The 54,004-nt window shown below is 68.9% G+C and carries 58 protein-coding genes (1 of these 58 cut by a window edge); 24 read left to right on the forward strand and 34 right to left on the reverse strand.

All coding sequences use genetic code 11. The annotated features are described in order from the left end of the window. Nucleotides 1–53 precede the first annotated feature (53 nt). From AB0M47_RS20010 to AB0M47_RS20025, 4 genes are all read right to left on the reverse strand, one after another. Nucleotides 54–482 (reverse strand): hypothetical protein, encoded by a 429-nt coding sequence (locus AB0M47_RS20010; protein WP_363415582.1) that lies wholly within the window; start codon nt 480–482, stop codon nt 54–56. A gap of 99 nt (nt 483–581) precedes the next feature. Continuing rightward, entirely contained in the window at nt 582–983 is a 402-nt protein-coding gene (locus AB0M47_RS20015; RefSeq protein WP_363415585.1) for a hypothetical protein, read from the reverse strand. Nucleotides 984–1,144: 161 nt separating this feature from the next. Then, a complete protein-coding gene (locus tag AB0M47_RS20020; protein ID WP_363415587.1) occupies nt 1,145–1,807 on the reverse strand; it encodes a response regulator transcription factor in 663 nt (220 codons plus the stop codon). Continuing rightward, nucleotides 1,804–3,189 (reverse strand): histidine kinase, encoded by a 1,386-nt coding sequence (locus tag AB0M47_RS20025; protein WP_363415590.1) that lies wholly within the window; start codon nt 3,187–3,189, stop codon nt 1,804–1,806. Before AB0M47_RS20025 ends, AB0M47_RS20020 begins: the two co-directional genes overlap by 4 nt. A 113-nt stretch (nt 3,190–3,302) precedes the next feature. Between AB0M47_RS20025 and AB0M47_RS20030 the strand changes: the two genes are divergently transcribed. Beyond that, a complete protein-coding gene (locus AB0M47_RS20030) occupies nt 3,303–4,415 on the forward strand; it encodes a pectin acetylesterase-family hydrolase (protein ID WP_363415593.1) in 1,113 nt (370 codons plus the stop codon). On the opposite strand, the gene AB0M47_RS20035 is transcribed toward AB0M47_RS20030, so the two are convergent. Then, the gene (locus AB0M47_RS20035; protein WP_363415596.1) at nt 4,412–4,846 is read right to left on the reverse strand and encodes a hypothetical protein; all 435 of its coding nucleotides are present in this window, start codon (nt 4,844–4,846) and stop codon (nt 4,412–4,414) included. The genes AB0M47_RS20030 and AB0M47_RS20035 overlap by 4 nt on opposite strands. An 87-nt stretch (nt 4,847–4,933) precedes the next feature. On the opposite strand from AB0M47_RS20035, the gene AB0M47_RS20040 reads away from it, so the two are divergent. Continuing rightward, nucleotides 4,934–5,488 carry a hypothetical protein gene (locus AB0M47_RS20040; protein ID WP_363415599.1) on the forward strand — a complete coding sequence of 185 codons (555 nt, stop codon included), beginning with the start codon at nt 4,934–4,936 and terminating at the stop codon, nt 5,486–5,488. Nucleotides 5,489–5,573: 85 nt separating this feature from the next. Here the strand turns inward: AB0M47_RS20040 and AB0M47_RS20045 are convergent, their stop codons facing one another. The 4 genes from AB0M47_RS20045 to AB0M47_RS20060 all read right to left on the reverse strand — a co-directional run bounded on the left by AB0M47_RS20045 (nt 5,574) and on the right by AB0M47_RS20060 (nt 9,180). Beyond that, on the reverse strand, nt 5,574–5,912 hold the full coding sequence (locus AB0M47_RS20045; protein WP_363415602.1) for a hypothetical protein: 339 nt from the start codon (nt 5,910–5,912) through the stop codon (nt 5,574–5,576). Between the two features lie 93 nt (nt 5,913–6,005). Next, nucleotides 6,006–6,704 (reverse strand): response regulator transcription factor, encoded by a 699-nt coding sequence (locus AB0M47_RS20050; protein WP_363415605.1) that lies wholly within the window; start codon nt 6,702–6,704, stop codon nt 6,006–6,008. Beyond that, nucleotides 6,692–7,876 carry an ATP-binding protein gene (locus AB0M47_RS20055; protein ID WP_363415608.1) on the reverse strand — a complete coding sequence of 395 codons (1,185 nt, stop codon included), beginning with the start codon at nt 7,874–7,876 and terminating at the stop codon, nt 6,692–6,694. The genes AB0M47_RS20050 and AB0M47_RS20055 overlap by 13 nt, the downstream gene beginning before the upstream one ends. Before the next feature lie 59 nt (nt 7,877–7,935). Then, complete coding sequence (locus AB0M47_RS20060; protein WP_363415611.1) at nt 7,936–9,180, reverse strand: cellulose-binding domain-containing protein; 1,245 nt, start codon at nt 9,178–9,180, stop codon at nt 7,936–7,938. Nucleotides 9,181–9,524: 344 nt separating this feature from the next. Here AB0M47_RS20060 and AB0M47_RS20065 point away from each other — a divergent pair, with 344 nt between their 5' ends. After that, the gene (locus AB0M47_RS20065) at nt 9,525–9,749 is read left to right on the forward strand and encodes a hypothetical protein (protein ID WP_253755140.1); all 225 of its coding nucleotides are present in this window, start codon (nt 9,525–9,527) and stop codon (nt 9,747–9,749) included. 73 nt (nt 9,750–9,822) lie between these two features. On the opposite strand, the gene AB0M47_RS20070 is transcribed toward AB0M47_RS20065, so the two are convergent. Continuing rightward, on the reverse strand, nt 9,823–10,893 hold the full coding sequence (locus AB0M47_RS20070; protein ID WP_363415615.1) for a polysaccharide deacetylase family protein: 1,071 nt from the start codon (nt 10,891–10,893) through the stop codon (nt 9,823–9,825). A 239-nt stretch (nt 10,894–11,132) separates the two neighbouring features. On the opposite strand from AB0M47_RS20070, the gene AB0M47_RS20075 reads away from it, so the two are divergent. Continuing rightward, complete coding sequence (locus AB0M47_RS20075; RefSeq protein ID WP_363415617.1) at nt 11,133–11,705, forward strand: DinB family protein; 573 nt, start codon at nt 11,133–11,135, stop codon at nt 11,703–11,705. On the opposite strand, the gene AB0M47_RS20080 is transcribed toward AB0M47_RS20075, so the two are convergent. The 6 genes from AB0M47_RS20080 to AB0M47_RS20105 all read right to left on the reverse strand — a co-directional run bounded on the left by AB0M47_RS20080 (nt 11,700) and on the right by AB0M47_RS20105 (nt 15,620). After that, a complete protein-coding gene (locus tag AB0M47_RS20080) occupies nt 11,700–12,086 on the reverse strand; it encodes a DUF2809 domain-containing protein (RefSeq protein ID WP_363415620.1) in 387 nt (128 codons plus the stop codon). The two genes, AB0M47_RS20075 and AB0M47_RS20080, sit on opposite strands and share 6 nt — an antisense overlap. 43 nt (nt 12,087–12,129) lie before the next feature. Continuing rightward, a complete protein-coding gene (locus tag AB0M47_RS20085; protein ID WP_363415622.1) occupies nt 12,130–12,714 on the reverse strand; it encodes a hypothetical protein in 585 nt (194 codons plus the stop codon). Nucleotides 12,715–12,792: 78 nt separating this feature from the next. Beyond that, the gene (locus tag AB0M47_RS20090) at nt 12,793–13,635 is read right to left on the reverse strand and encodes an alpha/beta hydrolase (protein WP_363415625.1); all 843 of its coding nucleotides are present in this window, start codon (nt 13,633–13,635) and stop codon (nt 12,793–12,795) included. A 96-nt stretch (nt 13,636–13,731) separates the two neighbouring features. Then, nucleotides 13,732–14,511 carry an RNA ligase family protein gene (locus AB0M47_RS20095; RefSeq protein ID WP_363415628.1) on the reverse strand — a complete coding sequence of 260 codons (780 nt, stop codon included), beginning with the start codon at nt 14,509–14,511 and terminating at the stop codon, nt 13,732–13,734. A 9-nt stretch (nt 14,512–14,520) separates the two neighbouring features. Continuing rightward, complete coding sequence (locus AB0M47_RS20100; protein ID WP_363415631.1) at nt 14,521–15,240, reverse strand: NUDIX domain-containing protein; 720 nt, start codon at nt 15,238–15,240, stop codon at nt 14,521–14,523. Then, nucleotides 15,237–15,620, reverse strand: coding sequence for a DUF4406 domain-containing protein (locus tag AB0M47_RS20105; protein WP_363415634.1), 384 nt, complete (start codon nt 15,618–15,620; stop codon nt 15,237–15,239). The genes AB0M47_RS20100 and AB0M47_RS20105 overlap by 4 nt, the downstream gene beginning before the upstream one ends. 56 nt (nt 15,621–15,676) lie before the next feature. Here AB0M47_RS20105 and AB0M47_RS20110 point away from each other — a divergent pair, with 56 nt between their 5' ends. Next, nucleotides 15,677–16,435 (forward strand): DeoR/GlpR family DNA-binding transcription regulator, encoded by a 759-nt coding sequence (locus AB0M47_RS20110; RefSeq protein WP_363415637.1) that lies wholly within the window; start codon nt 15,677–15,679, stop codon nt 16,433–16,435. Between the two features lie 17 nt (nt 16,436–16,452). On the opposite strand, the gene AB0M47_RS20115 is transcribed toward AB0M47_RS20110, so the two are convergent. Genes AB0M47_RS20115 through AB0M47_RS20135 form a run of 5 tightly spaced genes read right to left on the reverse strand, consistent with a single transcriptional unit; the run spans nt 16,453 to nt 20,918 of the window. Further along, nucleotides 16,453–17,274, reverse strand: a complete 822-nt coding sequence (locus tag AB0M47_RS20115) for a siderophore-interacting protein (RefSeq protein WP_363415640.1) — start codon at nt 17,272–17,274, stop codon at nt 16,453–16,455. A 31-nt stretch (nt 17,275–17,305) separates the two neighbouring features. Further along, nucleotides 17,306–18,088: an aldolase/citrate lyase family protein gene (locus AB0M47_RS20120; protein ID WP_363415643.1), complete on the reverse strand. Its 783-nt coding sequence runs from the start codon at nt 18,086–18,088 to the stop codon at nt 17,306–17,308. Next, a complete protein-coding gene (locus tag AB0M47_RS20125; RefSeq protein ID WP_363415646.1) occupies nt 18,073–18,855 on the reverse strand; it encodes a fumarylacetoacetate hydrolase family protein in 783 nt (260 codons plus the stop codon). The genes AB0M47_RS20120 and AB0M47_RS20125 overlap by 16 nt, the downstream gene beginning before the upstream one ends. Continuing rightward, a complete protein-coding gene (locus AB0M47_RS20130; RefSeq protein ID WP_363415649.1) occupies nt 18,856–19,515 on the reverse strand; it encodes a GntR family transcriptional regulator in 660 nt (219 codons plus the stop codon). After that, on the reverse strand, nt 19,512–20,918 hold the full coding sequence (locus tag AB0M47_RS20135) for a fumarylacetoacetate hydrolase family protein (RefSeq protein WP_363415652.1): 1,407 nt from the start codon (nt 20,916–20,918) through the stop codon (nt 19,512–19,514). The genes AB0M47_RS20130 and AB0M47_RS20135 overlap by 4 nt, the downstream gene beginning before the upstream one ends. A gap of 113 nt (nt 20,919–21,031) precedes the next feature. Between AB0M47_RS20135 and AB0M47_RS20140 the strand changes: the two genes are divergently transcribed. Continuing rightward, on the forward strand, nt 21,032–21,706 hold the full coding sequence (locus AB0M47_RS20140) for a GntR family transcriptional regulator (RefSeq protein WP_363415655.1): 675 nt from the start codon (nt 21,032–21,034) through the stop codon (nt 21,704–21,706). Here AB0M47_RS20140 and AB0M47_RS20145 read toward each other — a convergent pair. The 6 genes from AB0M47_RS20145 to AB0M47_RS20170 all read right to left on the reverse strand — a co-directional run bounded on the left by AB0M47_RS20145 (nt 21,697) and on the right by AB0M47_RS20170 (nt 28,006). After that, complete coding sequence (locus AB0M47_RS20145) at nt 21,697–23,004, reverse strand: DUF3500 domain-containing protein (protein ID WP_363415658.1); 1,308 nt, start codon at nt 23,002–23,004, stop codon at nt 21,697–21,699. The genes AB0M47_RS20140 and AB0M47_RS20145 overlap by 10 nt on opposite strands. Before the next feature lie 47 nt (nt 23,005–23,051). Further along, complete coding sequence (locus AB0M47_RS20150; protein ID WP_363415661.1) at nt 23,052–24,101, reverse strand: amidohydrolase family protein; 1,050 nt, start codon at nt 24,099–24,101, stop codon at nt 23,052–23,054. Between the two features lie 52 nt (nt 24,102–24,153). After that, the gene (locus AB0M47_RS20155; protein ID WP_363415664.1) at nt 24,154–25,758 is read right to left on the reverse strand and encodes a sugar ABC transporter ATP-binding protein; all 1,605 of its coding nucleotides are present in this window, start codon (nt 25,756–25,758) and stop codon (nt 24,154–24,156) included. Continuing rightward, a complete protein-coding gene (locus AB0M47_RS20160; RefSeq protein WP_363415667.1) occupies nt 25,755–26,072 on the reverse strand; it encodes a hypothetical protein in 318 nt (105 codons plus the stop codon). The genes AB0M47_RS20155 and AB0M47_RS20160 overlap by 4 nt, the downstream gene beginning before the upstream one ends. Nucleotides 26,073–26,167: 95 nt before the next feature. Next, on the reverse strand, nt 26,168–26,923 hold the full coding sequence (locus AB0M47_RS20165) for a substrate-binding domain-containing protein (RefSeq protein WP_363415670.1): 756 nt from the start codon (nt 26,921–26,923) through the stop codon (nt 26,168–26,170). 57 nt (nt 26,924–26,980) lie between these two features. After that, complete coding sequence (locus AB0M47_RS20170; protein ID WP_363415673.1) at nt 26,981–28,006, reverse strand: ABC transporter permease; 1,026 nt, start codon at nt 28,004–28,006, stop codon at nt 26,981–26,983. 269 nt (nt 28,007–28,275) lie between these two features. Here AB0M47_RS20170 and AB0M47_RS20175 point away from each other — a divergent pair, with 269 nt between their 5' ends. The 9 genes from AB0M47_RS20175 to AB0M47_RS20215 all read left to right on the forward strand — a co-directional run bounded on the left by AB0M47_RS20175 (nt 28,276) and on the right by AB0M47_RS20215 (nt 36,246). Then, complete coding sequence (locus tag AB0M47_RS20175; protein WP_363415676.1) at nt 28,276–29,004, forward strand: dienelactone hydrolase family protein; 729 nt, start codon at nt 28,276–28,278, stop codon at nt 29,002–29,004. 47 nt (nt 29,005–29,051) lie between these two features. Further along, nucleotides 29,052–30,332, forward strand: a complete 1,281-nt coding sequence (locus AB0M47_RS20180) for an FAD-dependent monooxygenase (RefSeq protein ID WP_363415679.1) — start codon at nt 29,052–29,054, stop codon at nt 30,330–30,332. Nucleotides 30,333–30,344: 12 nt separating this feature from the next. Continuing rightward, nucleotides 30,345–30,821, forward strand: a complete 477-nt coding sequence (locus AB0M47_RS20185; protein ID WP_363415682.1) for a nuclear transport factor 2 family protein — start codon at nt 30,345–30,347, stop codon at nt 30,819–30,821. Beyond that, nucleotides 30,818–31,666, forward strand: a complete 849-nt coding sequence (locus AB0M47_RS20190; protein WP_363415685.1) for a fumarylacetoacetate hydrolase family protein — start codon at nt 30,818–30,820, stop codon at nt 31,664–31,666. Before AB0M47_RS20185 ends, AB0M47_RS20190 begins: the two co-directional genes overlap by 4 nt. A gap of 3 nt (nt 31,667–31,669) precedes the next feature. After that, nucleotides 31,670–32,077: a RidA family protein gene (locus AB0M47_RS20195; RefSeq protein ID WP_363415688.1), complete on the forward strand. Its 408-nt coding sequence runs from the start codon at nt 31,670–31,672 to the stop codon at nt 32,075–32,077. Next, nucleotides 32,074–33,537, forward strand: coding sequence for an NAD-dependent succinate-semialdehyde dehydrogenase (locus AB0M47_RS20200; RefSeq protein WP_363415691.1), 1,464 nt, complete (start codon nt 32,074–32,076; stop codon nt 33,535–33,537). Before AB0M47_RS20195 ends, AB0M47_RS20200 begins: the two co-directional genes overlap by 4 nt. Then, nucleotides 33,534–34,724 (forward strand): DUF3500 domain-containing protein, encoded by a 1,191-nt coding sequence (locus AB0M47_RS20205; protein WP_363415694.1) that lies wholly within the window; start codon nt 33,534–33,536, stop codon nt 34,722–34,724. Before AB0M47_RS20200 ends, AB0M47_RS20205 begins: the two co-directional genes overlap by 4 nt. 46 nt (nt 34,725–34,770) lie before the next feature. Continuing rightward, on the forward strand, nt 34,771–35,313 hold the full coding sequence (locus tag AB0M47_RS20210) for a hypothetical protein (protein ID WP_363415697.1): 543 nt from the start codon (nt 34,771–34,773) through the stop codon (nt 35,311–35,313). Nucleotides 35,314–35,427: 114 nt separating this feature from the next. Continuing rightward, on the forward strand, nt 35,428–36,246 hold the full coding sequence (locus AB0M47_RS20215) for a DUF899 domain-containing protein (protein WP_363415700.1): 819 nt from the start codon (nt 35,428–35,430) through the stop codon (nt 36,244–36,246). A gap of 38 nt (nt 36,247–36,284) precedes the next feature. Here AB0M47_RS20215 and AB0M47_RS20220 read toward each other — a convergent pair whose 3' ends face one another. Further along, entirely contained in the window at nt 36,285–36,851 is a 567-nt protein-coding gene (locus tag AB0M47_RS20220; RefSeq protein ID WP_363415703.1) for an SMI1/KNR4 family protein, read from the reverse strand. 193 nt (nt 36,852–37,044) lie between these two features. Here AB0M47_RS20220 and AB0M47_RS20225 point away from each other — a divergent pair, with 193 nt between their 5' ends. The 5 genes from AB0M47_RS20225 (at nt 37,045) to AB0M47_RS20245 (ending at nt 44,653) form a co-directional block, all read left to right on the forward strand. After that, nucleotides 37,045–40,380, forward strand: a complete 3,336-nt coding sequence (locus AB0M47_RS20225) for a S8 family serine peptidase (protein ID WP_363415706.1) — start codon at nt 37,045–37,047, stop codon at nt 40,378–40,380. A 53-nt stretch (nt 40,381–40,433) separates the two neighbouring features. Continuing rightward, entirely contained in the window at nt 40,434–41,528 is a 1,095-nt protein-coding gene (locus AB0M47_RS20230; protein ID WP_363415709.1) for a magnesium and cobalt transport protein CorA, read from the forward strand. A 155-nt stretch (nt 41,529–41,683) separates the two neighbouring features. Further along, nucleotides 41,684–42,184, forward strand: coding sequence for a SigE family RNA polymerase sigma factor (locus AB0M47_RS20235; protein WP_363415712.1), 501 nt, complete (start codon nt 41,684–41,686; stop codon nt 42,182–42,184). Beyond that, on the forward strand, nt 42,177–43,235 hold the full coding sequence (locus AB0M47_RS20240; protein ID WP_363415715.1) for a hypothetical protein: 1,059 nt from the start codon (nt 42,177–42,179) through the stop codon (nt 43,233–43,235). Before AB0M47_RS20235 ends, AB0M47_RS20240 begins: the two co-directional genes overlap by 8 nt. Nucleotides 43,236–43,366: 131 nt before the next feature. Then, nucleotides 43,367–44,653: a DUF1343 domain-containing protein gene (locus tag AB0M47_RS20245; protein ID WP_363415718.1), complete on the forward strand. Its 1,287-nt coding sequence runs from the start codon at nt 43,367–43,369 to the stop codon at nt 44,651–44,653. An 81-nt stretch (nt 44,654–44,734) separates the two neighbouring features. On the opposite strand, the gene AB0M47_RS20250 is transcribed toward AB0M47_RS20245, so the two are convergent. The 3 genes from AB0M47_RS20250 to AB0M47_RS20260 all read right to left on the reverse strand — a co-directional run bounded on the left by AB0M47_RS20250 (nt 44,735) and on the right by AB0M47_RS20260 (nt 46,606). Beyond that, nucleotides 44,735–44,902 (reverse strand): hypothetical protein, encoded by a 168-nt coding sequence (locus tag AB0M47_RS20250; protein WP_363415721.1) that lies wholly within the window; start codon nt 44,900–44,902, stop codon nt 44,735–44,737. 29 nt (nt 44,903–44,931) lie between these two features. Beyond that, nucleotides 44,932–45,930, reverse strand: coding sequence for a hypothetical protein (locus AB0M47_RS20255; protein ID WP_363415724.1), 999 nt, complete (start codon nt 45,928–45,930; stop codon nt 44,932–44,934). A gap of 67 nt (nt 45,931–45,997) precedes the next feature. Beyond that, nucleotides 45,998–46,606: an XRE family transcriptional regulator gene (locus AB0M47_RS20260; protein ID WP_363415727.1), complete on the reverse strand. Its 609-nt coding sequence runs from the start codon at nt 46,604–46,606 to the stop codon at nt 45,998–46,000. 114 nt (nt 46,607–46,720) lie between these two features. On the opposite strand from AB0M47_RS20260, the gene AB0M47_RS20265 reads away from it, so the two are divergent. Both AB0M47_RS20265 and AB0M47_RS20270 read left to right on the forward strand, forming a co-directional pair. After that, nucleotides 46,721–47,539 (forward strand): MBL fold metallo-hydrolase, encoded by an 819-nt coding sequence (locus AB0M47_RS20265; RefSeq protein WP_363415730.1) that lies wholly within the window; start codon nt 46,721–46,723, stop codon nt 47,537–47,539. 93 nt (nt 47,540–47,632) lie between these two features. Next, nucleotides 47,633–48,259, forward strand: coding sequence for an acetoacetate decarboxylase family protein (locus tag AB0M47_RS20270; RefSeq protein WP_363415732.1), 627 nt, complete (start codon nt 47,633–47,635; stop codon nt 48,257–48,259). A 16-nt stretch (nt 48,260–48,275) separates the two neighbouring features. Here AB0M47_RS20270 and AB0M47_RS20275 read toward each other — a convergent pair whose 3' ends face one another. From AB0M47_RS20275 to AB0M47_RS20285, 3 genes are read right to left on the reverse strand one after another with little or no spacing between them, the layout of a single operon-like run. Continuing rightward, the gene (locus tag AB0M47_RS20275) at nt 48,276–49,742 is read right to left on the reverse strand and encodes an NAD(P)/FAD-dependent oxidoreductase (protein ID WP_363415735.1); all 1,467 of its coding nucleotides are present in this window, start codon (nt 49,740–49,742) and stop codon (nt 48,276–48,278) included. 51 nt (nt 49,743–49,793) lie between these two features. Then, nucleotides 49,794–50,417 carry a TetR/AcrR family transcriptional regulator gene (locus tag AB0M47_RS20280; protein WP_363415738.1) on the reverse strand — a complete coding sequence of 208 codons (624 nt, stop codon included), beginning with the start codon at nt 50,415–50,417 and terminating at the stop codon, nt 49,794–49,796. 9 nt (nt 50,418–50,426) lie between these two features. Then, entirely contained in the window at nt 50,427–52,154 is a 1,728-nt protein-coding gene (locus AB0M47_RS20285) for a GMC family oxidoreductase (RefSeq protein ID WP_363415740.1), read from the reverse strand. Nucleotides 52,155–52,205: 51 nt separating this feature from the next. On the opposite strand from AB0M47_RS20285, the gene AB0M47_RS20290 reads away from it, so the two are divergent. Both AB0M47_RS20290 and AB0M47_RS20295 read left to right on the forward strand, forming a co-directional pair. Further along, complete coding sequence (locus AB0M47_RS20290; RefSeq protein WP_363415743.1) at nt 52,206–52,994, forward strand: alpha/beta hydrolase; 789 nt, start codon at nt 52,206–52,208, stop codon at nt 52,992–52,994. 16 nt (nt 52,995–53,010) lie between these two features. Further along, on the forward strand, nt 53,011–54,004 hold the 5' portion of the coding sequence (locus tag AB0M47_RS20295; RefSeq protein WP_363415746.1) for an acyl-CoA dehydrogenase family protein. The gene runs 179 nt beyond the window's last position; only the first 994 of its 1,173 coding nucleotides appear in the window; it begins with the start codon at nt 53,011–53,013; its stop codon lies off the right edge, out of view.

Below are 54,004 nucleotides of genomic sequence, written 5' to 3' on the forward strand. Positions count from 1 at the left end.
GGTTTCCAGCGCGGCACCGTCCTCACCTGTCGGGCGAATCAGCGAGCCTGGGATCAGGCGTTGATGCCCTTCCAGTCCGTGCAGTTGCTCAGCTCGCCATCGATGTATCGGCAGGCCCGGAAGCTGATGAGGCTACCCTCGTGGTAGTTCTTGTTACAGGTGCCCCAATGTCCGGCCGTCAGCCGGTTGATGCAGATGCCCTGGCGGTAGAACTCGCCGTTGTAGTGGTTCTGCCAGTAGATGACGGCGGGATAGCCGTCGGACTCCATGTCCTTGACGAACAGGATGTCGCCGTCCTTGCGGAAGCACGCCTGGGCATAGGTGTTCAGCATGCACCCGTCCGTCGCCGGGTCCATTCCGTACGACTGCGCCTCGTTCCACTCGGTCGGCGGGGGAACGACGGCCGAGGCGGGCCCCGCAATGGCCATGACCGCCGTAAGCGCTCCAACCACGACGATGGCGATACGTTTCGCGATATTCATCGCCGTAGCATGCCAGATCCTGATCTTTCCGGCCATCCCTAGATCAACAGCGAAATCCTGACGTGGTGCGCAGCCCGCGCACCACCCCGAGGCCACCGATCAGGACCAGCCCCGAGCGCTGGCGCAGTCCCAGACCTTGCCCGTGCTGGCCTCGTAGTCACACACCGCGAGCTCGACGAGAACCTCGTCGAGCACCATGTTGTACGCCACGCTGACGCAACTCCCGTCGTTCTGCGAGTCGCCGATCCACTCGATCAGGCCGCCGGTGTTCTCGTTGTACAGATACGCGCGCACCGAGTGGCCGTCCGTGTCGATGTCGCAGACGGTGATCTGCTCGGCGCCCGTCCATCCGGCGACATCCGCGTCGAAGTAGGCCTTGCCGTTGGCGCCCTGCGTGTACATCCAGCCGATGTTCGTGCTCGCGTTCGCCGGTGCGGCCGTGCCGGCCACCACCAGAACCGTCGCCGCTACGCCCAAGGCCAACCTGCGGGTCCACTTCATCTTTACGATCCTCCAAAACGGACGGACATGCCGGATCCACTGTGGCTCCGGCTTTCGGCCGCTATTCCACCACAGAAGTGGACTTCCGTGGCATCGGAGGCGCAACGCGTTCCGAGCGCGTTCATCTACATCGGATGCCGCGACACCGCCGCCCTGCCCGGTCATGAACCGAGGCGTACCAGCCCGCATTCGTAGGAGAAGATGACGGCCTGTACGCGATCCCGGAGGCCGAGCTTGGCCAAGACCCGGCTCACGTAGCCCTTCACGGTCCCCTCGGTGAGATAGAGCCGCCCCGCTATCTCCGCATTGGACAGACCGCGCGCGATCAGGGCGAGCACGTCTCGTTCGCGATCGGTGAGCACGTCCAGATCGGTGCTGCTGCGGGGGAGGGGGTCACCGGACTGACCGATGTGGCGCTCGATCAGCCGCCGCGTGACCGAGGGGGCCACGATGGCGTCGCCTCGGGCCACGACGCGGATCGCGGAGAGCAGATCGGCGGCGAGCGTGTCCTTGAGGAGGAACCCGCTGGCTCCGGCGCGAAGCGCGGTGTACACGTACTCGTCCAGGTCGAACGTGGTGAGGATGAGGACGTGCGGCCCGTCCGGCTGAGCAGTGCGGATGCGGCGGGTGGCTTCCAGCCCGTCGACGTCGGCCATCCGGATGTCCATGAGAATGACGTCGGGTGCGGTCTCGGCGGCCAGGGCCGTGGCGGTCGCGCCGTCGTCAGCTTCCCCGACCACCGCCATGTCCTCGGTGTTCTCCACGATCATGCGGACCCCGGCGCGGAGCAGCGCCTGATCGTCGACGAGCAGCACGCGGATCATATGGTCTCTCCGGAGTTCACGGGCAGGTGGGCGCGGACAAGGAAACCGCCGCCGGGTGCGGGTCCGGCTTCGAGGTCGCCGCCCAGCAGCGTCACGCGTTCCCGCATGCCCTTGAGTCCGTTGCCGGCCGTGCTTTTCGACTCGCCGCCGGCCCCGCCGACGCCCGACGAGGCGTTCGCGCCGACGGCCGGCGAGCCGGTGCCGTTGTCGCTCGCGGAGATGCTCAGGCCAGAGCCGTCGTAGGTGACGACCACCTGCGCACGTACTCCCGGTCCGGCGTGCTTCATGGTGTTGGTCAGCGCCTCCTGAACGATCCGGTACGACGCGACGTCGACGCCGGTCGGCAGCGGTCGCGGGGTGCCGTCGACCCGCAGCTCGACCGGGGTGCCGGCGCGCTGGACCTGGTCCACGAGGCGCGGCAGCTGGGCCAGGCCCGGCACAGGTCGCGGTGAGTCACCGATCGGCCCCGACGCCGACAGCACGTGACGAATGTCGGCGAGCGAAGCACGCCCGGTCGAGACGATCGTGTCGAGGGCCGCGAGGGTGTCGTCAGGCCGCTTGGCGAACGCGGCCGCCCCGCCCTGGGCCTGCATGACGATCACCGCCAGGCCGTGGGCCACCACGTCGTGCAGCTCGCGGGTGATCCTGGCGCGTTCGGCTGCCGCCGCCAGCTCGGCTCGCTGATCGCGCTCGTGTTCCAGGTCGCGTGCTCGCGCCTCGAGTTCGCTGAGATACGCCCGGCGGCTGCGCATACCCCATCCGATCGCCCACGCGACGACCAGCAGCGGGTCGAGAAAAGCGATCCCGCCCCAGTCCGTCGGGCCCAGATCGGTGGGCGCCTCATCGCCCTGTGGCCCGGCGGGCCCGGCCCGTCCCGGCGGCGCGTCCCCGTCCACGTCCGGTCCTTGGTGCCCGCCGATGCCGAAGGGCCGGCCTTCGGCGAGCCATCCATCGGTCCTGCCGTCCAGGGCCGCGTACGCCGACCAGGCAGTCGCGAGGAGCAACATCGCGCCGAGCAGCACGAGGGACACCGCGCGCCGCCGATGCGCGGCGACTGTGTAGAGCAGGATCAGGACAGCCACGCTCGCCGGTGCCGGTCCGGCGGCCAGCGCCATCTGCACGAGGACCGCCAGCGTCGCGGCGACCAGCGCGGGGATCGGCCGGCTTCGGCGTACGGCGACGGCGGCGACGCAGACTCCGATGAGGACCCACTGCACACACGGCTCCCGCAGCCACGCCACGGTGGCGAACACACCGCTGTCCGGCTGCGCCGTCGGGCTCCCGATCGCCACCGTGGCAGCGAGCAGGACAGCGGCCAGGCCGGCATCCTGCCAGCCCGGCCCGCGCATGACACGCCACGCGATCGTCGTCGAAGTCCTCATGTCAGCCGTCACGATAAGGCCCGCGGTGGTCGCTGAATACTGTCTGAAGTCAGGGTCCACGACCTGACCACAGCCAGGTGTGCGGTCACATCCTCACCACCCAGCCTGTACGCATGACGAGCATCCCGCGGCCGGTGACCGGCCGACGACGTCTCCGCTCGACGCCATGGCGCCCGGTGCTGCTGGTGGCCGTACTGGCGTTGACCCTGGCCGGCTGCAAGTTCTCGCTCAACGGCGACCTGACGGAGATGCGATGGACCAGCGTCGTGCCGGCTGGCGACTGCCATTGCGCGGACGGCAGCCAGTTCTCGTTCTGGGAGCGCAAAGCCGACCCGAACCGTGTCGTGTTCTTCCTCAACGGCGGCGGCGTCTGCTGGGACGCGCAGATGTGCACATTCACCGGTGACCGGGGCCAGAACGACTTCTACGACTGGAACGTCTCCGGCGTCGATCCGGAGAACCGCAGCGGATTGTTCGACACCACCCGATCCGACAACCCGTTCGCCGAGTACTCGTTCCTCTACGTCAGCTCCTGCACCGGCGACGCCCACCTGGGCAACTCCACCCAGAAGTACTCGGCCCAGCTGACCGTGGAGCATCACGGCTACGTCAACGGCACCGCGGCGGTCGACTACCTCGCCGCCCAATATCCCAACGCGACCCAGGTCGTCGTCATCGGCAAGACCGCCGGGTCGGTCGCCGCGCCGATCTACGGCGGCCTCATCGCCGACAAAATGCCCAAGGCCAAGGTCATCGTGTTCGGTGCTCAATCCGGGGCGTGGCCGGACAACGCGTCGTTCAACGCCGACATCCTCAACGGGCGGTGGGGCGCCTACGACGCCGTGCCCGACTGGGCCGTCACCGGCCTCGGCGTACGCGACTGGGCAGTGCCCCGGTTCTGGATCCAGGCCGCCCGCCACAGCCCGAATCTCGTGCTGGCCCGATTCGACTTCGCCTACGACCCGCACGCGGCGGTCGAGCTGACCAGATGGATGCCGACCGATCCGCCGGACCTGCTGGCCCAGATCGACGCCAGCGACAAGGCGCTCACCGCGGCAGGCGTACGCCGGCACAGCTACACCGCGCCCGGCAAAGACCACGGGATCTTCGAGTTCGACAGGTTCTACGACCTCAAAGTCACCGGCGTACGCCTCACGACCTGGCTGGACACACTGGTCACGAAGTCACCACCGGACGACGTCCGCTGCGACCACTGCGCCGGCTAGGAGATGAGGCTCAGCTCCGCCTGGTTGCCGCGGAGCTGAGCCTCCGAGACCGGGTGCCGCCAGTGGCCGACCTCGATCAGATAGATGCCCCGCCGGCCGGGAATGCCGTCGATCAGGAACTCCTGACGGCAGCCTTGGTCGACGACCACCGGACCGGACAGGATCTTGCCGACCGCGAGCTGAGTACCGTCGGCGCTGCGGACCGTCACCGCCGTGCCGACGGAGAGCCGCTGGCCTTCGGCCTCCTCGCATCGTCCGCTGAGCGTCCAACCGCCACCGGTGAACGTCTCGGCGGGCGGGGCGTCAGCGACGGTCGAACTGCGAGCGACCCATCCGACCAGCCCGGCCACCGCCGCGACCGCGACGAACGCACTCGCCAGGGCGATAAGCTTCCACCGCCGGACCTCGTCCGGCCCTGCCCCCGTCGTCATACGCGGCACGCTACCGTTCGGCGTCCACTCCGGGGTCCGCGTAGCTGCCGGGCCTTCGCCAGTCGACGGTTCGGTTATCGTGCGACCGTGACCACATCGGAGCCTGCCTGGCTGGAGATCCTTCGCGGGCTGGAGGAGCCGGTCGCACGTCCGGAGTTTCCGCGCGAATGGGTGGAGCCCGAAGACGATCTGATCTGGGTGCCGCGAGGCTTCGACCATGCGGAGGCGTCGGCCCGATTCACTCTGCTGGCGGAGCGCATTGAGGAAGTGTACGGATGCGAGTGTGAATCCAGTTGCGGCCTCCGTCTGGGTAACGCCTGTTTCGGCCGCATTTGGATTCCGGCGGACTCGACTCGGACCCGGGCGAAGCGCACCCGAAACCCCTTCGCGGTGGAGATCCTGGTCAGCACGTTCGGCTGGATGGCAACGTGCTGGCCGGTCGGCCTCATCGGAAATCAAGTGGTCGTCGTGCAATCGGATGACCGCCACCGCATCCAGGAGGCCGCTGAGAGCGTCGGCTATCTCTTCGTGCCGGAGAAGGCGCTCGCCGCACCGTATGACGGAGTGAACGACTGGCTCGTCATACCTTCCGACGGAGAGACCGGTGGGACCTGGTTCGACCGCTTCTTCTATCCGATGTAAACGGATCGGCCGGAGAAGCGTCGAGGCGGGTCGCCGGGATCGTGCCCGGCAGCCCGCCTCGAAGGTGCGCTGGATCGACGAACGATCAGCCGCGCTTGGCGATGTACGAGGACCGGTAGAAGCCGCCGGCGGCGCCGGTCAGGCAAGCGGTCATGGAGTAGTCGCCGGGGCGTACCCACTCGCCGTAGTAGTAGAAGTCGGGGCCGCCGTTGTATCCATTGCTGCACCGGATGACGATGCGGAACTCTCCGGTGCCGGACGTGCAGTGGGCCGCCCGGCCGTACGCGGGCAGGATGGGGTGGGCGATGATCGAGCAGTTGGTGGGCGACGCAGCGGCCGGGGACACCGGCGCGACCATGACGGCGACGCCGGCCATTGCCAGCGCCAGAGCCGCCGACCGTGCCTTCTTGACGAGCACACTCATCTGATCCTCCTGGGGATGTGCCGGGCCAGATCTCGAAAAGGGACGATAATCAGTCGGGCCCGGTGTGGTGAGTCGGCAGAACTGCCTAGTCGATCAGGCTGTGAGCGGTCCTTGCTCGTCGGCGCGCGCCGGAGGGTTGCTGCCCGGTCCGGGTAGCCGCTCGCGGCCCAGCCCGTCCTCGCGGATCCGTTCGCCGTACTGGCCGCGATGCCGGATGGGGCGGCCCGCCTCGGCGTACTTCTGCTTCGCTCGCTCCAGGTGCGTCCGCACCGTGCCGGCCGCGATGCCCAGCCGCCGGGCCACCGCATCCACAGTCATCCCGCGCCCGTACGCCACCAGCACTTCGTGCTCACGGGGAGTCAGTTCGGGCCGATCCGGCCGGTCGTCGCGACCCAGCCAGAAGGCGTGTTCCGTGGTCAACGGCGAGTCTCCCCGGGCCACCGCGCGGACGACGTCGGCCAGGTTGGTGAGATTGCTGGTCTTGGCGACATAGGCCACCGCGCCGGCCTCGGTCGTCGCCAGGATGTACGACAGATCGGGCACCACCGTGATCACGATGACGGTGAATCCAGCGTGGACCAGCGCCGCCACGTTGTCGACGGGGTCGGTGAAGTCCTCGAGGTTGAGGTCCAGCAACACGATCCGGGCGGTGACGGTCTGGCTCAAGAAGTCGGCCACCGACGGCGCGGTCGCCACCAGTCGAATGTCGGGCACTCCCGAGATCCAGGTCGCCATGCCTTCCAGGAGCATCTGGTCGTTGTCGATGGCGGCGATCTCGATCACGGGCTCCATGACACCTCCACCACGGTCCCGTCGCCGGGGCCGGACGAGACCGACACGGTGCCGCCGATCTCGATGACCCGATGCCGCAGTTCCCGGACCAGTCCTCGGCCGGGGGGCGTCAGGGCCGGGTCGAACCCGACGCCCCGATCGACGACCACGATGCGTACGCCGCCGCCCTCGCCGACCGCGGTCAACCACGCCTCGTCGGCTTCAGCGTGCAGGGCGACGTTGTTCAGCGCCTCGCGTACCGCGCTGAGCAGTCCGGCCGCGACCGGCGGCGGCAGCTCCGTCGGCAGGGCGTGGAACTGCGAGTGCACGCGCAGCCCGAGCGCCTGCTTGTCGCGGACCACCCCCGCCAGCGAGGCGAGGAAGTCACCCGGGCCGCCGTCGCCCTGGCCGCTGATCATCCCGCGCAGGAAATCCGCGTCGCGGGCGCACAGCTCTCGGACATCCTCGGCACGGTGGTCCAGGCCGCCTCGGGCGATCTTGCTCAGCGTGCTGAGCACGGTGTGGTGCAACGCGTCGAACTGCCGGATCCGCTCGTCATAGCGGGCGGTGGCGGTGGCCTCCCGGGCTCGCGCCTCGATCGCCTCGGCGGTGGCCGCGTCCAGTCGGCGGGCCGATTCCCGCAGCAGACGCGCGCACAGCCAGCCGAGCACGCCGAAGCCCAGCATGAAGAACACATTGACGCCCACGGTGCCCAACGTGTTCGGCGCGGCTGCGGTCCGCGCCAGGTGCTCCTGGATGCCCAGCACGTACGCCCCGACGACCGTCGCAGCGCCCACCGCCGCGACGCCGGCCTGGACGAAGATCGTGGCCAGGATGATGGAGCCCATCGCCGACGGCACCACCCACAGCTGCCATCCGCTCACACACGAGGTGACGCACAGCTGTGGCACCGTGACCAGCCACATCGCGGCGAGGATGAGGTCGGCCAGCACCCACGGCACCGCAACGCGGCGGCTGCGCAGCGTTGCGGTGAACAGGGCCGCCGACCACAACACCGCGGACAGATGGCTGGCCACGATCAGCCACTGGACCCGGAAGTCATCCAGCCCGCCGGACAACAACACCGGCAGGCCCACCGCGAGCTGAACCGCGCGTAGTGCTGCGGAGGCCTGGATGAGCAGCAGCTCCGCTCGGGCCCGGGCGCCCTCGGGAATCGTGGCCGGCTGTCGCACCCGTTAAAGCTCGCATGTGGATGGCCATTCGGAAAGTACGCAGAACGGCCGACCGGGGGTCAGCAGCCGATCCGGCTCGCACCCAGGGCCACCTCGTCGAACCACAAGGTGTCAGAGCCCGTTCCGTAGCTCTCCCAGCCGAGGCGGAAGTCGGTCAGGCTCGGCCGCCAGCCGGTCCGGTTGAGCCACTGCTGATCGATGTCGTGCGTCGGTACGCCGTCCTCGTGCAACCCGGCGACCTCGGTGCCGTTGAGCCAGGTCTGCATCGTCCCGTCAGAGCCGCTGACCTTGAACTCGACGCAGTTCCACGAGTTCACCGGCAGCACCGAGGACAACGCGACGCCGGCCGGGCTCTGCTCGGGCAGGGTGGCGTCGTCGGACTGGCGATTCCATTGCAGCGCACCGTTCTGGCCGCCCATCCGCAGGTCGCGGTTGCCGTCGGCGGAGTCCTTCAACGCCACGAACGTCACGTGCGCGGCCGGGAGCGCGGTGGTGTGACGCACGTAGAAGCGGGCGTACCACACCGAGCCCGTCAGCGTCGCCGTCGACTTGACGAAGACGTGATTGCAGTAGCCTTCCGTTCCGCTGATCTTCAACGACTTGCCCCCGCGGTACGCCGTCGTCGTGTCGACCGTCGCGGTACCGGTTCCCTGGCAATCCGGGTAACTCAACGCCCATGCCCCGCTGGGCGTACCAGTGGATTGTGTCTCGAAGCCCTCGCACAGCGTGAGTGTTCCGCAGCCGCTTGAGCCGGGCGATCCTGACGGTGACGTGGACGGCGAGACGGAGGGCGAGGCCGAGGGGGAGACGGAGGGGGAGACGGAGGGGGAGACGGAGGGCGACGGTGACGCGGACGCTGAGGCCGACGGGCTGACTGAGGGTTCTGTGCCGCAGAGAGCGCCGTTGAGCAGGAGTGGCGTGGGCGTGGGATCGGCGGTGGCCCAGGTGCCCTGGACGCCGAACTCGACCGTGGCGCCGGGGTTGATGTCACCGTTGTACGCGAGATTGGTGGCGCTCACCGCCGTCCCGGACTGGGTGACGGTCGCTCCCCACGCCGAGGTGATCTTCTGATCACCGCCGTACGCCCAGGTCACCGTCCAGCCGTGGAGGGCGGTGCTGCCGGCGGTGATGTCGACGTAGCCGACGAACCCGTCCGGCCATTCGTTGACGCGGTACGTGACCTGGCACGCCGTCGCGGCGCTCGCCTCGGGCGCGGTGGCGACGACCGTGCCGGCCAGGACGGTCGCGGTGAGGACGGTGGCGGCGAGCGCGCCGAGGGCACGCGATGATCGGGTGACCCGCATGGGCTTGATCCTTTCGGCCGGACGCCGCGCTCATTCGGTCGCGGCGGCTTCGATGGCAGGTGGGACAGCGTCGTCGGGCACCACAGTGGACCCTACTTGACGATGAGCGTCGATGTCTGAGTGTCTCGGTGGGTGGACTGCCCGCGTTGCTTCGGGAAAGACGGTGTCGTGACTCACGGCAGCGAGCTGTAACGCAGTGTCATTGGATTCGCGAGGTTGCCGACCTTGCGGTGCTTTAAATCCCGGTATGCCTGATTCGTGTTATAGGCCGGATAGGCGATGTTCCACGGGGTGTGATCGACGCGACCATGGAACAGGTGACGAGCACACGGAGGGATGAAGCGATGGTCGACCTGAATCTGGACACCATGTGTGAGGCGCTGTTCGCCTCGCACGTGCAAGCTTCCGACCGCCCCGACTCGGAGCAGGTCTCCGCGGCGATCACCGGAGCGCTGGAACTGCTCGGCCCGCAGGACTGCGCCGGGCGGGTGGCCCAGGAGTTCGGCGACCACCCGGAAGCGGCCGCCGCCCGGATGCGCTGGGTACGCCAGACCGTGGCGACCGTCTGAACAGACTTACGCCGATCACCCCCCATCTGGTACGCCGCGACCTCCCCGGTCCGGCGTACCAGATGTTTTCGGGTCAGCTGCAGGCGACGCCGTTGAGCGCGAAGCCGGTAGGCGCTCCGGTATTACCGGTGTGGTTGGCCTGATAGCCGATACCCACCGACCCGCCGGCGGCGATGGTCGAGTTGTAGCCCGCGTTGGTCGCGGTCACCGCGCCGCTCGCCGGGCTGTAGGTGGCGTTCCAGCCCGAGGTGATGGTCTGTCCACCGGGGAGGGTGAAGGTCAGCCGCCAGTTGGTGACCGCCGAGCCGCTCGTGTTGGTGATGGTGAGATTATTGGTCAGGCCGGTGTTCCAGGCGCTGACCTGCGACGTCACCCGGCATCCACCGCCCGTGGGCGGCGGGGTCGACGGCTGCGCCGAAGGCGACTGCGAGGCGGGCGGCTGGGTGCCGTCCGGGGCGACGGCGCGGCCGGTCGTCGGCGAGATCATGCCGGCGCACAGGTTGCGGCTCGCCAAGCCGGCTGCGATCTGCGGAATGGCCGCGACCGTGTTGGCCGGCCAGTCGTGCATGAGGATGATCTGCCCATTGGTGAGCCGCGCGTTGGCCGCCACGATCGACGCGACGCTCGCGTTGTTCCAGTCCTGCGAGTCGACGTCCCAAATGATCTCGGTCAGGCCGTACTGCGCCTCGACGGACTTCAGCGCGCTGCTGGTCTCGCCGTACGGTGGCCGGAACAGCTTCGGCGCGGCGCCGGTGATCTGCTGGATCGCCGACTGCGTGTTACCGATCTGGGTGGCCATCTGGGAGGTGCTGAGCTGCGTCATGTGCGGGTGGTCCCAGCTGTGGTTGGCGATCCACATGCCGGCGTTCTTGGTCGCCTGCACCAGCGACGGGTTGGCCTGCACGTTCTTGCCCTCGTCGAAGAACGTGGCCCGCAGGCCGTTCGACGTGAGCGCGTTGAGCAGGTTCTGGGTGTTGCCGGCGGTCGGGCCGTCGTCGAACGTCAGCCCGACATACCCGTTGCACGTCGCCGCCTGGGACGGGGTGGCGACGAGCGTGACGGCGGCTACGGCGCCGGCGGCGGCTGCCGCGACCGCGGCGGCGATGGCGAGGATCCTGCGGGCCGGGCGAGGTGTGGAAACCATGGCCTCTCCTTGCGTAGCGGCCACCGGGTGGAGACCGGCGGCCACGTCGGACGGAATGGGAGCTCATTGAAACATCGCCATCTTTACTTCCGCAAGTTTTCGGAATTCGGCCCGGCTCTGCTTGCAGCTGTGGTCGCACTTCGAGCACGTCAGAGTAGGGAGAGTGCGGCCGAAACTTCCGGAGCCTTCCGCTCTGGTGGGGCGGTCGACTGCGCCCTCAGCTGGCAGACTTGGCGACCATGATCGACGACTTCGCCAAGGCGTACCTCCACCACCAGCTGCGCACCGTCCGCGAAGCGCTGGTGTGGAAGCTCGACGGGCTCTCCGAGTACGACGCCCGCCGTCCCCTGACCGCCACCGGGACCAACCTCCTCGGGCTGGTCAAGCATCGGGCGTACTCGGACGCGCGGTACTTCGGGGAAGTCTTCGGCCGGCCGTTCCCCGGCCCGGTGCCGCGCTGGAACGAAGCCGGAGCCTGGGAGAACGAGCATTGGGCCGCCGCCGACGAGACGCGGGCCGACATTCTGACGCTCCACCAAGCCGTCTGCGAACACGTCGACACGACGATCGACGCCCTGCCCATCGACGCACCGGGTCACGTGCCGTGGTGGCCGAGTCCCGACGTCAAGCTGTTCAACATCATGATCCACAGCCTCACCGACACCACCCGGCACGCCGGGCACGCCGACATCCTGCGCGAACAGCTGGACGGCCGCACCGGAACGACAGCCGAATACGAGCAGCCGAACGACGTCGGGGTTCGGGAGGCGTACTGGGCGAAGGTCAGCCAAGCCGCCGCCGCATGGTCATGACCTTCGCGTACGCAAGAACCAGTGCACGGCCACCAACGGAACGACGCCGACGGGATACCAGGCGACATCGACGATGTCGAACTGCGTACCGAGCAGGAGCTGAGCGATCACACTGCGCTCCGACAAAGCCGCCGGAATCCCAGTGAGCTGCGAGAACTCCACAAACCAGCAGTACGCCGTCGCGATCCCACCAGCCAGCAGCGGCGAGATCGACGGCCGGACGAACACCACGATGGTGTAGACGATCGACCCGGACAGCGCCGCACCCGAATACTGCCCGATCTGGCCATCGGTGACGGCGCGGATGCCGAACGCCGCCGCAGCGAAGACCGCGGCCGACGCGACCATCAGCAGGCGTACCCACCGTGAAGCGAAAGGCATCGGCAGACTCTATCGTGATGATCGTTCGCCCGGGCAACGGCAACTAGCTCTCGATCCAGGCGGACATGGCGCTGTCGGCGTCCGCAGTGATCTTCACGCGGCTGCCGTGGGGGAGCCGGAACCGATCGGTGGCGAAGGTCGGGCGGAGCCGAGCCACCGCGTCCCGCCACAACCTCTCGGCCGAGACGCCGAACAGTTCCGGATCGAGGTCGATTCGCGTAGCGATCCGAAGCCCCTCCCAGATCAGCTGGTCACCGACTCGTTGCGGCGATCCGGGCGGCCGACCGGCCTGATCGACGGTCACGGTGCTCGTGCGGCAGAGCAGGGTCCACCACATACGCCGCTGCACGATCTCCTCGATCGCGGCAGCTTTGGCCGCGGCCGGCCACGCCAGCCGCGCCCGATGCACTTCCGCTGTCAGGGCGCCGCCGTGGTGAAGACCGAGGTCCACCTGCTTGGCCGGCTCGGTGGCGTAGTCGAGCAGCTCGTGGACGGTCCAGGCACAGAAGATCAACGGCCAGTCGGCCGGCGGCGAGTCGCCGAAGTACATCGCCGGACGGGAACAGACGGCCTCGCGCGGTGTCACGATGCGCAAGGAGGCGCTTGAGTAGTCCGGACGCTGCGTCATGCCATTGATTCTGCCGTCCGCAGAGTGCCAACCTCCGGCTCGTTCGCCCGGGCATCACCGGGAGGTCGGCAGACTCGGTCAGGATGTGTGGCGCAGCAGGGCGTCCACGACAACTGGCCAGGTCACGCGCGGCAGGCCCGGGCCGACGCCGGGCAAGGTGAGCAGCGTGGCGCCGGGGATCTCCGCCGCCAGCGCGACTCCGTTCCCGTGCGGGAAGAACAGGTCCTCCTCCCCGTGGATCACCAGGGTCGGTGCGGTGATCTCGCCGAGCCGTTCGCGCCATCTCGGCCGGCAGTCGATGGCCGCGAACATGGTGCCGAGATGGCTCGCACGCTGCGCCTCCGCTGTGCGTCCCGTCCGGTCGAAGAGGGACCCGGCAGCCGCCCGCGCATCCTGCTCGTTGAATCCCCGCGAGCCGGACATCAGCCGCGCGGAGTCGGTCATGTAGTCGACCACGCTGCCGCGATCCGTCCAGTCCGGCTGAGGACGCCCGAACAGCTGCCCCAACAACTCCGGCGCGTGATCGGGCAGGTCGGCATCGACCGGGCCAGGTGCGACCGGACGGGTGGAGACCAGCGTCAGCGACGCGACTTGATCAGGGTGGTCGAGCGCGAGCAGCTGTGCGATGAACCCACCGACCCCCATGCCGACCACGTGCGTACGCCCTACGCCGAGCGCGAGCAGCAGCTCGGAGGCGTCGGTCACCAGGTCGCGGAGATCGTAGCCGGGCGCGTCCGGGTCGACGAACGTCGACTCACCGGCGTCGCGCAGGTCGTACCGCACCACATATCGCCCGGCCAGCTCCGCGACCAGCTCGTCCGGCCAGCTGGACGTGGTGACACCCACCAGCAGCACCGGTGGGTCCGCCGGATTCCCCTGCGTCTGTACGCACAACTCGACACCGTTGACCTTGATCCGCATCTGTTGCTCCTTCCTGGTCATCAGGTAAGACGAATCAGCACCCGGAAACTCATCGCCGGGCCGAGAACATCCAGCGGTCTCGGCGTGATCCCCGGGTCAGCGGCCCCTGCGCTTGAGGGTGCGTTCGTAGTCCTGGAAGCGGGCCTTGGCGATCGCCTTCCGGTCCGGTGTCCGCAGCACGATGCCCTCGGCGCGCCCGGCTGCGTCGCCGTCCAGAGCGGCGAGGGTCGCGGGCATCCACTCGTCGAGGAAGGCCTTGGTGCGGGCGATGTCGGTGGGAAGGTCGGTCGCGTCGATTTCGAAGAGGCGCGGAGTCAGTACCAGCCCGGTGCGTTCGGCGGTCTGCCGCAAGGCTGCTTCGTCGAGGAAATCCTGCCCGCCGTCGTCGCGCCAGCCGGAGATGCGCCGGGCGTCCCAGTCCGACATCTCCCGGTAGTCGCCGACGACAGCCACGTCGAACAGGCGGTTTCCGATGCTCCGGCCACCCGTGTACTGCTTCGACGCAGCTGTGACCTTGCCGCCGTACACCTCGAGATAGTGGACGACGATGCGGTCGCCTTCGACGGCGGGCAGGCGGTCGGCGATCGGGCGCAGCGCGTCGACGATGCCGAGCGCCGGGTTGCCGATCAGGTCGCCCTTCGCATAGAGGAGTTCCTCGCGACTGCCCAGCAGATAGGTGCCGTCCGGTAGCAGGATGATCCGCGAGTTGGTTCCGTCGACTTTCTCCGTACCGACGACGACGCCGGCGAACGGTACCGTTTCGTCCAGCAGCCCGCCGTTACGCGGATCGAGGCTGTGGTAGGTCGGGATCGACGGATACTTGGTCATCGAGTTGATGGCCGGAAGGTTCGCGGCTCGGACGTTGAAGGCGGTCACGGCGGCTCCCTATCGACGCGGGCGCTGATCATCGTGAAGCCGTCCGACCCGAGTCGCAATCAAGTTAGCGAAGGGGCCGGTGAGGGCGGCCCAATGCAGGAGCAGGATCGTCTTGCCGTCGGTGATGCGTCCATCGTGGATCATCGCCAGCGCGTCGGCGAAGGGGAGTTCGAGCACTTCGATGTCTTCGCCTTCGGCCTCCAGTCCGCCGCCGGTTCCGGTGCGGTCGGCCTCGGTGTAGGGGGCGGCGTAGAAGTGCAGGCGTTCGGTGACCGAGCCTGGGCTCATGTACGCGTCCAGGACGTGTGTGAGCTCGCCGAGGCGTACGCCTAGTTCCTCGGCTGCCTCGCGTCGGATGGCGGCTTCGGGAGCATCGTGGTCGAGGAGGCCGGCGGCGGCCTCGATGAGCATGCCGTCGGGGTGGTCGTTGACGTACGCGGGATAGCGGAACTGGCGGGTGAGCAGGACGCAGCCGCGTCGCATGTCGTACGGCAGGACCACCGCGCCGTCGCCACGGTCGTACGTCTCGCGGTGCTGGGTCTCCCAGCGCCCGTCGCGGCGGCGGTAGTCGAAGGTGGTGCGGCGTAGCACGTGCCAGCCGTGTGAGGTGAGTTCCACGTCGCGGACGACGACGTCGGGGTTGCGCTTCAGGTCACGCCCGGCACGGTCGAGGCCGGTGCGGCCGCGATGGTCGGGCGCGTCGATGCCGGGGCGAGCCGGGCTGGTCATGCGGTCTGCTGCGGGGTGCGATGTGGGATCTCGTCCACGTGGTGGTAGACGGGCAGACCACGGCGGCGCGCGGTGGCGACGTCCTGATCCGCCCCGGCGGAGTCGCCGGGGAGCCGGAGTACGGCGTCGCAGTGGCCCAGGAGTCGTTGGGCGGTCGGGTAGAGAACCTGGTCGGCGAGGGGGTCGGTGGGCCCGGCTCCGGCCGAGTGCAGCACCGGAAGAGCGATCCACTCGCCGATCACGGGGATGTGTCCGGCGGCGAAGATCGGCCAGGCGGCGGCTTCGAGGCGGGCGAGGTTGGCGGCCATCGCGGCGGGGTCGCCGCCGGTGCCGGAGCGGTAGGGCCCGGCGATGAGGATGAGCAGGGGTTTGTCGGTCATGGCAGCCACGGTACACTCGACCGTGCAGAAACGTGCAAGAGTGTGAGGGAGTGTGCATGCTAGCCGCTGAAAGGCGGGATCACCTGCTGAAACTGCTCGCCCGCGACGGCAAGATCGTGGCTCGGAGCGTCGCGGTGGATCTGGGCATCTCGGAGGACAGCGTGCGCCGCGATCTGCGTGACCTCGCCGCCGAGGGACTGTGCCAGCGGGTCTACGGCGGAGCGCTGCCGGTGTCGCCGGCCATCGCGGATTACGCCGCCCGGCAGGCGGTCACTCCCGAGGGCAAGCGGGCGGTCGCCGCGACTGCCGCCGCGCTCGTCCGGCCGGGCAGCGCCGTGATCCTGGACGGCGGCACCACCGCGCTTGCGGTCGCTCGCGCCTTGCCGCCGGATCTGGACTGCACCGTGATCACGCACAGCCCGACCGTCGCGGTGGCGCTGCTCGACCATCCGACCGCGGAGGTCTTCCTGCTGGGCGGGCGGCTCTTCAAACACTCCGCCGTCGCCTGCGGGGCCGCCGCGATCGAGGCGGCCCAGAAGATCTCGGCCGATCTCTGCCTGATCGGCGTCACCGGCGTCCATCCCGAGGCGGGGCTGACCACCGGCGACGCCGAGGAAGCCGCGATGAAACGGGCGCTGTCCGCTCGGGCCGCGGACACCTACATCCTCGCGTCCTCCGAGAAGATCGGCACCGCCTCGCGATACCTCGTCCTGCCGTGGGAGGACGTCAGTGGGTTGATCACCGACGCGGCAGCCGATCACGCGGTCGTCGAGCAGCTCGCCACAGCCGGCGTGCACATCCTGACCGCCGGCTGACGTGCCGTACGCGTACCTCAGTCTTCGCCGAAGTCGTGGTCGGGATGGTTGGCCTGCCCTGCCTGCCAGTAACCACGAGTGGTGACCTGCGCCGAGGGGAGACCACGTTCGTCGAGCAGGTGCCGGCGGATGCGGCGGACGGCAGCTGCTTCGCAGGCGACCCACACGTCCGTCTGCGGGTCGAGGTGGGAGCCGCGGACCGCGTCGAGGAGTTCGCCGCCCCAATCGCCGGTGCCGCGGTCGTGCCAGTGGAGCTGCGCGCCCGGATGCGCGGGTAGGGCGATGCGATCGCCGGGACCTGCCACCTCCACCTCCACGCGTACGCGGGCGTCGGTGGGCAGGGCCTCGATCAGCGTCGCGATCGCCGGGAGCGCGCTATCGTCGCCGCCGATCCACCAGTCGCGTCCGGCGGGGTCCACGGAGAACCGGCCGCCGGGACCGCCGATGGCGGCGCGGTCACCGGGTACGGCGTCGCGGGCGAACTGCGCGGCGGGTCCGTCGCCGTGCAGCACGAACTGCACTTCCAGGGTCAGCGCCGCCGCATCGAAGCGCCGGGGCGTATAGGTACGCATGGTGGGCCGCCCGGTGGGCCAGCTCAGCCCGTCGGGGCCGACCGTGGGCGCGGCGACCTCGCCGTCGGCGTCGGGGAGGAAGAGCTTGATGTGGGCGGTGGGCAGCGGCGGGGTGAAGCCGGCGAGCGACGCTCCGCCGAACAGCACGGACACGATGCGGGGTGCGAGGCGTTCGACGGCGACCACTTCGACGGGTCGCGGCGGCGGCCGGTGGCCGCGACGCCCGCCGGGTTCACGAGTAGATGGGGAAGAGGCGGAGAAGGTCATAGTTGATCCTTGGAACTAGTGAAGTGGTCGGTCAGGAGCCGGCGTCGGCGTACCGCGCCGCGAGGGCCTCGGAGCCGCGGGCCAGCAGGGTGACGTCCGCGCCCACGAGGATGAAGGACGCCCCTGCGGCGAGGTAGGCGTCGGCCACCTGCGGGTCGAAAGCGTTGACGCCGACGGGTTTTCCGGCGGAGATGACGCCGGCGAAGGCCTCGCGTACGGCCGCGACGACTTCGGGATGGGTCTGCTGCCCGATCAGCCCCAGGGAGGCGGCCAGGTCGGACGGGCCGACGAGGACGCCGTCGACGCCCTCGACGGCGGCGATGTCGGCGGCTGCGGACACCGCCTCAGCGGTCTCGATCTGGACGAGCACCGACACGTGTGCGTCGGCGGTGGTGAGGTAGTCCGGAATGCGGTTCCACCGCCCGGATCGGGCCAGTGCCGAGCCGACGCCGCGCAGTCCGCGCGGCGGATAGAGCGCGGCTGCGGCCACGGCTCGTGCCTCGTCGGCGGAGGAGACCATCGGGACGAGTATCGTCTGCGCGCCGAGGTCGAGGACCTGCTTGATGAGCGTGGGGTCGGCGCTGGCGGTGCGGACGACCGGGCAGACCGGGTACGCCGCGACGGCCTGGAGCTGGGCGAGCACGGATTCCAGGCCGTTGGGCCCGTGTTCCATGTCGATGAGCAGCCAGTCCAGTCCGCCACCGGCGCAGATCTCGGCTACCAACGGGCTGCCGCTGCATACCCACATGCCGGCCAGCGGCCGGTGCGCGGCCGCGAGCGCCTGGCGAAGGTTGGCGGTCACTGGAATCGGCATGAGATCGTCCCCAGCGGTCCGTAGTCGCACAGGATCGTGTCGTTCTGCGACACCCAGACCGGGCGGGTGAACGAGCCGGCCAGGATGAGTTCGCCCGCGCCGAGCGTGGTGTCGTGCTGATGCAGCTTGTTGGCCAGCCAGGCCACTCCGGCGGCGGGATGGTTGAGGACTCCCGCGGCGACGCCCGTCTCCTCGATGGTCTCGTTGCGGTAGAGCAGGGCCGCCACCCAGCGCAGGTCGATGGCGTCGGGGCGGACCGGGGTGCCGCCGAGCACCAGGCCGCCGTAGCCGGCGTTGTCCGCGATCGTGTCCACGATGGTGCGACCGCCGAGTTCGATGTGGGAGTTGAGGATCTCCACCGCGGGCACCACGTATTCGGTGGCGCGCAGGACGTCGAAGATGGTGCAACCGGGACCGCTGAGCGGAGCGGACAGCAGGAAGGCGAGTTCGACCTCGACGCGCACGTTGGAGAACCGGTCGAACGGGATGACGGCGCCGTTCTCCCAGACGGTGTCGTGGAAGATGACGCCGTAGTCCGGCTCGGTGATGCCGGTGGCGGCCTGCATCGCCTTGGAGGTCAGCCCGATCTTGCGGCCGACGAGGCGGCGCCCTGCGGCGACGCTGCGGTCGCGCCAGATCGCCTGGATGGCGTACGAGTCCTCGACGGTGGCGTCGTAGCGGCCGGTGATGCGGGGGATGACCGACCGGGTGCGGTCGGCGTCGGCCAGTTCGGCGGCGAGCAGGGCGAGGGTTTCGGCGGGCAGCATTCAGGTTCCTTGGATGCGGTTGAGGACGGCGGACAGCGAGTTGGCCCGGTGCTGGCGTACCGCGTTCTCGATCTGGTCGAGGGGCGCGGCGGTCTCGATGAGCTCGATCAGGTTGTCGTGCTCGTCGACGGACTTGGGGGCGCGGCCGGGCACGATGGTGAAGATCGAGTCGCGCATGCTGCTCAGCCGCGCCCACTCGGTCTCCACGATCTCCAGCAGGCGGGGGTTGGGGCAGGGCAGGTACAGGGTCCGGTGGAACTCCTGGTTGAGGGTGCTGAACGACCGCGGGTCGATCTCGGCCATCCCGGCGCGCATGGTGTCGTTGAGGGCACGTGCGCGGGACAGGTCGGCCGCGGTGAGGTGGCGCGCGGCCAACGCGGTGGCGGCACTCTCCACGACGCTGATGACCTGCATCGCGTCGCGGTACTGAAGGTGGTCCACGCGCGCCACGCGGGCGCCTACGTTGTGCTCGAACGTGACCAGGCCTTCGGCGGTCAGCTGCCGGATGGCCTCGCGTACGGGGACGACGCTCATCGACAGCTGGGCGGCCAGGTCCGAGAGCACCAGCCGGTAGCCCGCGCCGTACGCGCCGTTGACGATGTTCTCGCGGATCCAGCGGTACGCCTGCTCGGACTTGCTCATCGCGGCGGCCTGGGTCACCGGTTCACCTTCTCCACACCGTCGGGCTGTTGCTGGCGTTGTTGCTCGTAGCGGCTGCGCCATCGCGCGTTCATCGGGAACAGCCCCTGAATCGGGTGCCCGGCCCGGATCTGGTCGGCGATCCAGGCGTCCTCGTCCTCCTGGGCGAGCGCGTCGTCCGCGACGGCCTCGGCCAGCGCAGGCGGGATCACGACGATCCCGTCAGCGTCGCCGACCAGGATGTCTCCTGGTTGGACGGTGGTGCCCCCGCAGGCGATCGTGAGGCCGGTGTCCCACGCGACGTGCTTACGGCCCAGCACCGCCGGATGGGCTGAAGCCGCGAACACGGCGATGCCGATGGCGGCGACGGCCTCGGCGTCGCGTACCCCGCCGTCGGTGACGATCGCCGCGGCACCCCGGGCGTGCGCGCGCAGCGCGAGGATGTCGCCGAGCGTGGCCGACCCCGTCTCGCCGCGTGCCTCGATCACCAGAACTTCGCCGGGTTCGACGGCGTCGAATGCGCGCTTCTGCGGGTTGTAACCGCCACCGTGGGCGGCGAACAGATCCTCCCGGTTGGGCAGGTAGCGCAGGGTCCGCGCGGTGCCGACGAACCGGTGGCCGGCCACCAGCGATCGCACGCCGTCGACGGTGGTGTTGTCCAGACCGCGTTTGCGCAGCTGCGCGGAAAGCCCCGCGACCGGCGCTCGCTCGAGCTTCGCGCGCAGCTCCGGCGTGAGTGCAGACCGTGGCGCGGCTGCGGCTCCGTCGGCTTCTCCCACACTGGTACGCAGCCGGCCGGAGCTGATCGGCGTACCGGGGATGTCGACCTCCACCTCGACCACATCGCCGGACCGCACGGTGGCGGAGCCGGCAGGTGTTCCGGTGAGGATGACGTCGCCGGTATCGAGGGTGAGGTGCTGGGACAGATCGGCGATGATCTGCTCGAGCCCGAAGAGCATTCCGCCGGTGGTCTCGTCTTGGACCGGCTCGCCGTTCACCCAGGTACGCACCCGCAGCGCGCGAGGATCCAGGTCGCCGGCAGGCAGCAACGCCGGTCCGAGCGGAGTGAATCCGTCGCGCCCCTTGGCCCGCAGGAGCGAGCCGCGGTCGTCGGCGTACAACTGAGGTGCTCCGAGGTCGTTGGCGGCAGTGACCCAGGCGACGTGCGCCCAGGCGTCCTCGGGCCGCACGGCGCGGGCCGGCGCGCCGATGACCAGCGCCACCTCGCCCTCGGCGCGAAGCTGGTCGGTGCCGACCGGAAGTTCGGCGTGGCCGCCACTGACGGCGATCGAACTCGACGGCTTAAGGAAGTAGGAGAGTGAGGGGCTGGACTCGCCGCTTTCGGCCGCGCGCGAGGCGTAGCCGGCGTGGACGGCGATGATCTTTCCCGGCCGGGGCCAGGACGCGTCTATCACGTCAGGCACAGGTGCTCCCGCAGGGCATGTCGGTTCGCTTTCCCGGTGGTGGATGAGGTGGAATAGTTCACGTGATCAGGTCCGTCGTCCCGGCGTCCGGGGCCGGTAAGGGGGTGGGGGTCATGCCCAGCAAGGCCGAGCAGACCTTCCAGATCCTCAAGGAACGGATCATGGACGGCACCTACGGGCCGGGCTACCGGTTGGTCATCGACCAGCTGGTCCGGGAACACCACATCAGCTCGGTGCCGTGGCGCGAGTCGTTGCGCCGGCTGGAGGCCGAGGGATGGGTGGAGATCATCCCCAACGTCGGCGCGGTCGTGCGCACCTTCGACACCAACGCCTGGCAGCTGGGCCTGAACATCCTGGCGCGGCTGGGCGGCTACGCCACGGCGCTGTCGGCGCCCGATCTGAGCCGGGACGACCTGATCGCCGCCCGGGCGCTCAACCGGCGGATGGGCGAGGCGCTGGCGGGGTTCGACCCGGCCGAGTTCGGCCGGCTCAATCGTGAGTTCCACCAGTTGCTCGCCTCGCGATGCGGGGACGAGCGGCTGCTGACGATGGTGGTCAACGAATGGGCGCGGCTGGAACTGATCCGCAAGTCGGCCTTCTGGTACGCGCCCGGCCGGGCACAGGCGTCCCTCGCCGAGCATGAAGGCATCGTCGACCTGATCGCGGCGGGCGCCGCCCCGGAGGACATCGAGGCGGCCGTACGCCAGCATGAGATCAACACGGTCGCTGCCGTCACGCAGCATGAGGCGGAGCTGGCCAAGGCGGCCGGTGCGGGCGGTCATCGCTGACCGTCGCGTTCGCGCCACCGGGCGAGCAGGGCCCGACCGTAGTCGTTGCCGTTCGGGTGGCGCAGCGTGGTGTGCACGTGGAATCGGGCCGGCAGCCGGTTGGCGAGCCAGACCCCGGCGTGGTGGTCGAGTTCGGCGAGCATGACCGGGCTGTGGATGCGGAAGTAGAACGGCTGCGTACCGTCCGTCGCTCCGTACCAGGAGAACCAGGTCTCGGTCAGGCAGGCGTCGAACTCGGCGAGCGTACGGTCGCGCTGTGCCGGGGTGAGTAACAGCAGGAAGTCGGCCGCCAGCTCACGCAGCAGGTCGCGCTGCTCGTCGTCGAGGTCGCCGGCCCGGATGCCCTCGTACGCTACGACTCGGTTGTCGCGGAAGGCCCCGGCCACATGCCGCTCGTCGGCGGGGTGCACCCGGCCCGCCGGCATCGCCGGGTCCAGCACGGACGCGTACACGATCGCCTGGCTCCGTTGCCGCTCGTTCAGCGAGCCGGCCAGGCGCAGCGCTGTCCTTTCGCGATGGTCGAACAACGGCGGTCGCGTGTCATCCCGTTGCGCCGGTTCGGCGCCGAGGAACACCGGCGCGATCACGTGCCGGCCGCCGACGCTGACGAAGTTGACCGCCACGTGGTGCCCGAACAGTTGCCAGCCCCACGGCTCGCGCGCATCCGGCGTACCGAACAGGGAGAACCAGTAGCTGCGCTCGTTCATCACAGTGGGCAGGTCGACCAGTTCGCCCAGGTAGCCGTTGAGGGACATCGCCGTGCAGACCCGCTCGTAGCCTTCGGCGCTCAGGCTGGCACGGACGACGTCGAGGACTGCGGCGACCGCCTTGTCGCCGAGATCCTCCAGCCGCAGACCGACCCGGTGGATGACGAACTCCGGGTTGCTCCACGCCCGCCACTCGTTCGCGTCCATCGCGTACGCGACGCGCCGGCGCTGCTCGTCGTCGAGCAGGTCCAGCAGCCGGTGCGCGGCTACGGCGGGCTCCGGGCCGGCCGAGTCGTCCTCGGGCAGGGCGTACAGGTTCTCGCGTACGCGGCCGTCGCTGGTGATGCCGACGAACGGTTCGCGATAGAGGACGTTCCACTGGTTCAGGAGGTCCCGCAGGAACGGCGCCTGGTAACGGTCTCGGGTGAACTCCTCGTAGTCCATCCCGCGCGCGCCCGCCAACTTCGGGTCGTCGAGATCGAACAGATGGTTCAGGTAGCTGTCGGTGGGCAGTTCGACCGCGTCGGTGCGGCCGGTGACCCGGGCGGCACTGAAGAAGCCGTCGATATCCGTGTCGGGCGTACCGTCCATGCGGTTCCTCCTTTCCTCGCACGCCTGCGCGGTGCGTGGTTCCCGGGTCAGATGGGCAGCCGGAACAGGCGCTTGGCGGTGCCGTAGAGCACCTGCTCACGGACCTCGTCGGTGACCTCGATGGTGTTCTGGAGGAAGTCGACGCCCTGGCTCATCCAGCCGTAGACGACCGGGAAGCTGGACCCGAACATGTAGTGGTCGGCGCCGTTGACCTTCAGCGCGCACTCGATCTGGTCCTTGCCCCACGAGTGCGGGTGGGTCAGGTCGAAGAAGATGTTGTTCTCCAGGCAGGACTTGATCTTCTCGCCGCCGGTCGGGTCGAGCCGCGTGATCGCCTCCTTCTTGTTGGACTGGTGCGGCGTGAGCAGCGCGGTGTTGGAGAACCAGTTGCCGCCCAGCATCGTGTGGATGAAGCGCAGGCCCGGCATCCGGTCGAACATGCCGCTGAACAGCTCACGGCCGACCGCCGTGGCCTGGTCGACGACCCGGCCGTACTCCCGGCGCAGGTTCTGATAGTCGATGACCGACCGCCACTCCACCGGCAACGGGGTGTGGTGGACGATCACGGGCAGGTCCATCCGCTCGATGACCTTCAGGTAGGGCTCGAACACCGCGTCGTCGAGGTAGAGCTGGCCGTAGTGGCAGGCCAGCTGGACACCGACGACCCCGAGCTCGTTGACGCAGCGCTCAAGTTCGTAGATGTTCTCCTTGCCGCCCCACGGCGGTACGCAGGCGGTGGAGAATAGCCGCCCGCTGGAGCGCTGGACGATGTCGTACGCGTTGTCGTTCACCGCCCGGCACGTGTCCAGGTCCAGCCACTCCTGCCACACCGGTACGCGCAGGACGCCGTAGTCGACGCCGGCGTCGTCCATCGCGGCGAGCTTGGCCTCGGCGGAGTAGTCGCCTTCGACGTAGTTGAGGTTCTGGTAGCCGGCCGGCTTCTCGAGGATCAGCTGGTGCCGCCCGTCGTCGAGGGTCGTGACGCTGGCGATCTCGCCGAAGCCACGGGGGGCGCTGTTCAGGAAGCCGTTGAGGATCTTCGGGTTGGTGAACAGATCCTCGGGGAGGTGGTGGATGTTGATGTCGACTACGGGCATTGCGCTTTCTCTCTTTCGCTTCTCGTGCGGTGTGGCTCTCGCGCGGCGGGGATCAGGATTCGGTGGGCATCCGAGAGCGCAGCCGGACCTGTGCGCTCTTGGCATAGATGGTCTTAACGATCAAGTCCGGGGTGAGGTCGCCCGCCAGCTCGTCGCAGACGGCGCCGTCGCGGAAGATCAGCAGCCGGTCGCAGAGCAGAGCCAGCTCATTCTCATCGGAACTGGCCACTAGGACGGCGCGCCCCTCCGACGCGGCGGCGGACCGGATCGCCTCGACGATCGTGTGCCGGGCCCCGACGTCCACGGCCTGGGTCGGCTCGTGCAGCAACAGCAGGCTCGGCCCGGTGGCCAGCCATTTGGCCAGCAACACCTTCTGCTGGTTGCCGCCGGAGAAGGTGCGGATCTCGGCGTGCGGACGCGGCGGGCGGATGTCGAGCTGCTCGATCCACCGGTTCGCCAGCGCCAGTTCCGACGCCGCGTTCAGCGGACGGATTCCTGGCCGCGTACAGGTCTGCGGCAGGGCGAGGTTCTCGGCCAGGCTCATCCCGGCGGCCAGACCCGCGGTCTCGCGGCCCTCGGGCACCAGCGCCAGTCCGGCGCTGATCGCCTTGGCGGGCGTGAGCGCGGGAACGTCCACATCGCCCTGCGGCAGGGTGACGGTTCCGCGGTCGGCGCGGGTGATCCCGCCGAGCAGATAGAGGACGTCGTCATAGCCCGAGCCGCCCAATCCGGTCAGCCCGACCACTTCCCCTGGGCGTACGTCCAGGGAGAGGTCCTTGACGCGCAGCCCGCCCAGCGACTTCACGCGTACTGGCTCGCCGGACAGGGCAGGTGCGCTCGGGCGGCGCTCGGCCAGGTCGTCGGCGGTACGGCCGAGCATCAATGCCGCGAGACCGGCCTTGTCCAGGCCCTCGACCTGGCGGCCGGCGACCACCGTACGCCCGTCGCGCAGCACGGTCACTCGGTCGGCGGCTTCGATGACCTCTTCGAGCCGATGCGTGATCAGCAGCGCCGCGGTGCCGGTCGCGACGATGCCGTCGAGCATGAGGAAGAACTGCTCCAGCGCCTGCCGGCCCAGCGCCCGGGTGGACTCGTCGAAGATGATGAGCCCGCTGCCGGGCTGGAAGTCCTGCAGGGCCCGGGCGATGGCGACGGTCGCGCGTTCGTCCTCGCGCAGTGCGGATACCGGACTGTCCAGCGCGATGCGGCGGCCGAGCCGTTCGAAGACCGCCTCCGCTGCCGCCCGCTCGTGCGCCCAGTCGATGCGGCGCAGCCACCGGGAACCGCGTACGCGGCCGACCCGGATGTTCTCCAGGACGGTGGCGTCGCCGACCAGGCCGAGGCTTTGGTGGACGACGGCGACGCCCCGCGCCCGGCATTCCTGCGGGCGTACGGGCAGGGTCATCGGCCGGCCGTCCACCGTAATCTGCGTTCCGGTGTCCGGTGCGTACAGGCCGGTCAGAATCTTGGCGACCGTGGACTTGCCCGAACCGTTCTGGCCGATGAGCGCATGGATCTCGCCGGGCGCCACGTCGAACGCGACGTCGTGCAGCACCCGGGTGCGCCCGAAGGTGATCGACATGTGGTCGAGGGACAGGCGGGGTGGCGCCGGCGCGGGAGTCTCGTCCCGCACCGGCGTCGTTTCGGGGCTGATCAAGACAATCCCCAGCTCTTCTTGAAGCCGTCGGTGAAGGTCGCCGGCCCGTACCACTCGCCCGAGGCCTCCGCCTCCGCGGTCAAGTTCACTCCGGCGATGGTGTCGCGAGTGAACAGCCGCACGGGAATCGTGTACTGCGGCACCGAAGCGCCGAGCATGAGGCGGATCGCCACGTCGGCGTCCACCCACCCCTGGTACGCCGACGCCTGCCCGGCGGCCGCGTACAAGAAGTCGCCGGACTTGAGCGCCTTGAGACCGCTGAGTTGGACCGAGCCGGTCAGGCCTTTGATGTCGGTGCGGCTGGTCTGCTGCACGCCGGTCTGCGTGGGCTGGAGGTACTGCTCGAACTGGGAGACGACGTAGCCGATGTTGGGGTCCTTGAGCAGCGCCGCGCTGGTCGACGGCGCGATCAGGGAGAAGTTGGCCGACGAGATCTCATTGACGGTGATCTTGCAGCCGGGGCAGTCCTGGCGTAGGTCTCCTTGCCCGCGGCGACGAACACGGCCGGCGCAGGTCCGTCGGTGCCCTGGTTGATCAGCACCCGGCCGTTGCCGTTCGAGTTGAGCGTCACCCACTTGGCGAGCGCCACCTGCATGGCCGCGCCGCTGGCCGGGATGTACGCCAAGGTCTTGGAGGCGGGCTTGTTCTGGTTGGGCAGCTGGTTGGTGTTGACCAGCGGAACACCGGCGGTCTGCGCGGCGTCGAAGGCGTTGGCGGCCAGGCCGTAGGGGATCGCGTCGGTGATGATCGCGCCGGCGCGGGCGTTGACGGCCTGGTTGACGCAGGCGCTGATGTCGGTCGGCGTCGCCTTGCCGTCACAGACCTGGATCTTGACGCCGACCGCGGTGAGCGCCGCCGTCAGCGCCTTCTGGGTGACGGCGAACTGCGGCGACTGCGCGGTGACCGGAATGTAATAGACGGTCTTGCCCGCCAGCGACGAGACGTCGGGCAGCGTCTCCGTGGGGACGGTGTAGGCCTGTTGCGCCTGGCTGAGCGCGGTGACCTCGCCGGCCAGCGCGGAATTGGCCGCCGTGGTCTCGGTCGGCGCGGCCGGGTCGGCGGAGTCCGAGCAGGCCGTCAGCGACGCGGCGAGCACCGCGACCGTGGCGACGGCGGCGAAGGAGTGCGCGGCGCGGCTGGTGGGAGCGAGACGGGTGTATCTCATGGAAAGGGCCTCCCTGATGGGTACGGGATGAGGGCGAGGGCGACTGCGGCGGCCGGGTTACCGGGACCGGCCGTGCAGCACGGTGGAGAGGGTGACCGCGACGACCAGGACGCCGCCGTAGAAGACGTTGGAGACCCAGGAGGTCGCGCCGAGCAGTTGCAGGCCCAGTACGCCGGTCGCCAGGAAGTAGACGGCGATCAGCGTGCCGAGCGGGTTGAACCGGCCGGGCTGGAGGACCGCGGTTCCCAGGAAGGTCGCCGCGAAGATGGGCAGGAGGTAGCTCTGCGAGACGTTGGGGTCGAACCCGCCGGTGGCGGCGGCCGAGAGCACGCCGCCGATGCCGGCGATGAGCCCGGCGATGGTGAACGCGCCGAGCCGTACGCGGGCCACCCGGATGCCGGCTAGCCGGCTGACCTCGCGGTTCTCCCCGACGAAGCGCATGTTGCGGCCCAGCGGCGTATAGCGCAGCAGGTAGGCGAAGCCGCCCATCAGCGCCAGGCCGTAGAAGAAGCTGATCGGCAGGCCGAGGACCGGCTGCAGCGAGATGTGCTTGAACGACGAGGGCAGGCCGCTGACGGGCATCAGGTCGCCCAGCCACAGGGCGATGCCGAGCAGGAAGGTGCCCATGCCGAGGGTGACGACGATGGTGTTGACGCCGACCTTGACCACGAGCCAGCCGTTGACGGCGCCGACCGCGAGGGAGACGGCGACGGCCACGGCGGTGGCCGCCCACACGTTCCACTGGTGATTGACGGTCAGGACGGCGACCAGCATCGCGGCGAGGCCGAAGTTCGACGCCACCGACATGTCGACGAACTCGCCGACGACGATCGTGCAGAGCAGGGCCGCGGTCAGGAAGACCAGGGCCTGCTGGCTGCCGAACACCACCCGGAAGGTGCCCTCGGTCAGGAAGGTCTCGGGCACCAGGACCGCGAACAGCGCCGCGAGCAGGACCCAGACCCCGACGACCGCGAGGCGGGCGAACCAGCCGGGTCCGGTACGCACCGAGGCGGGCGTAGCCGCGGCCTGATTCGGTGCGGCGTCCGGTACGGCCGAGGGGAGTGTTTGCGAGGTTTCTGACATGCGAGGGGACGCTCCTGTCGTACTCGGCGTCCAGCGTCAGCTACGCCGCACCGAAATCGTGTACGAAGTGATATGCGATTTACTTTGGCGAAACCATACACGGCTGGCGTCGTGACGCAAGTCCCAATCTTGGGCTTGTCAAGTCGTACTTGAAATCGTACATGATTTCACGTACGGTCCGGTGGACACGGGGCCGACACATCTGGGTCACCACCGCGCAACAAGCCGGCGTACCGCCCCGCGATCGCCGGCGAAGGGAACAGCCAACCATGAAAGACCTGGTCACGCGGGATGTCGAATACTGGCACGACGGCGTACGCATGCTCGGCTACCTCTGCGCGCCCGCGTACGCCACACCGTCCCCGGCGATCCTGCTGATCCACGACGCGTTCGGGGTCAGCGAGCGGATGATCGGCATCGCCCACGACCTCGCCCGCGAAGGCCGCCCGGTGTTCGTCGCAGACGTGTGGGGCGACCGGTTCCAGCCGGCTTCCGGTGCTGAGACCGGACCGCTGATCAAGGGCATGGCTGCCGACCGCGGCCGGTGGATCGCCCGCATCGCCGCCGCCCACGAGGCCATGACCAGCCGACCCGAGTACGCCGGCCGCCCGCTGTGCCTGCTGGGCTACTGCTTCGGCGGCACGTCCGCATTGGAATACCTGCGCAGCGGAGCCCACGTGGCCGGAATCGTCAGCCTGCACGGCGGCCTGGACCTGCTCGGCGACGACTGGAGCCGGGCAGGCTCGGCCAGCGTACTGATCTGCACCGGCGCCGAGGATCCCATGGCCCCAGCCCAGCGGCTGGCGTCAGTGCAGTCGGCGCTCACCGACGCCGGAGTGGACTGGCAGGTCCACCTCTACGGGCACACCAGACACGCCTTCACCGATCCGGCGGCGGCTTCCGACGTGGCCGCCTATTCGCCGCGCAGCGCCGCCCGGGCCGCACAGGCGACCTCCCAGTTCCTCGACTTCCTGACCCGCAGTTCCTCGACTTCCTGACCCGCAATTCCTCGACTTCCTGACCCCGCAAGGAAATGACCGATCCCATGACTGACGCCTCGCTCGACATCGCCGTCATCGGCGCCGGCCCGGCCGGGCTCGCCGCCGCGCTACGCCTGCACCAGCAGGGCTTCCGCCCCCGCATCTACGAAACCGTGCCTGAGCTGAAGCCGCTGGGCGTCGGCATCGACGTCAAGGTCTACGGCTCCAAGGAGATCGAGGAACTGGGCCTGCTGGAGGAGTTCCGCGCGATCTCCGTCGACGCCAAGGACTCGATCTTCTTCAACAAGTACGGCCAGGAGATCTACGCCGAGCTGTGCGGCGTCCATATGGGATATCTGCACGAGCAGCGGTTCGTGCACCGCGGCTACCTCCAGATGCTGCTCTACCGCACCGTCGTCGCGCGCCTCGGAGCCGACAGCGTGGTGCAGGGCGTGCGGTGCCTGGGCTACACCAACCACGACGACCAGGTCACGCTCGACCTGCGCGACCTGGCGGGCAACGACTTCCAGGCCACCGCGGACCTGGTCGTCGCCGCCGACGGCATCAAATCAGTGGTACGCCAGCAGATGCATCCCGAGCACGCCGAACCGGTGTACTCCGGCATCACGATGTGGCGTGGCACGACCCTGATGAAGCCGTTCGGCAGCGGCGGGACCATCCTGCACATCGGCGCGCCGCAGACCTCCAGCATGATCGTCTACCCCATCGCCGAGAACTTCGAGGGCACCGGCAAGGTCCTGGTGAACTGGGTGGTCGAGGCGACCCGTGAGGAGTCGGTCGAGGACTGGAACCAGCTCGGCACGGTCGAGGAGATCCTGCCCTACTACGACCAGTGCGACCTGCCGTACCTCGATGTGCAGCAGATGATGCGCGATGCCCGCGAGGTCTACCTGTTCCCGCTGATCCGGCATGAGCCGCTGGAAACGTGGATCGATGGCCGAGTGGTGCTCATCGGCGACGCGGCGCACGCGATGTATCCGCGCGGCGGCAACGGCGCCTGCCAGGCGATCGTCGACGGCGCCGTGCTCGCCGCCAAACTCGCCACCATCGACGACGTCCCCACCGCCCTGCAGGCCTTCGAAAGCGAGCGGCTGGCGGCGGTCAACCGCATCGTGATGGCGCACCGCGGCGAAGGCTACGAGGTCATCCGGCGAATGGTGGAGGACCGTACCGGCGGCGAGCGGTTCACCGACATCGAGGACGTCCTGCCGCTCAGCGAAGCCGACGCGATCTTCAGTAAGTACCACGCCTTGGTCGGCCAGCCGCGGCCCGGCTACGAAGCCGGCGCCGCCACCGGCTTCCGGACCGAGCACGCCAACCGGTGACGAGGAGGTGAGATGAGTACGCATCCAGTTGTCCTCGCCGACGAGGCGACCCGAGCCGAGATCCTCGCCGTCGAGGCTAGACGGCAGCAGGCCCTGCTCGCGGTGGACCTCGACGCGCTCGCCGATCTCTTCGACGATTCGCTGCTGCACACCCACGCACCGGGGCTCACCCACGACAAGGCCCAGCTGCTCGAACACGTCGCGACGCGGCAGGCGTACCTGGATATGACGCGCGGTGAGCTGGTGATCCGGCTGATCGGCGATGTCGCCGTCGTCACCGGACGGCTGGTCAACCGGCTGCGCAACCCCGACGGCGGCGAACGCACCGTCGCCGGGCCCGCGATCCAGGTCCTGCGCCGCTGCGAAGACGACCGATGGCGGTTCGTCAGCTTCCAGATGACCCCCGACGGGCAGCACGTCTGGCCGCCGACCGAAGCCGAGCGGGCCAGCCTCGCCGCGCGTACGGACAACGACAAGGACAACACGTGAAGATCGCGCGGTTCCACCGGCCAGACGGCCCCACCCGCCTCGGTCGCGTCGACGATGACCAGCTCACCGACATCTCCGACCTCGTCGGAACGTCGCTGCGGGCCATCCTGCCCGATCTGACCGAGCTGCGGCCCCAGATCCTCGCGGCGCACGGCGTACGCCACGCGCTGGCCGACGTCGTCCTCGAAGCGCCGATCGACGACCCGCAGAAATATCTCGGCATCGGCATGAACTACCGCGAGCACGCCGAGGAGGCGCGGCAAGCGGGCATCCCGATCCCCACCAGCCAACTGTGGTTCAACAAGCAGGTCAGCTGCATCGTCGGCCCGCACGATCCGGTCGTCAAACCCGCGATCTCCGACGAACTCGACTACGAGATCGAGCTGGCCGTCGTGATCGGCCGGCGCTGCAAGAACGTCCCGGCTGACCGAGCCCGCGAGGTGATCGCCGGCTACCTCGTGGCCAACGACGTCTCCGTACGCGACTGGCTGCAGAAGCGCTCGCCCACCTTCACCCTCGGCAAGTCGTTCGACACCCACGGCCCGCTCGGACCGTGGCTGACCACCGACGACGAGATCGCCGACCCGCACGGCCTGCGCATGCGGCTGACCGTCAACGGCCAGGTACGCCAGGACGCCACGACCGACGACATGATCTACAACGTCTTCGAGCAGATCGCGTACCTGACGCAGGTGTTCACCCTGATGCCCGGGGACATCCTGGCCACCGGTACTCCGTCCGGCATCGGCGCGCCTACCCGCACCTTCCTGCAAGCCGGTGACGTCGTACGCGCCGAGATCGACGGCTTGGGCGCCATCGAGAACCGCATCGTCGCGGAGCCGTGAACCATGGCGCGACGCAGAAGCATTTATCTGCCGGGATTCCGGCACGCCAACCCGATTCCAGTGGCCAGCCAGGTCGGCCCGATCCTGGTCTCCGGGGCGCTGACCGGCCGAGACCCCGCCACCCAGCAGATGCCCGCCACCCTCGACGAGCAGTGCGCCAACGTGTTCGGCCACGTCGAGGCCCTGATGGCAGCGGCCGGGGCGACGACCGACGACATCGTGAAGATGACGTTCCACCTGGCCGACCCCGCCGACCGGGAGCCGCTGAACCGGCAGTGGACAGCCATGTTCCCCGACCCGCAGTCGCGTCCGGCCCGCCAGGTGATCGCCGCGCGGCTCGACGGCGGCGCGCTGGTCCACTGCGAACTGATGGCCGTGCTCGGTGAGCCGGCTGTGGGGGAGGAGTCATGAACGAGGCCGCCCTCCTCGACTCCGTACGCGACGGACTGCTGATCGGCGGCCACTGGCGGCCGGCCGCCGACGGCGCGACCGTCGACGTGCACGACCCCGCCACCGGCCGCGTCATCAAGACAGTGGCCAGCGCGGGAATCCCCGACGGCCTCGCTGCCCTGGACGCGGCCTGCGACGCCGCCGACGCATGGGCGGCCACGTCGTCGCGTACGCGGGCCGAGATTCTGCGGCGCACCTTCGACCTGCTGATGCTCCGCAGCGAGCAATTCGCGCTGCTGATGACGCTGGAGATGGGTAAGCCCCTGGCCGAGGCTCGCGGCGAGGTCGTCTACGGGGGCGAGTTCCTGCGCTGGTTCAGCGAGATCGCCGCGCACGTGCCCGGCCGCTACGGCGCCAACCCCGAAGGCACCGGCCGGATGATCGTGACCCAACACCCGGTCGGCCCCTGCTACCTGATCACCCCCTGGAACTTCCCGCTCGCGATGGCGACGAGGAAGATCGCGCCCGCGCTGGCCGCCGGCTGCACCGTCGTGATCAAACCCGCCGCGCTGGCCCCGCTGACCACCACCTACCTGGCGCAGCTGCTGGAGGAGGCCGGGCTGCCACCGGGCGTGGTCAACGTCGTGACGACCGGCGACCCGGGTCCGATGTCGCAAGCCGTCATCGCCGACTCCCGCCTGCGCAAGCTCTCCTTCACCGGATCCACCCCGGTGGGCCGGCACCTGCTCGCCCAAGCTGCCACCGGCGTCCTGCGTACCTCCATGGAGCTGGGCGGCAACGCGCCCTTCGTCGTCTTCGACGACGCCGACCTGGACAAGGCCGTCGACGGCGCGCTGCTTGCCAAGTTCCGCAACATCGGCCAGGCCTGCACCGCGGCCAACCGCTTCCTCGTGCAACGCAGCGTCGCCAAGGACTTCACCCGCCGCCTCACCCAGCGGGTCCGCGAACTGCGGGTCGGCCGCGGTACGGAACCCGGCGTCACCATCGGCCCGCTCATCGACGACAAGGCGATCGCCAAGGTCGAACAGCTGGTCGGCGACGCCATCGGCCGCGGTGCCAGCGTGCACACCGGTGGTACGCGCATCGACGGGCCCGGCACCTTCTTCGCCCCGACCGTGCTGGCCGACGTACCCAGCGGGAGCGCCCTGCTGCGGGAGGAGATCTTCGGCCCCGTCATCGGCATCGTCTCCTTCGACGACGAGGACGAGGCCGTGGCGCTGGCCAACGACACCGAATACGGGCTGGTCTCCTACGTCTACACCGAGTCGATGGCCCGCGGCCAGCGAATGATCGAGCGACTGCGTACCGGAATGATGGGTCTCAATGTCGGCGCGGTGTCCAACGCCGCCGCCCCGTTCGGCGGCTGGCAGCTGTCCGGGCTCGGTCGCGAAGGCGGCGACGAGGGCATCCACGAATACCTCCAGACGAAGTACACCCTCACCCCCAACCCGTTCGCATGAGCACGACCGAGGTGACACCGATGAACTATGAGGCCCGCGACACGATCCGCCAGATGCTGTTCGCGACCTGGGCGCTGCTGAACTCGCTGAGCCCCGAGCTGCGTACGCAGGCAGTCGTGCCGGACATGGCCGACCCGCGGCGCGTCGACTGGGACTTCATCCCCAGGCCCGACCGCGTCGGCGTCCCGTTGTACGCCCTCGACCGCCACCAGCGGACGATCGCCCACACCTTGCTCAAGACCGGGCTGAGCCTGCGCGGCTACAGCCAGGCACTGTCGGTCATGGCGACCGAGAACATGCTGCGCGAGCTGGAGGCCGTCGACCGTCGCTTCGGCGTCATCGCCGGGGACTTCCGCGACCCCGACGCCTACTGGTTCAGCTTCTTCGGCCGTCCCGCGTTCGAGGACACCTGGGGCTGGCGCGTCACCGGCCACCACCTGTCGCTCAGCTTCACCATCGTGGCGCAGCGGTACCTCACGGTGACGCCGCTGGCCATGGGTGCCATGCCGATCCCGGCCGGCGTACTCGACCCGCTCGGCGAGAACTGCCGGATGGCCCTGGATCTCCTGCACTCGCTGCCGGCCGACCTGCGTACGCGGGCGATCGTCCACGACGTGGCACCGGCGGACTGCGTCACCCGGCAGGTCCCCAAGGTCGGGGCCGAGGAGTGGCCGGACAACGTGGATCTGGGCATCCCCGGCTACACCATCACCGACGACGACCGGGAGAAGCTGCGCTTCGTGAAAGCCGCCCCGTCCGGCGTGAGCGGCGCCGACCTCGACGGCGACCACCTGCGGGCCGTACGCGACCTCCTGATGCGTTACATCGACACCAGTTGCGAGCCCATCGCGGCCCAGTACCGCGACCAGGTCCTCGCCGAGCGGCCCGACCAGCTGACCTTCGCCTGGGCCGGTGGCACCGGGGCCGACACCGCCTACTACTACCGGATCTCGACCTCGGGCCTGCTGGTGGAGGCCGACAACGCCGTGTCACCCGGCCAGCATCTGCACACGGTCTGGCGCGACCTGAACAACGACCTGGGGCACAGCCTGCTGCTGGATCACTACGCGCAGCACGGCCACCACGGCGGCCACCTCAGCCGCCGGCTCGTCTCCAACCGTCTGACCGACGACGCACCCCTGCAGACCGAGACCTGGTATCCCCCGCAGATGTATGAGAAGCGCTGATCCGAGCTGATCCGAACTGTCAGGCCCGTGTTGCATGATCCCGGCCATGGGAGTGCTCTACGACTTTTTCGCGGCACCGACCGACGACGCGGCTGCGGCGACGATCGACCTGCCGGGCGGCCCGGGCGGCGCCGAGCCGTCCTCTGCCGAGCTGCAAGCCGCCCTCCGAGCCAACGATCGTGCGGCGATGCGGCGGCTCATGATGCCCAAGGTCCGGCTGTCCGAGCACGGGCTTGACGTGCTCTGCGTCAAGGGCATCGATCCGGTCGTGCAGATGGCGACGCTGGAGCAGCTCCTCACCGGAACCAGCACCGATGCGATCTTCTCGCGGGCAAGGTCAGGCAAAGCGGTGGCCATCCGGGACGAGGGCGAGCGGCTTGTGCTGACCCTGACCGATGAGCTGCAAGCCGTCCTGTCGGCGACCACGGAGCAGCAACTCGACGCGGTTGCCGTTCCGTGGTCGCAGACCGACGAATTCTGGGGTAACGGCGAGCCGGAGATCCTGGCGCACTTCCTGCGGCAGCTGGCCTTGCTGGCACGCACAGCGGCCGCAGCCGGCAATCGGCTCTACTGCTGGGTGTGCGTGTAGCGCTCGGGGTTCTGCGACAAAAAATCTTCGGCGGCCTGTCCGGTCTGTGCGTACTCGATCGTCGTGAGAGTGAGGCCGGCGAAAGCCGCCGGCGGATCACGCGTGGAGGACCCGATGAGCTTGCCTGAGATCGTGACCCGGGACGAGTGGCTGGCCGCTCGCGTCGACCTGCTGGCCCGCGAGAAAGAAGTGACGCGGCAGCGGGACGCGCTCAACGCCGACCGGCGGCGGCTGCCGATGGTGCGCGTCGAAAAGGACTACCTCTTCGACGGACCGGACGGCGGCGTCCGCCTGATCGACATGTTCGCCGGAAAGCAGCAGCTGGTGCTGCAGCACGTGATGTTCGACCCGGCCTGGACGGAGGCCTGTCCCGGCTGCACCGCCGGCCTCGACGAGATCAATGACGGTCTGCTGCGCCACCTCGCGGCCCGGGAGACCGCGTTCGCGGCCGTCTCCCGCGCGCCGCTGGCCAAGCTGGCGGACTATCGCCTCCGTCGCGGCTGGACATTCCGGTGGTACTCCTCGTACGGCAACGACTTCAACTACGACTACGGCGTGACGATCGACCCCGCCAAGGGTGCGATGCAGTACAACTACCGTGGCGAGAGCGAACTGCGCACGGCGGGACTGGGCTGGATCGTCGACGAGCCGCGTGAGATGGCCGGAGTCAGCTGCTTCCTGCGCGACGGCGACCAGGTCTTCCACACGTACTCGGCGTTCGGGCGCGGCACCGAGCCGGGAACCTATACGCTCCTCGACCTCACCGCGCTCGGGCGGCAGGAGGAATGGGAGGAGCCCAAGGGGCGCGTGCCCGCCGCACACCCGAACCAGCCGTTCTTCGAGCCGGCTCCGATCGCTTCGGCAGAGCCGGTGACGGCCTCCGCGGCGTCCTCCGCATTGCTGACGCTGGCGCAGAAGGCGCCCTGCTGCTGAACCGCTCCACTTGCCCGCCGGTGGACGGAAGTCAGACCTTATTGATCAGCGCCACCGCGGGGCGCCGGCCACCAGGGGTCCGGTTTAGGCCAGAAACGTGAGCAGGCTGCGCAGTCGGTGAAGTCGGGTGGCTCGGGGAACTCGTCGGTGTCGTCGAGCCATCCGGTCAGCCGGTCAGCGAGAGTGAACTTCTCCGGAAAGATCGCATGGGCTTCACATCGCACGTTGGGGTCCCAACCCCACATCCGACCCTCCGCCGTACCGAAGTCGACCAGCGACCAGATTGCGCATCCCCCAGTCAGCAGCGGTACCACCGAGGTTGGGCACGCGGAGCGTTGCTGCCATCGCGCATAGGTATCCGGCATCAGCTCAGGTTCCAGGTATCCGTTCTTGGTCAAGGTTTCGTCGGTGAGCGGAAGGGCGCTCCACCACCGGCCGAAACAGCCGTCGGACACCTCCAGGTAGAGGCGTCTGAGTAGTGGTGGCATCGGAAAGCCGATGGCTGCCTCGAACTCCGTGACCGCCTCTGTCGGGGCCGGTGGCATCAGCCGGCCAGGTGGTGCCTCAGCTCGAATCCGAGCCAGCAGTTCGTCGTCCAGCAACACGATCTCCAGTCACGCTCTCCTTGACATGCCCATTGTGGATGGTAATACTACGTGCCACGTACTACGTCGCACGTAGTACGTGGCACGTAGCAGGGTGAGTCGACGCTGATCGCCTGCTGCGCGAGTCCCCGAATCGCTGCGTGACGCCGCTGGCATCGGTTGGCGTCCGCTGATCGAAAGGATCGAACTCGCCATGTCTTGGACCGTTCACAGGTACACCCGCGCGCTGGCCGGTTTCGCCGCCCTCGCGCTCGCGGTGCTGGTCGGCGGCGTACCCGCCGGGTCAGCGCCACCGGGATCGATCAGATCAACTCCGCCCGTCGAAATCGAGGGAGTCGGCCAGGCTGTACTTGCGGGCCGGGCTCACATCGTCACGCTGATCACGGGCGACGTCCTGCGCGTCGCCGACTCCGGGCGGATGAGCCTGGTCCGTGGGCCGGGCCGCGATCGCATCACGTTCGCGAGCTACAAGGTGAAAGGTCATCTGCACGTCATTCCGTCCGATGCCCGTCCGTTGCTGGCGGCTGGCCGGCTGGACTCGCGGTTGTTCGACGTCACCGCGTTGATCCAGTTCGGTTACGACGATCGCCGGGCCGATCTGCCGCTGATCGTGACGGCCAAGTCCGCGCCGCCGGCCGACAGCGGTCTGAAGCTGACCCGCTCGCTCAAGGCCGTGCACGGCTCGGCCGGGCGGGCCGACAAGGGCAGACTCGGCACCCTGTGGAAGGGCCTGACGGGCTCCGACTCGCGGCTCGCCGCTCAGCCGCTGGCCACGGCGAAGATCTGGCTCGATGGCGTACGCAAGCCGACGCTGGACGTCAGCGTCCCGTTGATCGGGGCGCCCACGGCCTGGCAGGCCGGCTACACCGGGGCGGGTGTGAAGGTGGCCGTTCTCGACACCGGCATCGACGAGACCCACCCGGATCTGGCGGGGAAGGTGATCGCACGGCAGAACTTCGCGGCGGAGTATCCGGACGAGGACAGCCGTGACCACGTCGGGCACGGTACGCATGTCGCGTCGACGATCGCGGGTAGTGGTGCGGCGTCGGGCGGCAAGTACAAGGGTGTCGCCCCGGACGTACAGCTGCTCGACGGCAAGATCTGTGTCGAGATCGGCTGCTTCGATTCGTGGATCCTGGCGGGCATGCAGTGGGCAGCCGAGCAGGGCGCGGACGTGGTCAATCTGAGCCTGGGCGGGCCGGACACTCCGGATGTCGATCCACTGGAGCAGGCGGTCAACGACCTGACCGCGCAGTACGGGACGTTGTTCGTGATCGCGGCGGGCAACGACGGCCAGCTTGGCGACCGGATGGTCGGCTCTCCGGCCAGCGCCGACGCTGCGTTGGCGGTCGCCGCCACCAGTAAGACCGATGAGTTGGCGGGGTTCTCCAGCCGGGGCCCGCGAGTGGGTGACGCAGCGGTCAAGCCGGAGATCTCCGCGCCCGGCGTGGACATCGTGGCCGCGTGCAGCTCGGTGGGTTTCCTGTGCACGCCCGGTGAGCCTTATGCGACCCTGTCGGGCACGTCGATGGCGACCCCGCATACCGTGGGCGCGGCGGCGTTGCTGGTGCAGGAACATCCGCGGTGGACTCCGGCGCAGTTGAAGGCGACCTTGATGGCTTCGGCCAAGCCGCTGGACGGGATTTCCGCGTTCGGTCAGGGGGCTGGCCGGGTCGATGTGGCCCGTGCGATCGGGCAGACGATCACGGCGGAATCGCCATCGGTCAGCTTCGGTCGGGCCGCGTGGCCGCACGCCGATGATGCCCCGATGACCAAGACGGTCACCTACCGCAACAGTGGGACGAGCAACGTCACGCTCCAGCTCGCCGTCCGGGGCACCGGCCTGGCGATGTTCTCCCTCAGCGCGACCACCGTGACCGTCCCCGCCGGTGGCACCGCATCCGTGACCTTCACCGCCGACACCCGGGCCGACGTGCCCGACGGCCTCTACTCCGGCCAGCTTGTCGGAACCGCGTCCGGGGTGAGTGTCAGCGTCCCCTACGGCGTGGAGAAGGAGGTGGAGAGCTACGACGTCACCTTCGAGCACATCTCGCGCGACGGTACGCCGGACGACGCCCACCAGACGGTCGTGACCTCGGAGGACTACGCCCAATACGTCCTGTACGGCGTCGGGACCCAGACGCTGCGATTGCCCAAGGGCGTCTACTTCGCGGACAGCTGGTTCGACCTCACCGACGACTCCGGCACGCCGTCGGCCGCCCTGCTGCTTCGGCCGGCGCTGGTGGTCGACCGCGCGATGACCGTCGTGTTCGACGCGCGTACGGCGAAGCCCTTGCGGATCAGCGTCCCCGACGCGGCGGCGCTCAGGGTGGACACCGTCCTGGAGACCGCGTACACCTTCCCGAACGGGAACAGGGTTGACCTGTCGATGTTCGGCGACGGTTGGTCTCTCTACAGTGCTCTGGTCGGTGCTTCGACCGTTGACGGGCTTCGCAGCTCGGTCCTCGACGTCTGGGCGACGGCCGGCCCGGACGGCACCCTCTACGACGCGCCCAATATGTACAACCTCGCCTGGTTCTTCCCCGGAAGCTACCCGACCGGCCTCGACAAGAAGCTGGCCAAGCGCGACCTCGCTGTCGTCAATGCCACCTATCATCGGCGGACACCGGGCCTGGAATCCGCCTCTTACAGCTACGCGAGCTCGGTGGACGATCCGACCTGGGGCGCCGGCTGGGGGATCGGGCTCTTTTTCCGGGCACCATTGCAGCGCACCCTGTACTACAACGGTGACGCGGCCTGGCTGCAGGAGTACCAGGAGCAGGACTGGTCGGATCCGGACGGCCGCCAGTACGCCTACCTGACCGGGCCCCGGCGCGTCCTCACCCCGGGTCACACCATCTCCGAGTCGTGGAACACGCCCGTCTTCGGACCCACCCTCCCAACCAGCCCAGAGCGTTTTGTGAGCATGCAGCGGCGCGGCGACGAGCTGGTTCTGGCCCCGTCAATGTTCGGTGACGGGGCGGGGCATCTCGGCTCCTCGACACAAACGTCGGCGAAATCCACGCTCTATCGCAACGGGGTGAAGATCGCCGAGTCCACCGATTCGGGCCTCACCGTCGAGGTGCCGCCGGAGAGGGCGACCTACCGTGTGGTCATCGAGGTGACCAGTGACGTGCCGTTCTCGCCGAAGGTCATGGCCGGCTGGACGTTCACGTCAGCGCACGTCGACGCATCTGCGGTCACCGCCTTGCCGGTCACCAGCCTGACCTTCAGCCCGGACGTGGACGGGACCGGCCTGGCCGCGCCCGCGGCAGTCGCGATGGTGCCCGTCACGCCGGTCGTCCAGTACGGCTCCGGAGCGGCACCGCTCCGGCAACTGACGGTGGACTACTCCACTGACGCAGGCAAGACCTGGAAGCCCGTCCCGGTCGTGCAAGCCGGTGCCCGCTGGTACGCGTTCCTCCCGCACAAGGCGGGCAGCACGATCTCACTGCGCGCCCAGGGCAGCGATGCGACCGGCGTGGTGGTCGCCCAGACGATCATCGGTGCGTACCAGATCAGGAAGTAGCAGAAACCCGCAGTAGGAGAAGCGGCCGTGGGCGGCGAGGATCATCGCCGCCCATGGCCTCGCCGCTGCGACCTGCGCTGGAAGGACTTGTCTATTCTTTGGTCTACCAGTGCGAGAGAGGGGCGGCGATGCCCGAGCGTGGCGTCGTGGACTGCGGCCTGTATGTCAGCGGCGTGCGGGATCCGCTTCCCCGCACGTTCGTCGAAGCGTTGGCGCACGCCCGCAGCCGGCCGCATGCGTTCGTCTGGGTGGACCTGCAAGACCCGGGTGCGGACGAGATCCTGGACCTCGCTCAGGCGTTCGACCTCCACGAACTGGCGGTGGAGGATGTCATGCATGGGGAGCGTCGCCCCGGCGTCGAGATCTACGAGGCCATGGTCCTCTGCTCGATGCAGATCGCCCGGTACGTTCCGCATGGCGAACTCACCGAGTTCTCCGATGTGGTGGAGACCGGCACGGTGTGGCTCTTCGTGGCTCAGCATTACGTCATCACGCTGCGACGCGGTGGCGGGAGAGTGATGACGTTGCCGGGCGTCCAGCACAGGTTGGAAGGAGAACCTGCCGTACTGACCGCCGGCCCATGGGCTGTGGCCTACGCGCTGTTCGACTGGGCGGTGGAGTCCTATATCGATTGCGCGACGGAGGTCGGCCGCGACGTCGAGGCCCTCGAGGAGAGCGTGTTCGACGGCGTCGGCCGTCGTAGTTCGACTCAGCGCATCTACCGGTTCAAGCGCGAGGTCGTGGAACTCCGCCGTGCCGTGGTGCCGCTGCAACGCCCGGTCGAGTCGATCGTGGCCGGCCACGTGTCCATGGTGCCCCCGGACGCTCGCAATGAGTTCCGGATCCTCAGTGATCATCTGTCGCGCGTCGTCGACCAGGTGATCTCCTTTGACGACCTGGTCGGATCGATGCTGCAGGCTCATCTGGCCCAGATCGATGTGGATCAGAACAGCGACATGCGCAAGATCGCGGCCTGGGCGGCGATCGCCGCCGTCTGGGGACTCGTGGCCGGCTTGTATCAGATGAGTGAGGACATCCCGGCCCTGCACGGCAAGAACGGCGTCGTCACGCTGACCGCGACGCTGGTGGTGTCCTTGGCGGTTTCAGGGTTCCTCTACCGCTCGTTCCGGCGTCAGGGCTGGCTCTGACCAGCGTTCTACCTCATCGGGTCGGCGCTCCCGTCGCCCTGACCCGGCATGGCTCCCACTTCTTTCTCAGAAAGTCGTTCCGCGGTGCAACAACGGCGACGCTGACGACGTTGTAGGCACGATCGCCGGCCGCAGCGTCAACGAGAGCGGGAGTCGTGACCTTCGACGAGTACCTCACTGAACGCCTTCCGGCGCTGCTGCGCTACGCGACCGTGGTGACCTGCGACCCTCATCTGGCGCAGGACGTCACGCAGGAGGTACTGGCCCGAGCGCAGACCCGATGGGCCCGGATCAGTGCGGCCGATCAGCCCGAGGCGTACCTGAAACGGATGATCCTCAACGAGTTCTTGTCGTGGCGGCGGCGCTGGCGCCGTCATCGAACGAGCCCGCTCCAGCCCGACAGCGCGATCGCCGCGGATCCGGCGACCGAGGTGGTCCAACGGTGGGAGCTGCTGGCCCTGGTGGCGGCGTTGCCACTGCGGCAGCGAGCCGTCATCGCCTTGCGGTTCTACGAAGATCGCAGCGACGCGGACATCGCCAACCTGTTGGGGTGCAGTGCCGGCACGGTGCGAAGCCTCAGCTCCCGTGCCGTCGCCTCGCTGCGGATTGCCCTGGCCACCGACTCGCTCGTCGTGAACGGAGTTCCCCATGAATGACCAGATTCGCGCCGCGCTGGAACTGATCGCCGACCAGGCACCCCAGCCAGAAGGAGTGCGTCGCCGTGCAACGGCTCGCGCTCGTCAGCTGCATCGACGGCGTACCGTGCTGGCGATCACCGGTGTGGCCGCCGCAGGCCTGGCAGTCCCCACCACCGTGATCCGCTTGGCCGCGTCGAACCCGGAACAACCGATCCCGGGGTCGCCCGTGCACCTGGCTGATCCCGATCCAGCTCCCGGCCATGGCAACCGGCGTACGCCCTTGGCGTTCCGGGCTGGGTGGCTGCCCAACGGGTTCGCTGAGACCTCTCGCTGCGCGATGGTGTCCGGGCTTACGACTGCTTTTCAGGAGCGACAGTGGTCAGCCCCGAGCCGATCGACGCTTGACGACGACGTGCCGCCTAGCGTCACACTCGCCGTCCTGCCGCCAGACGAGGAACTGTCCGGCCTAGGGTATTCCGCCGCCGGGCCGGCGCAGTCCGTCCGGGTCGGCGACCGGCCGGCCTCAGCGACCCGAAGCGCGACCGGCTGGACCGTCACCTGGGTCGCTGAGAACTCCATGCGCCTGGCCGTCCGCGTACTCGGCACCGTCGCGCCGCTGCCAACCGCCTTGCGGGTCGCCGAATCCGTGCTGCCGGACGACTTTGCGGCCCTTGAGAGCGGGCTGTTCTGCCAATGGCTGCCGCCCGCCCTCGCCGTCCAGCCTCAAGTGGTCCGCCTGACCCAGGTTGACCAGGGCTGGCAGGAGTCGCTCATCCTGACCGGCTACGACCTGGCGATCAGGTATGGCCCCGGCTACGAAAGGTGGCGCACCAGCGGAACGGGAGGGACGCCGATCCGGTTCCAGGGCAACGCCGCCTACCTCTCGAAACCCACAAAGCCCCATCGGGATGGCGACGTCTTCATCCTCGACGCTCCGTTGCCCGGTGGCTTCGGCGTGACAGTCACTGCAAAGGCCGGGGCTGTGGTGGGGGAAGACGAGTTCCGGCGCCTGCTCGGTGGAATTCGGCTGGGCTCCACCCCGGCAACCGGATGGATGGGCCGACGGTAGGTCGCGAAGGAGGACCGCCGAAGGGCGAAGCTCCAGTCGACGCCGCCGGGCTCGATGAAGATTAGCTTCTTGACCAGATGGATGCGTGTAGGTAACTTTCGCTGATCGCAGCCTGACCGGTAGGAGGAACCTTGCAGCGCAGAACTCTTCTCGCCACCGGTGCCGCAGGCGCCCTGGGCGCGGCGATGACGTCGGCCGCACCAGCCGCCGCCGCACCGCCGGCCCGCCGCGTCGACACTGGACTTGACCGCCTGGTCGCGGATGACTTCGCGACCCTCGCCGGCCGGAGGGTGGGCGTGCTGTCCAACCCGACGGGCGTCGACTCCGACTACCGCCATCTCGTCGACCTCATCCACGAATCCGGCTCCGTGAGCCACCTCGCCGCGTTCGGGCCCGAGCACGGCTTCCGCGGCTCGGCTCAGGCCGGTGGCAGCGAGGGGACCGGGATCGACGCGCGTACCGGTATCACCGTGTACGACGCCTACGGCGCCTCGCAGGCCAAATGGGCGCAGATGCTCACCGCGGCCGACGTGGACACCCTCGTCTTCGACATCCAGGACGTGGGAGTCCGCTTCTACACCTACATCTGGACGATGTACACGTCGATGGTCGTGGCGGCCCGGCTCGGCCTGCGCTACGTCGTCCTCGACCGGCCCAATCCCATCGGCGGCAAGGCATACGGCCCGCTGATGACGGCGCCGTACACCTCGGGCGTCGGTCTGAAGGAGATCGTGCAGCAGCACGGCATGACCGTCGGCGAGCTCGCGCGCTACTTCAACGCCGTGTTCCTGCCAGCCGAGGCCGGACGGTCGGTCGACCTCGAGGTGGTGGCCCTGCGGCACTGGAAGCGCACGATGTTCGCCGCGGACCTGGACCTGCCCTGGGTCATGCCCAGCCCCAACATGCCCACCCCCGACACTGCCCTGGTGTACCCGGGCACCGGGCTGTTCGAAGGCGTCTCGTCCATCAGCGAGGGTCGCGGCACGACGCGCCCGTTCGAGCTGATCGGCGGCCTGGCGACCGACTTCGACTACCACTGGTCCGACCGGCTCAACGCCCGCGAACTGCCGGGCGTGCGGTTCCGGGAGGCGTACTTCGTCCCGACGATCGCCGGTCAGCATCCGCCGATGCTCAACCAGCTCTGCGCCGGCGTCGAGGTCAAGGTCGTCGACCGGGCGGCGTACGACCCGATCCGCACCGCGGTGGCGATGCTCGTGGAAGCTCGTAAGTATCCGGCATTCGCCTGGCGCTACGACTCTTACGATCCCGTGCGCCCGTACTGGGTCGACAAGCTCACCGGCTCGACCCGGCTGCGCACGATGATCGACGCGGGCGCGGACGTGGACGACGTCGTCGGCGCCTGGTCGGACGAGCTGACGGCGTTCGAGCGGCAGCGTCAGCCGTTCCTGCTCTACTGACGCGCAAGGATCGCAGCCAGGCGTCCGCTCGGCAGCACGATCGCTGATGTCTCGGCCCTCGCAGCCGAGACATCAGCGCGTTCAGGCCTCTGGGGGCTCCGGCCGCGGGGCCCGCCGGGCCGCCAGTTTCGCCTTCGCCACCGCGTACCGCTCGGCCAACTCGCGCTCCAGCTCCGCGATCCGCTGTCGGCGCTGCTCCGGGGTCAGGCCGGTCAGGCCCAGCCGGGCATCTCGCTCCTCTTGCGACACCGCAACCTCCCGCCCCTCGTCCAACACTCCTACAACCCAGGTGGTACGGGCAAGGTACGGGACCCAGGGCCAATGATGGCTTTCAAGGCGGTGGACATGTCAATGCGGGTGACGCCGCTGCGTTCCAGGGTGCGGAACCACCCCATCTCTCGCTGGACTGCCAGCAGCTGTGGTTTGCCGCCGAACGTCTCGGCACAGTTCGCGGCGAAGTCTTCGACGACGTAGAACGCCCAGGTCGCCGTGACGTGTTCGACGAGGCTTGCGGTTCCGCGGTCGAGGTCGACATCAGTGAAACTCACGCGCGGGCAGGCACGGAGCTGTGACGAGTAGTCGTCGCCCCAGAGTTCCAGGGTCCATCCCGGCCATAGCTCGGGCCAGGCGTCCGCAATGCCGTAGAGGGGACAGCCGGTGGTCCAGATGCCCGCGACTCGGCGGTCCGGATCCAAATGGATTCCGGCAGTAGGCGCTGAGAAGGTGCCCTCGACGCGGTCATCGTCGCAAAGGCTGGATAGCAGGTCGGGGCCGGCCCACCACGGGTCGACCGTGCAATCCCACAGACCATAGGCGGTCGAGGTACCGACCGTCACCAAGTATTGAGGCGCCGTCGATCCCTCCGGCCGGGCCTCGGAATAGAGCTGTTCAGGCCCGCCACGTGGAGTACGCCAGCCGGCAACGTCGCCGCCGACGTGTGCGATCAAGTCCGCGACGCCGTTGTACGCCCACCGGATCTCCCATCCCGGCCAGACGCGCGGCATGGACGCCAGATACGCGGCCCGCATCGCCCGCGAGCGGTAGATCGTGAAGACGATCAGCACCTTCGCGTCGTAGTCGACGAGCAGCCCTCCCTCGGAGCAGCGTTCGTCATTCCATTGGTCGGACGGGTCGAGCTCCTGCCAAGCGTCGAGGAATCTGCCAGTGACGTGCGGACCGAGCGCGCTGACCTCCATGATCTCGTACGCGCCGGTGTTGTGGTGCGCGATCCGGCAGTGTCCATTGCGAACCGTGACGAAGTTGGCCTGTGCCGTCATGACCGAGGACCCTAATGGATCACGCACGCCGGAGGAGCGTCGTCCTTCGGGGCTGGGGGAGAGGCCATCAGGTTCTGCGCGAGATGACCATGATGTATTCGCAAGGCGCGTTCGTTCGGTTGGCGAAGCCGTGGTCCGTGTCGGCCTGGAAGAACAGGGAGTCGCCGGTGTTCAGGGTCTCGCTGATCCCGCCGATCGCGACGGTGAGCGTGCCCTCGAGCACCACGAGCTGCTTCTCCGTGCCCGGGGGATACGCGGGCAGCAGCCCGGTGGACACCTGCGCGGGCAGGTGATGGACGACCATCTCGGCCCCTCCGGCACCCGGGGCGGCCGACACTATGTGCCGCTCGAAGCCGGTTTCCGGGTCACGGAAGACGGGGCGATCGTTCTTGCGCATCACAATGGCCACGCCAGGCGTGGCAGCGGCCGGCGCGCCGACCAGGTCCGAGAGTGAGGCACCGAGCGCGTGGGCGATCCGTGACGCGATGCCGATCGTCGGGCTCTTCTCGCCGCGTTCGACCTTGGACAGCATCGCCCGGCTGACGGACGACTGTGTGGACAGTTGCTCCAGCGTCAGGCCCGCCTCCTCGCGGCGTCGCCGGACGTTACTGCCGAACGCGCCAGCCAAGTCGTCCCCGTGCTGTGGTTCGGCCGCGTTGCCGTCTTGCTCGACCACCGTGCTCCTCGATCGTCGGGTATCTCGCTGCCCATAGTGTAAGGTTTCTTCTAAAGAAGATTCTGTCTTCTATCGGAGACGCTCTGATTATGCGTCCACCACGATGGAGGTTCCATGCGTTTGATCTCGAGTGGCCGACACCACGCCAGGTTCGAATTCGGCGATCTGCAGGTGATCTCGTTGCGGGACGGGTACATCGACATGCCGCCGACACGGCTCCGCGACGAGGACGGGCGTGCGCTCGGCGAACTGCCGGCCGCCGTCCCGCTGGTCGGCGGCAACCTGCGGCTGTCGGTGAATGCCTTCTTCGTCACCGACGGCGCGCGGTCGGTCCTCATCGACACCGGTGCGTCCGACAACTGGCACGACCCCACGATGGGACTGATCTACGACGCGCTCGAGGAGGCGGGAGTCGATCGCGCGGAGATCACCGAGGTGGCGATCACGCACAATCACGAAGACCACGTGAGCGGACTGATCGCGCCGGGCGGTTCAGAGGCGTTCCCCAAACTCGAGCGCGTGTGGATCGGTGCAAGCGATACCTCGGTGTTCACCGGGCGGCTCGAGCCGGTCCGTGATCGGGTCGTGCCGGTGTCGGAGAAGGTCGCGATCAACGACTGGGCCACTGCGATCCCGACGCCGGGCCACACGCCTGGTCACACCGTCTACGAGATGAGGAGCAGCATCGGCCGCCTTCTCGTCTGGGGCGACACCGTCCACGTTCCGACGCTCCAATTCGAGCGGCCGAACGTGACCTGGGAGTGGGACGGTGACCAGTCACAGGCGCGCGCCGCGCGAGCGACTCTTCTCCGGCAATTGACTCAACCGCACCACTTCGTGGCCGGCGCCCACCTCGACTCACCTGGCATCGCCCGCGTAACCGCGTCCGGCGACGGTTATGCGCTGGAATACCTCGCGCCACCGATCGGCTGATCGAACTGCCCTCCCTTCGCTGCGCTCGTTGTTGGCAGGCGGTCAAGAGCGGTAGAGTGCCCACCTCGGCCGAGCACAGCGGAGGGAGGCGTGATGGCGTATCCACCGCAACCGTGGTCGCTTCGCGGCCAGCTGCACGTCTCGGTGTGGTTCGTGCCGGTCGCGGATCTGCCATCGATCCCGCCGGAGGTGACTGCCGCCGTGCGGCTGGTCCGCATCGGACGGTACGCGCTGGTCGGCACCGCCTGGGTGGACTACCAGCCCGGCGGGGACATGACCTATCGCGAGCTGCTGTGCGCGGTGCTGATGCGGTCCGGGCTGCGGCCCCGCGTCACGATCACCCACATCTGGGTCGACAGCGCTGATTCGCGCGACGGCGGCCGCGAGCTGTGGGGCATACCCAAGGAACTGGCCGAATTCGAGCTGACCGCGACCGATGCCACGGCCGTCATCGACGGACAGGCGGTAGCCACGGGGACGATCCGGCGGTCGCGCCTGGCGCTGCGGCTGCCCATCGGGTTCAAGGTGACTCAGGCGCTGGCCGGGCGTGCGTTGACCACTCCGGTACGCGCCCGCGCCCGCTGCGGTCCGGCCCGCCTCACCTGGCAGATCGCGGCCGACGGCCCGCTGGGTTTCCTGGCCGGACGCCGACCGCTGCTGTCGCTGACCGCCGCCGATTTTCGAATGCTCTTCGGCTCAGACCGGCTCGCGGCCGAATAGGCGTCGGGGCTGGTGCTCAGGTTCGCGCCGGTGACGGTGATGGTGCGACCGGGGCTTGCTCCAGCGATGTGTAGTCGGCGGCGAGGAAGCGGCGGGTACGGGAGCGGTATTCGGCTGCCGAGCCGGGCCAGTTGGTGACGATCCGGCCCGTGCCGGTGCGGTACCAGCTCTCGCAGCCCGACCAGATGCTGCCGGTCAGCCGGCGCTGCATCTCCGCGTCGAACGCCGTCGCGACCTCGTCGCGTACCTCTAGTGGGCCGGACGTGTCCACTGCCCGTACCGCTTGGACGATGTAGCGCGCCTGCGCCTCATGGAAGTACACGACCGACGTGTTGCCTGTGTTGGTGTTGGGCCCGTACATCAGGAACAGGTTGGGAAACCCGGGAACCGCGATGCCGAGGTGGGCGTACGCACCCGCATGCCACTCGTCGGCCAGAGATCGCCCGTCGCGCCCGTACACCCGCAGCGACGCCAGGAACTCCGTCGCGGCGAAGCCGGTCCCGTAGACCAGCAGGTCGAGCGGATGGTCGACGCCGTCGGTGGTGCGTACGCCAGTCGCCGTCAGCCGTTCGATCCCTGCGGTGACCAGCCGCACATCGGGGCGGCGCAGGGTGCGGAACCAGTCCCCGGTGAACAGCACACGTTTGCAGCCCATCGCGTACTCGGGTCTGACCTGGGTACGCAACTGTCGTGCCTGCACGAATCGCTGCGTACGCGAGACTGCGCCCACCGCGTACCGGGCGAGCGGGTTGCCGGTGACGGCCTTGCCGGTGACGACCGTCAGCAGCCAGGTGCCCGCTCGCGATGCGCGCATCAGTCCGGGCAGCCGCCGGTTCATCGCCCGGCGTACCCGGCCGTAGCGGCGGTTGGGTTTCGGCAGTGTCCACGGAGCGGAGCGCTGGAATACGACCACGCTCGCCGCAGCATCGGCGATCGCAGGCACCAGCTGGATCGCGCTGGCCCCGGTGCCGATCACGCCGACCCGCCGCCCGGCTACCTCCACCGCCGGGCTCCATTGGGCCGTGTGCACCGCTTGCCCGTCGAAGTCGGCCGTGCCTTCGAGCCTCGGCACGATCGGTTCCGACAACTGGCCCAGGGCCGGGATGAGGACGTCGAACTCTTCGGTGCGACCGTCGGCAGCGGTGAGCCGCCAGCTCGTTCCGGTCCACACTGCGTCGGTGATCGTCTGGCCGAGCCGCAGGTGCGGCGTCAGGCCGAAGTCGCGTACGCATCGGCGCAGGTAAGCGAGGATCTCGGACTGCGGCGGGAAGCGCTGGGTCCAATCTGGATTGAGCGCGAACGAGTACGAGTACAGCGGTGCCGGGATGTCGCAGGCGCACCCGGGATAGGTGTTGTCGCGCCACACCCCGCCGACGTCGTCGGCCCGGTCGAAGACGGCCAGGTCCGTGAACCCGGCCTGGCGCAGCATGTGTGCCGCGGCGATGCCGCCGAAGCCGGCCCCGATGATGGCAACCCGTGTCACGGCCGGACCGTATCAGCTTGTTGACGGGCTGCCAATAGGGTCGGGGGCGGACTAGCGCGGGATGACCTGCTCCACTAGCGCGACCAATGTCGTGGCGAGCAGCCGGTGCGCCTGCTTGCGATCGAGGGCACCGCGCTCCAGCCACTCCCGCGCCGTCGCTTTGGCGAGCCCGCAGTACGCCCGAATCATGGCCCGCACCTCGGTCCGCGTCGACTCGGCCAGCCCGACCGCTACCAGGATGCTGTCGACGGCGACCTCGTCCGCCTCCGCCAGCACCCGCTCGACGTCGGGGTCGCGGCCGACCCCGCCGCCGTCGACCGCCGCCAGCCACGATCGGCTGTGCCGCGACACCACGTCGAGGAACCAGGCCACGCTGGCGTCCACGCGGGTCGCCAGATCGCCCTGCGGGAGCTGTTCGACCGCGACGGCCGGGATCGTCACCAGCACCCGCACCGACTCCAGGTACAGGCCCTTCTTGGTGCCGAAGTAGTGATTGATCAGGCCTCGGGCCACGCCCGCGGCGTTGCCGATGTCGGTCGTGCTGACCTCGGCGTACGGGCGCTCGCCGAACAGCCGCACCGCGCAGGCCAGGATCTGTTCGCGCCGCGCGTCGGGCTCCAGCCGGCGGCCACGCGGCATCACATCATGGGCGGTCGCGGTGTTTCTGGCAGACACAATCAGCCATTATGACGTAACGGCACCGTGGCCAGGCAGCTGAAGCCGCGCGGGAGCTGCGTCGGGCACCACCGGCGCGATCGGCGGCACCGCGCGTACAAGCTGGTAGGCATCGCCGAGCGCGGGCCTCGCGTCAGCCTCGCCCTTGTTGGGCCACATCGCCAGCGCCCGCTCCGCCAGCGCGCAGATGGTCAGCGAGGGGTTGACCCCGAGGTTGGCCGCCACCACAGCGCCGTCGACGATGTGCAGACCCGCGTGGCCGAAGACGCGATGGTACGCGTCGACGACGCCGTGTGCGGCGTCGACGCCGATGGGAGCGCCGCCGAGGAAGTGGCCGGTGACCGGCCTTCCCACGAGTTCGGTGACCGACCCGATCGGCACGCCGTCGATCTTCTCGGCGACGCGGCGGGTGACCTCGTGCGCGACGGGGATGAACAGCGGCGCGGGGTCGCCGATGCCCGGGCGGCTGGTCAGGCGCTGGCCGCCGAAGGGGCCGCGCCTGCCGCGGACCGTGATGGAGTTGTCCTTGGGTTGCATGGCCAGCAGCACGATCGTCTGCTGCGACCAGCGGCGCGGCCACAGCAGCCGGGGCCAGTCCCGCCAGCTCGCCAGGGTCCTGCCGAGACCGGCCAGCCAGCGCGGCGTCCGGCCGGTGTCGCCGACCAGCACTGCCGCCATCAGGCCGAGGAGGTTGCTGCCGGGGCCGTAGCGCACCGGCTCGATATGAGTGTCACGGTCGGGATGGAACGACGAGGTGATGGCCACGCCGTGGCTGAAGTCCCGATCGTCGCGACGGGTCCGCGGGCCGAGGATCGACTCGGAGTTGGTACGGCTCAGCTCACCGAGCCGGTCGGACAGGTGCGGCAGCGCGCCTGCGCGCTTCATGTGGTGCAGCAGCCGCTGCGTGCCGAGCGCGCCCGCCGCCATGATCACCTGCTCCGCGGTGAAGGTGCGAGACTGCTTGCGGAGTTTGCCACTGGTACGCACAGCGCGCACCGCGTAGCCGCCCGTGGGAAGCGGGGCCACCGACACCGCAGTGGTCAGCGGGTGTACCTCGGCACCGGCCTGTTCGGCGAGGTAGAGGTAGTTCTTGACGGTGGTGTTCTTGGCGCCGACCCGGCAGCCGGTCATGCACGACCCGCAGAAGGTGCAGGTCGTCCGGGCCGGCCCGACCCCGCCGAAGTACGGGTCGGGCACTGGCTGACCCGGCGCGGCTCCGAACAGGACTCCGACCGGAGTCGGCCGGAACGTGTGCCCGACGCCCATGTCGTCGGCGACGGCGCGCAGCACTTCGTCCGACGGTGTGACCACCGGATTGGTGGCGACGCCGAGCATCCGGGTGGCCTGGTCGTAGTACGGCGCAAGCTCGCGCTTCCAGTCGGTGATGCCCGCCCACTGCGGGTCGGTGAAGAACACGTCCGGTGGCTGGTAGAGGGTGTTGGCGTAGCCGAGCGATCCGCCGCCGACGCCCGCGCCCGTCATCACCAGAACGTCTGGCAGCACGGTCATCCGCAGGATGCCGTAGCAGCCGAGCGCCGGGGCGAACAGGTAGTCGCGCAGCCGCCAGGACGTCTTGGCGAAGTCGGCGTCGGCGAACCGGCGGCCGGTCTCCAGTACGCCGACGCGGTAGCCCTTCTCGGTCAACCGCAGCGCGCTGACGCTGCCGCCGAAACCCGAGCCGATGACGAGCACGTCATAGTCGAATTCGGAGTCGGTGGTCCGGCCGTCGGGGGACATGCCGAAACCGTGCCCTGTTGTTGTCGGCCTGTCAACAACTACCGTGACGTGATGCTCTCGCATCACCGTGGCGGCTCGGGTGAGCTGCTGGTCCTGATCCACGGCATCGGCGGCACCTGGCAGCTGTGGCGGCCCATCCTGCCCGCGTTGGAGTCCCGCTTCGAAGTGCTCGCCGTCGACCTGCCCGGGTTCGGCGGCTCGCCAGTCGGCGTCGGCGCGGACGTCGCGGCCTTCGCCGATGCCGTCGCCGAGCTGGCGGGCCGACCCTGCCATGTCGTCGGTAGCTCGCTGGGTGGTGGCGTCGCGCTGGAGCTGGGCAGGCGCGGCGTCGCCCAGTCGGTGACGGCGTTCGCGCCCATCGGTTTCTGGGGTTCGCTGGGACGTCGCTGGTGTCAAGCGTCGGTCGAGACGGGGCATCGCCTCGCCCGCGTGCTCGGACCGTCGCTGCCACGGCTCGCGGCGACGGCGGCGGGCCGGACCGTCCTGTTCGGACTGTTCTACGGACGGCCGAGCCGGATCGATCCGGTGACCGGACTCGACGACGCTCGCGCGCTGGCGGCGGCACCCGGTTTCGGGGCGGCCCGGGCGGCGTTCGCGCAGCACCGGTTCGGCGATCCCGCCGCGCTGGCGGGCATCCCGGTCACGATCGTGTGGGGGAGCCGGGACCTGATACTGCCGGTACGCCAGGCCGGGCGAGCCGCGGCCGCACTGCCGTCCGCGCGTCACGTACGCCTGCCTGGCTGCGGCCATCTGCCGTTCGGCGACGACCCCGACGCGTGCGTACAGCTGATCACCGAGACCGCTATTGACAATCTGCCAACAACTGGAAAAGCTGGTTGAGACTTTGGGAGGTCCCATGCCCGCAACGGTTCCAGGGCTCGGCGGCTACCAGTCTCGCTGGCGTACCCCCGATCATCACGCGCTGGCCGAGACGGTTGCCACGTTCTTCACCCGGGAGGTGATGCCTCGCGAAGAAGAGTTCGCCGCGCAGGGGCACACCGACCGGGCGCTCTACCACCACGCCGGCGCCCTCGGCCTGCTCGGCCTGTCCGTACCGGAGGAGTTCGGCGGTGGCGGCGGCGACTTCAGCCACGAGGCCGTCCTGTTCGAGCAGCAGACGTACGCCGGAGACGCCAGCCTAGGGTTGGCCGTGCACAGCGGTATCGTCACCGGTTACCTGACCGCGTACGGAACCGACGAGCAGAAACGCGCCTACCTGCCCGGGCTGTGCAGCGGGGAACTCGTCGGCGCGATCGCCATGAGCGAACCGTCCGGTGGCTCCGACCTCCAGTCGATGCGCACCTGGGCCAGGCCCGATGGCGACGCCTTGCTCGTCAACGGCGCCAAGACGTTCATCACCAACGGTCGCCTGGCCGATCTGCTTCTGCTCGCCGTCAAGACCGACCGCGACGAGGGCGCTGCCGGCATCTCGCTCCTGGTCTGCGACCTGCGCGACGACCCGCCCGGTTTCCGGCGCGGCCGCACCCTGCACAAGATCGGCCTGCAGGCCAACGACACGGCCGAACTGTTCTTCGACGACCTGCGCGTGCCCGCCGACGCCGTCCTCGGTGGCGTACCCGGCCAGGGCTTCTTCCAGATGATGCAGCAGCTGCCGCAGGAACGCCTGGTCATCGCCGTCGGCGCGGTCGCGGCGATGGAGCGCGCGCTCGCGCTCACCACCGCCTACACCAAAGAACGGCATGCGTTCGGCAAGCCGTTGTACGCCCAGCAGAACACCCGCTTCACCCTGGCCGAATGCGCCGCCCTGGTACGCACCGGACGAACCTTCCTCGACGACTGCGTCGAGCGGCACCTCGCGGGGGAGCTCGACCTGCCCACCGCCGCGATGG

Origin of the sequence: Hamadaea sp. NPDC051192 (assembly GCF_040682475.1) — a bacterium.
GTDB classification, from domain to species: domain Bacteria; phylum Actinomycetota; class Actinomycetes; order Mycobacteriales; family Micromonosporaceae; genus Hamadaea; species Hamadaea flava.

What these genes read in the sequence shown, in the direction of transcription:
- AB0M47_RS20010 (WP_363415582.1), bottom strand. Translation starts at nt 482, where the DNA reads ATGAATATCGCGAAACGTATCGCCATCGTCGTGGTTGGAGCGCTTACG.
- AB0M47_RS20015 (WP_363415585.1), bottom strand. Translation starts at nt 983, where the DNA reads ATGAAGTGGACCCGCAGGTTGGCCTTGGGCGTAGCGGCGACGGTTCTG.
- AB0M47_RS20020 (WP_363415587.1), bottom strand. Translation starts at nt 1,807, where the DNA reads ATGATCCGCGTGCTGCTCGTCGACGATCAGGCGCTGCTCCGCGCCGGG.
- AB0M47_RS20025 (WP_363415590.1), bottom strand. Translation starts at nt 3,189, where the DNA reads ATGAGGACTTCGACGACGATCGCGTGGCGTGTCATGCGCGGGCCGGGC.
- AB0M47_RS20030 (WP_363415593.1), top strand. Translation starts at nt 3,303, where the DNA reads ATGACGAGCATCCCGCGGCCGGTGACCGGCCGACGACGTCTCCGCTCG.
- AB0M47_RS20035 (WP_363415596.1), bottom strand. Translation starts at nt 4,846, where the DNA reads ATGACGACGGGGGCAGGGCCGGACGAGGTCCGGCGGTGGAAGCTTATC.
- AB0M47_RS20045 (WP_363415602.1), bottom strand. Translation starts at nt 5,912, where the DNA reads ATGAGTGTGCTCGTCAAGAAGGCACGGTCGGCGGCTCTGGCGCTGGCA.
- AB0M47_RS20050 (WP_363415605.1), bottom strand. Translation starts at nt 6,704, where the DNA reads ATGGAGCCCGTGATCGAGATCGCCGCCATCGACAACGACCAGATGCTC.
- AB0M47_RS20060 (WP_363415611.1), bottom strand. Translation starts at nt 9,180, where the DNA reads ATGCGGGTCACCCGATCATCGCGTGCCCTCGGCGCGCTCGCCGCCACC.
- AB0M47_RS20065 (WP_253755140.1), top strand. Translation starts at nt 9,525, where the DNA reads ATGGTCGACCTGAATCTGGACACCATGTGTGAGGCGCTGTTCGCCTCG.
- AB0M47_RS20070 (WP_363415615.1), bottom strand. Translation starts at nt 10,893, where the DNA reads ATGGTTTCCACACCTCGCCCGGCCCGCAGGATCCTCGCCATCGCCGCC.
- AB0M47_RS20075 (WP_363415617.1), top strand. Translation starts at nt 11,133, where the DNA reads ATGATCGACGACTTCGCCAAGGCGTACCTCCACCACCAGCTGCGCACC.
- AB0M47_RS20080 (WP_363415620.1), bottom strand. Translation starts at nt 12,086, where the DNA reads ATGCCTTTCGCTTCACGGTGGGTACGCCTGCTGATGGTCGCGTCGGCC.
- AB0M47_RS20085 (WP_363415622.1), bottom strand. Translation starts at nt 12,714, where the DNA reads ATGACGCAGCGTCCGGACTACTCAAGCGCCTCCTTGCGCATCGTGACA.
- AB0M47_RS20090 (WP_363415625.1), bottom strand. Translation starts at nt 13,635, where the DNA reads ATGCGGATCAAGGTCAACGGTGTCGAGTTGTGCGTACAGACGCAGGGG.
- AB0M47_RS20100 (WP_363415631.1), bottom strand. Translation starts at nt 15,240, where the DNA reads ATGACCAGCCCGGCTCGCCCCGGCATCGACGCGCCCGACCATCGCGGC.
- AB0M47_RS20105 (WP_363415634.1), bottom strand. Translation starts at nt 15,620, where the DNA reads ATGACCGACAAACCCCTGCTCATCCTCATCGCCGGGCCCTACCGCTCC.
- AB0M47_RS20110 (WP_363415637.1), top strand. Translation starts at nt 15,677, where the DNA reads ATGCTAGCCGCTGAAAGGCGGGATCACCTGCTGAAACTGCTCGCCCGC.
- AB0M47_RS20115 (WP_363415640.1), bottom strand. Translation starts at nt 17,274, where the DNA reads ATGACCTTCTCCGCCTCTTCCCCATCTACTCGTGAACCCGGCGGGCGT.
- AB0M47_RS20120 (WP_363415643.1), bottom strand. Translation starts at nt 18,088, where the DNA reads ATGCCGATTCCAGTGACCGCCAACCTTCGCCAGGCGCTCGCGGCCGCG.
- AB0M47_RS20125 (WP_363415646.1), bottom strand. Translation starts at nt 18,855, where the DNA reads ATGCTGCCCGCCGAAACCCTCGCCCTGCTCGCCGCCGAACTGGCCGAC.
- AB0M47_RS20140 (WP_363415655.1), top strand. Translation starts at nt 21,032, where the DNA reads ATGCCCAGCAAGGCCGAGCAGACCTTCCAGATCCTCAAGGAACGGATC.
- AB0M47_RS20145 (WP_363415658.1), bottom strand. Translation starts at nt 23,004, where the DNA reads ATGGACGGTACGCCCGACACGGATATCGACGGCTTCTTCAGTGCCGCC.
- AB0M47_RS20150 (WP_363415661.1), bottom strand. Translation starts at nt 24,101, where the DNA reads ATGCCCGTAGTCGACATCAACATCCACCACCTCCCCGAGGATCTGTTC.
- AB0M47_RS20165 (WP_363415670.1), bottom strand. Translation starts at nt 26,923, where the DNA reads ATGAGATACACCCGTCTCGCTCCCACCAGCCGCGCCGCGCACTCCTTC.
- AB0M47_RS20170 (WP_363415673.1), bottom strand. Translation starts at nt 28,006, where the DNA reads ATGTCAGAAACCTCGCAAACACTCCCCTCGGCCGTACCGGACGCCGCA.
- AB0M47_RS20175 (WP_363415676.1), top strand. Translation starts at nt 28,276, where the DNA reads ATGAAAGACCTGGTCACGCGGGATGTCGAATACTGGCACGACGGCGTA.
- AB0M47_RS20180 (WP_363415679.1), top strand. Translation starts at nt 29,052, where the DNA reads ATGACTGACGCCTCGCTCGACATCGCCGTCATCGGCGCCGGCCCGGCC.
- AB0M47_RS20185 (WP_363415682.1), top strand. Translation starts at nt 30,345, where the DNA reads ATGAGTACGCATCCAGTTGTCCTCGCCGACGAGGCGACCCGAGCCGAG.
- AB0M47_RS20195 (WP_363415688.1), top strand. Translation starts at nt 31,670, where the DNA reads ATGGCGCGACGCAGAAGCATTTATCTGCCGGGATTCCGGCACGCCAAC.
- AB0M47_RS20200 (WP_363415691.1), top strand. Translation starts at nt 32,074, where the DNA reads ATGAACGAGGCCGCCCTCCTCGACTCCGTACGCGACGGACTGCTGATC.
- AB0M47_RS20205 (WP_363415694.1), top strand. Translation starts at nt 33,534, where the DNA reads ATGAGCACGACCGAGGTGACACCGATGAACTATGAGGCCCGCGACACG.
- AB0M47_RS20210 (WP_363415697.1), top strand. Translation starts at nt 34,771, where the DNA reads ATGGGAGTGCTCTACGACTTTTTCGCGGCACCGACCGACGACGCGGCT.
- AB0M47_RS20215 (WP_363415700.1), top strand. Translation starts at nt 35,428, where the DNA reads ATGAGCTTGCCTGAGATCGTGACCCGGGACGAGTGGCTGGCCGCTCGC.
- AB0M47_RS20225 (WP_363415706.1), top strand. Translation starts at nt 37,045, where the DNA reads ATGTCTTGGACCGTTCACAGGTACACCCGCGCGCTGGCCGGTTTCGCC.
- AB0M47_RS20230 (WP_363415709.1), top strand. Translation starts at nt 40,434, where the DNA reads ATGGCCTCGCCGCTGCGACCTGCGCTGGAAGGACTTGTCTATTCTTTG.
- AB0M47_RS20240 (WP_363415715.1), top strand. Translation starts at nt 42,177, where the DNA reads ATGAATGACCAGATTCGCGCCGCGCTGGAACTGATCGCCGACCAGGCA.
- AB0M47_RS20255 (WP_363415724.1), bottom strand. Translation starts at nt 45,930, where the DNA reads ATGACGGCACAGGCCAACTTCGTCACGGTTCGCAATGGACACTGCCGG.
- AB0M47_RS20265 (WP_363415730.1), top strand. Translation starts at nt 46,721, where the DNA reads ATGCGTTTGATCTCGAGTGGCCGACACCACGCCAGGTTCGAATTCGGC.
- AB0M47_RS20270 (WP_363415732.1), top strand. Translation starts at nt 47,633, where the DNA reads ATGGCGTATCCACCGCAACCGTGGTCGCTTCGCGGCCAGCTGCACGTC.
- AB0M47_RS20285 (WP_363415740.1), bottom strand. Translation starts at nt 52,154, where the DNA reads ATGTCCCCCGACGGCCGGACCACCGACTCCGAATTCGACTATGACGTG.
- AB0M47_RS20290 (WP_363415743.1), top strand. Translation starts at nt 52,206, where the DNA reads ATGCTCTCGCATCACCGTGGCGGCTCGGGTGAGCTGCTGGTCCTGATC.